The following is a 57671-nucleotide window of genomic DNA, read 5'->3' as shown; positions in this document are numbered from 1 at the left end:
TGTTCTGCAAAATTCCATTTAACTCTAACAGTTTCTCTTCAGGCAGACCGATTCCTGAATCCCTAACAGTTAGGATAAGGTGGTCGCTTTCTTTTTTTACATCAATAGAAATTTTTCCCTTCCCTCTTTTATTACGAATCCCATGATAAATGGCATTCTCCACTAATGGCTGGAGAAGAAGTTTGATTATTTTAAATTGTTTCGCTTGCTCATCCACGTTAATTTCGTATTCAAGCTTTGACTCATACCTGGTCATTTGAATAATTAAATAGCTTTCGACATGTTGTATTTCCTCATCGATGGTAATAAATTCATTTCCTTTATTTAACCCGATCCTGAATAATGTCGTAAGGGCATTGACCATTTCGACAATTCGAGTAGCTTTATATTCATACGCCATCCATTGGATGGTATCAAGCGTGTTATAAAGAAAATGCGGTTTAATTTGCGCCTGCAATATTTTTAATTCCGCTTCCCGTTTATTTTTCTGTTCCACATAAACGAGTTGAATCAGTCTGCTAATTTCTTGAATCATCCGGTTGTAGCTTCTCCCTAGCTGACCAATTTCATCATTGTACTTGGGGTGAAAAGGCAAATCAAAACGTCCTTCTTCCACATTTTTCATCAATGCTTTCAGTTTGTTGACAGGGTTGATAATCGAACTAGTAAAGAACCAGGAAGCAATAGAGGCCAACAACAATATGAACATCCCAATAATATACGTATAAAGCTGAACTCTTGAGACAACTTCAGTCGTTTCATCCAAGGAAAATACTCCGACAACCTTCCATTGAATCGATGGGTAGGTGTTGTAGATGATTTGATAGTTATTATGATTGATGACTTTCTCAAGCGTATGGGTATTATTTTTTGTAAGCCACTCAGGATTAATCCGATAGACAATGGAGTTAACAGGGGAATACACGACATTACCATCTTTGTTCAAGATAAAAATGAACCCACTTTTTCCTAATCTAATAGATTGGATTACCTTTTTAATAAAATCCAGTTTTAAATCTATTAAGATCACACCCGTAACTTTATTGGTTACCGGGTCCTTAATTGCCTTTACTACGGATAATAAATTATTCACCTGATAATTTGAAGTTTCTTTGATGTTTCTTCCAACTGGATTACTGATTAAATGAAGTCTTTCTGGAGAATGAACTGCCTGTTTGTACCAATACTCGTTTGTCAGTAAATCCCTTGTAATGGGTAAAGTCTCATTACTAGCAAACTCGCCATGCTGATTCACGATGAGGAGTCCTGCCATTTCACTATGACGTTCTTTATAGACACTTAATCTAGTATTTACCTTTTTTAGCAGTTCAGAAGAGGAAGTGGTTTCAGACATAAATTGCTGTATATCCGATTCCATCGATAAATAATGGATGATATTATCGTTTTCATTAAGGTCCTTTTCAATTTGATTCCAAACCTGTTCCATCATTTGAACGGTATAGGAGTTTGCTTCTTCTTGGAGAGATTTTTTATAAATTCCGCTCCCCAAAAGGGTCATGGTCATCACACAAAGGATGATAATAACAAAAAAGTAGAATAAAAGCTTAAAGCGGATGCTTTTATTATTAAAATAAGAAAAAAGCTTCATATTTATTTTTATCTCCCGCATAGTATAAATCTATTATTAATTTAAAAATTCAGAAAAACAAGAGACAATTAGTCCTATTTCCTAGATATACACATAGGAAAATCGGAACTGCCTATCAAGCAATTCCGACCATGATATGCTCATTACGGGAGAAGAAAAATCCTCATTTAATACTTTCTTGAAGGCAATGCCTTTTCAGCAGCGTCTTTTCCAACAAACACGGATTCATCTGTTTTAATCCATCTAGGAATTTCTTTCCCTGCTTTCAAATCCTTCACTGCTTGAGCAAGCTGAGGCCCAAGTAAAGGATTACATTCAACAATAATATTTGTTTTTCCTTGAACGGCTGCATCAAATGCATCTTTAATCCCATCAATGGAAACGACCTTAATGTCTTCCCCTGGTTTTAAGCCATACTCCTCAATAGCCTGAATGGCACCGATTGCCATATCATCATTATGAGCATAAACTGCATCAATGTTCTTTCCATCCGATTTTAAAAACGCTTCCATAACTTCTTTTCCTTTAGTCCGTGTAAAATCGCCAGATTGTGATTTGGTAATTTTGAAATTTGGATGATCCTTTAGGGTATTGGCAAAGCCTGTTTTACGGTCGTTTGCTGCACTTGCTCCAACCGTTCCTTGAAGTTCAACTATATTCGCTTTTTTATCTTCACCAATTAATTTAATCAATTCTTCCGCCGCATTTTCTCCTTCAAGAATAAAATCCGACCCAATAAAGCTTGTATACAGGGACTCATCTTTTACTTTAATCCCACGATCGAGAAGAATAACGGGAATCTTTGCATCCTTTGCTTTTTGCAGGATACTTTCCCAACCCGTTTCAACAACAGGAGCTAACGCTATCACATCTACTTTTTGAGCAATAAAGTTTCTGATTGCCTTAATTTGATTTTCTTGTTTTTGCTGTGCGTCAGAAAACTTTAATTCAAAGTCAGGATTGTTGCCAAGTGTTTCTTTAATCGACTTCGTTTCTGCCGTTCTCCAGCCACTCTCTGCACCAATCTGGGAAAACCCAACGACAATCTTACCACTCTTTGTCCCACCGCTCGTTTCTTCCGTTTTTCCATTCGTATTACTGTTACAACCAACAAGCATAAATATGGCCATGATAAAGACCAGCAGGCTTATGGAAGCTTTTTTTAACTTAAACATACCTTCATTCCCCCTTTTTGAACTATCTTAAAAGTACAAAAAAAAAGAACAAAAGTATTTACAAAAAAACAGCACTTATTTGCAATTTTTTTAACTTTCTAACTAATTTTAAAAAACTTATCCTTTCGAATATAACTGTTGAATCTTCATTTTTGGGGATGCTTCCGAAACCAAATTTTCCGATTCCGCTATCCATTGGTCGTAATGATTCTTCCGGTTACTGTCCTCTTCAAATAGTTCTATTCTTTCATTTCTATCCTCATCATTACCTACTGCTAGGAAGTCATGTGCGATGGGGGTTTGCTCCGGATTTTCAAGTTTAATTACCCAATCTTTTAATTCAGCCGGAATTGGCGGCACACTTGGAATCTCTTGTTTATGTATCTCATACCAAGCTTCTTCGATAGTCCTACTTCCGCCAATATAAAATCCATCTATTTGCGGAATATCCCTTTCCCACCAAACCTGTTCGTAATCATTGACATTACGAATGATCGTCTCTTTTAAATTTTTAACAGCAAGCAAATATTCAAAAATCCTCGCTATTTTCGTTGTATCCGTTGACATGTTCTCCCCACCTTACATAGGCATTTGCTCCTTTTATCATTAGCATAATTTGGGTATTGTTAGACCTTTAAGTTTGGTGCCTGACCCCCGGTGCATTAATTGAGATGCAAAAACGCATGACATGTTTTCGTGTCATGCGTTTTTTGATAAGGTTTGTTGTATTAGTTCCGCCAAAAATTCGTATATTCTGCTTTATCCTGAATATTAAATTCAATCATTTTCTCAAGCAATTCGTAATTTACCGGCTCATTCCACGGAATTCGAAACAAGCCTTTGGTAGCGCTGTAGCCAGCTTGGGCAATTTCATCCGCAAAGTGTACGATGCCTACTTCTTCGGGTGAAACACTCAAATGATACTTCGCTGTGGAAAAGCCGATGATAAATGTGCCGTGATCGGAAAACATTGGCGTATTCCACTTGATTTGCGGTTCCAAGTTTGGGGATTTATTAGCAATCCACGTCAAAATTTCCTCTGTTCGGTCGCGGTGGTCGGGGTTATCGATACCTGCTAAATACTTTGCAAAAACTTCCATGTCAACCTCCTTCTAAAATATGCTTTTTCCGCCAAAAATTCGTATTCTCGGCCTTATCCTTGATATTAAATTCAATTATCTTCTCTAGCATTTCGTAATTTACTGGTTCAGTCTATTGAATTCGGAACAAGCGTAAAGAAGCGCTGTAGCCAGCTTGGGCAATTTCATCGGCAAAATGCACCATTGTCTCTTCTTCGGGGAAATTTTCAATCACTTTATAATGTCAACACCATTTTATCGATGAGTAAGTTCCGGATTGTACTTTTTCCACTTCCATTATTACCTGCAAACACATAGAAGATAGGTCTGTGCTTATGCATCACGATTGATCCTCATTTGTTAGTGGTATTATATCGCCATTAGGAAATTCTTTGACCAGTTTTCCGATCTTTTCGTACACGAAATATGTATTATTTACTTTTGCATCAATTCTTGCACACCAGTCATCTTCACCCATTTATCGGCCCAGGCAAATTTTCCTTTTTGTACATTGCTTTGTAATTCTAACATAAGATAAACATCACCTTATTAGAAATTATAGCAGATAATGGCTGCATCTTACATCATTCGGATTTAGCACGATGGTTGGTTAATAATAGTCATTGATGGTGTGTAAAAATGCTTTTAGCAAGCAGAGAAACATATTGCTCCACCTTAGATTTCGACGCATGTCCTTGTGTAAAATCTGTTTAAAAAATAAAAAAGCGCCAGGCAACATCCAATATATGAATGGTGCCTGGCGCTCGATTCATTAATCGTCCCACTTGAGGGTATTGAAAGCACTTCCCTTTTCGCACCGGGGTCAGGCACCTGCATTCTGAAAATTCCTCCATTTTATCAGGTTATCTTGAATTCGAGATATCTATTTAAAAAAAATCAAATACTTTTCGCTCTAAGACCAATTCGTTTTAATAAAGCAATTGTTTCCTTAAGCTCACCGGGCCCTAAATCATCAAAAACTTCTTTAATTTTCAATACATGCTGCGGGAAAATTTCGTCCATTAACGCTTTCCCTTCACTTGTTAACGCGGCATATATGACGCGGCGATCCTCTGGACATCCTTTGCGTCTTACATAATTCTTTTGCACAAGTTTATCAACTACATAGGTGATACTGCCACTTGAAATAAGAACTTTCTTTCCAATCACTTGAATCGGTTGATCACCTTTATGGTACAACAACTCTAAAACGGAAAATTCAGTTGAGTTTAGCCCATGATTAGCTCCATCTTTACGGATGACTTCTTGAATGGCTTGGGAGGCACGAAGTATAACGGTAACAGCCTTTAATTCTTCATTCACTAATTCCATTCGTAATCACTCCAATAAATATCTAAACCAATTCGAACACTTCTGATACAATGCACGAATTGGTTTATAGGTATCATTATTATTAAAACAATAGCGACTAAAAAATTTATGCCGCTGGGTTTATTTCTAATTCAACTTTGATTTTGATGTCTTTACCTACAAGTACGCCACCTGTTTCAAGTGCAGCGTTCCAAGTAAGACCGAATTCTTCACGGTTAATTTTCGCGCTTGCTTCAAATCCGTAAACTTCTACGCCCCATGGGTTTGTACCCTTACCATTAAATTCAACAACAAACGTTACTAGTTTTGTTACGTCCTTAATCGTTAAGTCACCAGTTACTTTGTAATCTTCTCCATGTTTTGTAATGGATGATGATTTAAATTCAATTGTTGGGTTATTTTCAACATCAAAGAAATCTGCTGATTTCAAGTGGTTATCACGATCCTCGCTACGTGTGTTGATGCTTGCAACATCAATTTTGAAAGCAATTGAAGCTGTAGTTAGATCTGTTAAATCCGCTGCTTCTACTTCGGCTGTATAAGCTTCAAATTGTCCTTTTACTTTTGATACCATCATGTGTTTTACTTCAAAACCTACGCTTGAGTGTGATTGGTCTACTGTCCATTTTGCCATTTTAAATTTCCCCCATTTTGTTTTTTGTTTTTATCTCGAAATCGAGATATATCCCTCAAAAAATTGCTTACCTTGCCTTTTCTAAAAATGTAAGGCAAACCAGTTAAGATCCTCAAATCCAATATTGTAGTTCAATTAATTATCTCGAATTGATTTATCTTTAACTTGAGATAAATTTATCATATATTCATTTGAGTTGTCAATACTTTACGAAATAATTTTTATCACCTAAAAATGATCTTAGTTTGACTGAAAAGTTTGACCCCCGGTGCCTAACTTGGGATTAGCAGCATTCAACATCACTAATCCCCCAATTGTTTTTTTGTAAAAAAACAACAAGCCGCTTCCAAATGTTCTTAAGTATAGCTAACTACTGCCTAGGAGGGCTGAGATACGTTTGAAAACAAAGAAAAGGACTAGCTGCATTTAGTTAGTCCTTAACTTCGTAAGAAATTAGTTTTTTGTTTGATTGCTTAATATCATGCCTTGAAATGTTCTTGTGAATTCTATCAGAGTAATGCAGTCCTAGATGAGGACATTAACGCAAAACCCTCGTATCCTTTCGCAGCGACGTCATCACATTTTTGCCTGTATGCGCCGACTCCCCCTAAATAAATCTGAAAGCCTCTTGGCTTACCTGGGATATTCGCTCCGGTATACCATGAGTCAGTTTTCGTAAAGAGCGTCGATTCAGCCACTTCTCTGCAATGCTTACTCCATTCCTCTTCTGCCTCGACTTTTGCCTCTATCGTTTCTATTCCGCTTTTGCTGAGATATTCGATACAATCGCCAATCCATTCGACATGCTGTTCAATGGACACAGGCATATTACTTAAAACAGATGGACTTTCAGGACCCGTAATCATGAAGAAATTTGGGAAACCGGCGTTTGCGATTCCTAGGTATGACCTCGTATGTGCTCCACCTGCCCATTTCTCCTTAAGTGACACCCCATCTCTACCACGGATATCTATCTTTAACAATGGTCCTGTCATTCCATCGAAGCCAGTAGCAAAAACAATGGCATCCAGCTCATATTCCCCTTCTGTGGTTTTCAATCCCTTAGGGGTGATTTCCACAATAGGCGCTTTCTTCACATCAACTAGTGAGACGTTCCCTCGGTTAAAGGATTCGTAATAGTTGGTGTCTATGATTGGACGTTTGGTGCCGTAATAATAGGATGGCAACAGCTTTTCAGCTGTCTCGGGGTTCTTCACAATCTCACGTATCTTAGAGCGGATAAATTCAGCAGCCGTTTCATTAGCCGCTTCATTAATAGTGATATCATAATAGGCACTGAAAATGCCTAATCCCCCATTCGCCCACGCATTCTCATAGACCTGATTGCGTTCTTCCGGAGCAACTTCAAGTGCAGACTTAGTAGGCGGTACTAATGGCTGACCCCCTTGGGATTCACGCATTTGCTTCTTAATTTCATTAAAGTTTTCTTTCGATTGCCGGATGTATTCCGGGTCATAAGGATGGTTTCTTGCTGGAGCGCTATATTGTGGTGTCCTCTGAAAAACAGTAAGGTGCCCTGCCTCTGCAGCAAGGACCGGAATAGCTTGAACACCGCTTGACCCTGTTCCGATAATTCCGACCCGTTTCCCCTTAAAATCAACCTCTTCATGCGGCCAATGTCCGGTGTGGTACCACTCACCTTTAAAGCTTTCTAACCCATCAAAATTTGGAAGATTGGCTGCAGAAAGGCAACCTACACCTGTGATAAAATACTTGGCTGACACATTCGTACCATCATCCAATTGAATCCTCCATTTATTATTCTCCTCATCGTAATGAGATGCAGTAATCCTGGTTTTAAACTGAATATCAGTCCGTAATTTGAACTTATCCGCAACAAAGTTAAGATACTGCAAAATCTCTGGCTGTTCGGGGTATCTAGAAGACCAAGTCCATTCCTTATAGAGATCCTCAGAAAAAGTGTAGTTATAATAGATGCTTTCCGAATCGCAGCGGGCACCGGGATAACGATTCCAATACCATGTACCACCGACACCTTCCCCAGCCTCGAAAACACGTGTGGAAAAACCAGCCTCGCGTAAGCGATGAAGCATATACAAACCCGAAAATCCTGCACCCACGACAACAGCGTCGTAGTTGACAGCTTGATTCGATTGTTTAGTAGTCATTATTTCGCCTCCCACACCTAAATTTAGGAATTAACCCTACTCACCTTTTGATCAATTTCGCTTAAAAACTTAGCGAATCTATTAATTGACCCTTTAATTCTCTCTGGGAATACCGCCATATTTGTAAAATATCCATGCACTAAACCTGTTTCGATAATCGTTTCAACCTTAACTCCTGCTTGCTTAAGTCGTTCCGCATAGGCCAATCCTTCATCCCTAAGGACGTCATTTTCTGCGGTGAGAATGAAGGCTGGCGGAAGATTGCTTAAATCCTCTGCCAATAATGGGGCTACATATTTATTTTTTGTGTCCTCTTCATTATTAATATAGTAATTACCAAACCAAATCATTAAGTCTTTATCAAGGCCAAATCCCTGTTGAAACTCTTGATATGACTTAGTGTCGTAACCAAGTGCAGTAACTGGATAAATGAGCACCTGCCCTGAAATATCTGGCCCATTTTTTTCCTTGGAGATTAATGAAACAACTGCAGAAAGATTACCGCCTGCACTGTCACCGCCAACCACCAAATTGGAAGCGTTACCATTTATTGATGAAGCATTTTCACTAACCCATTGCAATGCTGCATAGGAGTCTTCTACAGGGATCGGGAACTTATATTCAGGTGAAAGCCTATAATCCACAGAAACTACTACTCTTCCTGTTCGATTTGCGATCATACGGCAACTTGCATCAGCTGTTTCAAGATCTCCTATTACCCAGCCGCCGCCATGGTAATAGACAAAGAGTGGAAATGGTCCTTGACCTTCTGGTGTGTAAATTCTGACTTTAATTTCAGCATCATCGGCGACAGGAATCATTCTTTCCTCCACCTTCGCAAGCGAAGCCAGTTCTACCTCTACAGGAGGAGCAAGGGCAAACATTTCTCTTACTGTCTGGGCGTCTAATGACTGGATTAATGGCATTTGGCTAAACATTTCTAAATATGCTTTTGCTTGCGGATCTAAATTGGCCAAAAAACATCTTCCTTTCTTAAATAGAAAATTTTTTATACTTTGAGAGAAATGATTTCTCAAAAAGTCTATCTAAAGTATATAATCTTCTGTATAATTTGAATATTCCCAATTTTATACGTGGTATATCCCTATAAAGGAGATGATAATATGACATCTCAGTATACCTTACAGCATCGAATTCAAAAGCTAGAGGAAGTAACGTCCCATGAAGAAAGATTGTTCAAAGTTCTTGAAGTATTTTTGGATTTCTATCCCGTCAAGAATTCTTATTTATTCCGTTTTTCTCCATTAGGTTATCTTGGCGAAGGGATCATTTTATTAACCACTAGTGGAATAGTACATATTGGAGATATCCGAGATGATATCCGCACTTTACCAATTATATTTTCATCCATTCGGGAAAAGAAAGCGAAGTATTGTTCAGGTTTAGAGTTTCTAAAACAAACAAGTAGTAAGTATATTACCTCTTCCAACGTTAACTCTATGGTTGTAGTCCCTATTTGTTTTCGATCTGTTGTGATTGGATATATTTGTTCTACGGAGTTTGAAGATACAGCAGTCATTAACGATAATGTTCTTTCAACACTTACTCTTTATGGCAAACTAATTGGAAAGTTCCTAGAGAAATCCGAGAGTGTGGAGGATTCACAAGTACTGAGCAAAAGGGAATTAGAGGTCATGAAAAGAATAGCATGGGGCGAAAGTACAAAGGAAATGGGAGTTTCAATGGAGATAAGTGAATTAACGGTTAAACAATATGTAAAAACTGCCATAAAAAAGCTTGGCGTCCAAAATCGCTCACATGCAATTGGCGAGCTTTTTCGAAGAGGAATAATTTCATGAATCTACGAAAGCGCTTTACTTTGTTAGGTTTAATTGAAAGTATTTAACATACTAAATTAATAACGGGAAAATATAGTGTTAAAAGCAAGTGGAAAAGAAGATGAATCAATTATGTATAATCGGTGCCTGACTCCCACTGTGCTAACTCTTTAGCATATTAGGCACTTAAATTCTGGGAAGTTACTAATTTGAGCGAATCAACAAAAAAAGTGCCAGGCACCATCCAATTTCCTGGGGAGTGCCTGGCACTTTTCTTGTTACAACTACAAACTATACTAACACCTTACATATTTGCGTTTGAAACCAAGCTTCTTCCCTCTATCTAATTCCTTTTGAATATTTTCGGAATCAAGCAAGAAGCTGCTTTTTTTCTTGTCCCTCCTGATTTCTACTGGGCCAACTACCTTTGTGGTTTCAACCGCCTTATCATGTAGCGAAAAATATGAAATTCCGACTGTATAAATAAAATTATTCATAGAGGATTTCGTTCGGTTAGGAGAATCGTGAATCGTATTTTCCACCTGTTCAAGCATACCGGCGATCTTACTTGTGCTAAATTCACCGTCCGGGCGATTACCCAAAATCCAGCAGTAACAGCTACATCCTGCCGACATTCTAAGTTCTTCACCGCATGCGATCCATTTATCGGCAACATTTGGCGCAATATCAGTTTCAGCCAACATTACAGTAACCACAAAATCGAAAAAAAGGGTCAGACCCCAGAGCGCTAAAGCGTTAGCACGACAGGAGTCTGACCCTAGAGCTTGAAGTTCTGTTTAAACAGAGAGGAAGACCAATACAAATGACAGCTAACCATGATCATTAACAGGGGAAAGAAGAGGAATCCTCCGAACTATGAAATTTACAGCGTGAAAATCGTATGTTAAGGATTGAAGATGAATATTTAAAAAAGCTAAGAGCCTTAATTCAGGAACCCATGGATACCGACAAAAGCAAGCGAAAGTAGTCACTGGATTAAGGGGGAAATATCGTTTATCTGAGATTTTGAAGGTCGTTGACCTTCCGAAAAGTGTGTATTTCTACTATTAAAATCATGAAGAAACCAATCATAGTGACCAAGAATTAATAAAGGAAATCAAAGCAATCAAAAAGGATAATCCAGCTTATGGATATAGACGCGTCCAACTTGAATTAAAAAATCGTGGATGGAAAATTGATTATAAAAGAGTTCAACGCATTATGCAGAAGCAGCACTTACAGTCACAAGCATATTCGAAACACAGTCGGAAATACAACTCATATAAAGGGACGATTGGTAAAATTGCCCCTAATCGGCTACATCGTCGGTTTAAAACAGATCGACCTTATCAAAAACTTAAAGTAGATGTCACAGAGTTACAATGGGGAGATAAATCCACAGTACACAGCTGTTATCTGGAACCTGTAATGGATCTCTATTCTGGTGAAATCCTGTCCTTTAACATTGATCTTCATCCTACTGTAAAATTTGCCTTAAAACCGTTATTTGAAGCCCTGGAGTCACTTCCTGAACTTAATTATCGGACAACTGTTCATTCGGACCAAGGGTTTCAATATCAACATCACAGCTGGGTAAAAGAGCTTAAGGAACATCATGTATTTCAAAGTATGTCACGTAAAGCAAAATCACTTCAGCACACCCTAAACAGGAATGACACACCTTATGAATTATAATTTTCCGGCTACTTTCTTTTATACAAATTGTGTTTCAAGAACTTTGAGATTTTGTTCGAATGGAGCAGATATGACTCCCTTTTCTGTAATGATACCTTTGATTAGATGGTTAGGTGTGATATCGAAAGAAGGATAAAGTGCCTTTGTTCCCTCTAGCGCAATCGGGGAATTGTTTATATGCGTGACTTCTGCAGCATCTCGGTATTCAATTTCGATTGAGTCCCCATTGTTGGTGTCGAAATCAATTGTATGGCTTGATGTAGCTGTATAGAAAGGAATATTATGTTCCTTTGCTGCTAAGGCATGCATATAAGTTCCCACCTTATTTGCTAAGTCCCCGTTACTAGCCACCCTGTCTGATCCGACGACAATCTTTTGGACCATTCCGTTTTTCATACAAAAGCCGGACATATTGTCGGTAATAAGAGTATGTGGTATTCCAAACTTTTTCAATTCGTACGTGGTGATTCGGGCTCCTTGCAAGTAGGGCCTTGTTTCACAGGCTATTACGTTTAAACTTTTTCCCTGATCAAAGGCCTTGCGTATGACAGACAAAGCACGTCCTCCATAACCTGATCCTCCAACTGCACCAGAATGGCAATGTGTCAAAATGGTATCGCCATCATCAATCAATGTTGCGCCATATTCTCCAAGCTTATGCTCAAATTCCAGCTGACGTTTTAAAATTTCTATAACCTTCGCTTCTACCTTTGAGGCCACTTCTTCTGGTTTTCCAGATACTGTGCTTAGGACCTCATCAACGGTTTTCATTAAATTTATCGCTGTTGGCCTTGTGCTCTTTAATAATTGTCCTGCCTGGTGAATCTCATGAATATGCCCCTTTGAATTTAATGCTGCTAAATAAATCCCATATGCTCCTGAAATGCCAAGTGCGCCTGAACCACGAATATTCATATCCTTTATTGCTTTAGCAAGATCCTCAACACTATGGATTGTATAATATTCCTCCTGAAACGGAAGTTTTAATTGATCCAAAATCTTCAAACTACCATTTTCAAACCAAATCGGGAGTAACAATTGATCATCCTTGAATTTTGATACGAGTTGATGGAGGTCATTCATTGTTATACTCCCTTTCTCATTGAGTTATTGGTACATTAACTGAATTTTTAATTTGAGAAGCTATAAATGCCTGTATTGCCGTCGCTTCTGTTAAATCCGCGATATTGTATGCAGATTCAAGTGTTGATCCTACTGCACAAATACCGTGGTTTTTCATTAATGTTACTTTTATATCAGGATATTCTTTGAACGCCTCTTTCACATAGTTTGCCAATTCCTTTGATCCAGAAGGTGCCTCTTCCACACATGGTACATATCCTAGTAATTTCCTTGCCGTTACTGTGGGTAAAGGTAAATCCATACCTAAGATCGAATAGCCGATTGAATAATTAGGGTGACAATGAACAACTGCATTCACATCGGGTCTTACTTTATAGATACCTAAATGAAAACCTATCTCTTTAGATGGTTTTCCCTGTCCTTCGATAACTTCGCCGTTCATATCGATGATTAGAGTATCTTCTCGAGAAACCTCCCCAAGGCTGATACCACTTCGCTTAATAAGTACATTGTCTGTACCTGGGATACGGACACTTATATTTCCTCCCGTTGCCTGGGTGTACCCTTTTTGGTAAACCTTATGAGATATATATTGGAGTTCTTTTTTTAAGAGATTGATATTCATTTTAATTTCTCCTCCAAACGATGAGATTGATACATATTTTTATAATATGGTAGTAATTCTTCTGCAAAAGTAAGGGACTCTTTACATGCTTGAAACATCTCTATACTCCGTTCCTTCACCTTAAGAATGACTTCATCCTCGTCAAATGATACGATTTTCCCTTGTCTCACCGTCCATTTTCCATCAATCATAACGGAATTAATAGATCGTCCGTTTTCATGAAAGACAAGCTGGGAAATCACATTATTTTCAGGTGACCAGATTGTGTTATTAGTGTTTAGAAGAACAAGATCGGCACAATATCCTTCACGAATCACACCTGTTTTTTGTTGATGACCCATGGCTTTTGCTCCGTTTTGCGTCACCATTCTAAACATGTCATCCACTTGAAGCCATTTCGTATAATCAGGTTCATACAGTCTATTCATCATAATTGCACTTCTCATGGTTTCCAAAAGATTATGCTGGGTTCCGCAATTGGAGGCGTCTGTTCCTAATGCAATATCTATTCCCTTGTTAACACACTCACCAATAGATGCTCTGCCACTGCCAAGGATCATGTTGCTATTGGGGTTATGAACAATCGTAGTATTTGCTTCATTTAATAATTCCATATCCTCTTCTGTAAGCCAAACTGCATGGGCAACGGACAGTTTTGGATTCACTAGCCCATGTTCTTTCAAGTAATTTAGAATTCCATCTAATTTCTTGTCTCCAACATCACGTTGAATTTTCGTTTCTAACAAATGCGTGTGAACAGATAAGTCATTTTCTTGACTTAACTTTTTACATACCTTTAACATTTCAGAACTGCACCGCTGTGGGGCATTGGGTCCGACTACAATTTTAATCTTACTGTTGTTTTTATGCTGCCATTCGCACAATAATTGTTGGTAAAATAGTTCCATTTCTCTGGGTGTGTGAATTTTTGCGGATTCTAATTTATTTACCATATTCTGAGGTAGTCTAATCGATAAGAATTGATGATCGGGTATATCGTGCATCATTGGAGCAAAAGAAACACGCATATTGGTTTTTTCATAGGCCCTTAAAGCAGCATGCGATCGTGAGATATGAGGAAAATGATCAATGCAGCCGGTAATGCCGTTTTTCATCATTTCACCCGCTCCTAATAAGACGGATAAATAAATATCCTCTTCTTGCAAAGAGTGACCATATGCTACCGTATATAAAGACCATAGCTCAAGAGGGAGATTACTTTCAGTGCCTTTAAGCAAATTTGAATAAGAATGATAATGAGCATTAATCATTCCAGGTATCACTAACATTCCGTCTGCCCTAACTACTTCATCTGCCTGGTTATAGGGATGTTCCTCCATCCATAATCCCGGAATGATCTTTTGTATGAGACCTCTGTCAACAAAGATACTTCCTATAAAAGCTTTGGCGGGTATTTCGGCCGACACAATTGTTGCGTTTTGAATAAAGGTAGACATTTATACCAGAACCCCCCATTCAAAGATTGGATATTACAAAAATAAGAATCACAGTTGGCTAATGTTTGTCATTCTCATATCCATTTTTGGAGATCTGAGATGTTATTTTCTTGCTAAGGCTGCTCTTTCATAGGCTTCATGACATCGGCACGAATCCTTGCTATATACCAGGTCGATTGCTTTTATCATTAGTGTCTTAACAATTTCCTTTTTACTTTCACTCACTTCTTTATGAGCCTTTAGTGAAAGTTTTTGATTTGATATACCGGGAGCCATATTTGTAGCTAAAGTTACTACCGCATAACACATACCTAATTCTCTCGATAACGAGGCTTCTGTAGCATTTGTCATTCCCACAACATCCATTCCCCAGTTGGAGAACACCTCTACCTCTGCTTTCGTTTCATAGCGTGGTCCATCAACGCAAATTAGCTTCGTATCTTTCTTCAAAGGTTCGCCGATTTGTTCCGCTGCCCGAATGTAAACATCTTTTAATTCTGAACAAAAAGGCTCAGTAATATCTACTGAAAATTCCCCATATGATCTTACTCTTGTGGTAAAGTCAAAAAACTGATCAAGTAAACATAGACTTCCAACGTTGATATCTGGATTTATAGCCCCAACTGCAGAAAATGCTAGGATTCGTTCGATCCCTAGTTCTTTTAGAGCCATCATGTTAGCTCGGTAATTGACATAAGGAGCAAGTGTATTGTGGTGCTTACCGTGACGCGGAAGAAAATAGACATCTTTTCCTTTGTATAGAGTATGGAAAATGGTAACTTCTCCATATTCTGTTTTGATGATTTGTTCATACATATTGTTGAATAAATCATAAAAGCCTGTTCCTCCAATGATTCCTATCTTCACTTAAAACACCTCTTCCAATGAATTTATATGACAAATTGGCTTTGTTAAACGATTGCCCACATTTACATTCTGTTTCACCCGTAAAGTTTTCCAGTGTTTTCAAAATCAATTGTTTTACTTTATGTTTGTTGGATTCAGCTACCCTTTTGTGTGTTGCAAGATCCGGTGGAACATCTGAAGTGCCGGTGGCAATATCAGTTGATAGTGTTACAACAGAAAAACACATTCCAAGTTCTCTAGTTAAAACAGCTTCTGTAGAATTTGTCATTCCAACAACATCCATTCCCCATGAAGCAAATACTTGTAACTCATTACGAGTTTCATAGATGGGGCCGTCTACACAGATTAAAGTGGTGTCTTCATAAATTTTTTGTTCGATTTGTCCTGCTGCTTGTTTGATGGTTTCTTGTAATTTAGGACAAAAAGGATCAGTTATATCTGCAGAAAATTGTCCATAACTTGTGCTACGCCTTCTTGTAAAATCAACGAATTGATTAAGTAATGATAAGCCTCCAACTGGTATTTCTCTGTTAATCGATCCTACAGCAGAGACTGCAATGATTTGATTGACGCCTGTCTTTTTTAAGGCCATTATATTTCCTTTGTAATTAACATCTGGAGCTAGTACTCCGTGCCCCGTCCCATGTCTTGGGAGAAAATATATTTCATTCCCGGCATAATGGCTTTTAAAAAGAGTGATTTTCCCGTAATCCGTTTCAATTTCTATCTCCTCTAGGCTGTCAAACAAGTCGTAAAAGCCTGTGCCACCGATTAGGCCAATCTTCATCATCCAACCTCCTCATCCCTGGATCTTTCCGATTATTAACTCTATTATTGTCGCCCCAAGCCGAACCCCTAAAATAGCCATCACTCCTGACAAGGCGCTGGGATAGGGAGTTTAACAAATTTGAAAATCATCCCTACAATAAGTCCACTTAAAAGTGCGAGTCCGATTTCTTTCATACCTTTTCACTTTCCAAAACAAGTTCTTTTGGCGCTGCTTGGTGCTGGGGTACCTTGCATAAGAAATCAAAATCACAACCTTTATCAGCTTGAAGAACATGCTGACGATAGAGGTAAGGGTAACCTCTCTGATAGTTAGTAAATACAGGAGGGTTCCAATTTTGTTTTCGTTCCATTAACTCCTCTTCAGAGATTAAAAGATCTAGTTTTCTATTATTCACATCGAGTTCAATCCAGTCACCTTCTTGGATTAACCCGATCGGCCCTCCGATGGCAGCTTCAGGCGCTACATGTAAAACAACTGTTCCAAACGCTGTTCCACTCATCCGACAATCTGAGATTCTAACCATATCCCGAATACCTTTCTTAAGAAGTTTTTCTGGAATTGGGATCATCCCCGCCTCAGGCATTCCAGGTGCTCCAACTGGTCCTGCATTTTGTAAAACGAGAACACTGTCTGGAGTGACATCTAGATCCTGATCGTTAATTCGTTTTTCCATATCCTCAATCGAGGTGAAAACGATGGCTCTGCCTTTATGAGAGAGCAAAGCTTTATTTATAGCAGCTTTTGGTTTTATAATCGCACCGTTTGGAGCTAAGTTGCCTTGAAGAACAGCAATTCCTCCGTCTTTGTATAACGGCTCATCCAGTGGTTTGACTATATGACGGTATTCCTTTTCAATTTCTACATTTTCTAGGTTCTCCTTGTGTGTCTTACCTGTAACTGTTTTTTCGTCCATATGGAGCAAAGGAGACAATTCTTTCATTACAGCTGGAATTCCCCCAGCATATGCAAGATCCTGCATTTGATAGGCTCCTGCTGGTCTCATATTTGCAATGAATGGGGTCGTTTTACTTAATTGATCAAATTCACTTAATGTAAGTTCTATTCCTAACCGACCTGCAATGGCAATCAAATGAACGACCGCATTGGTAGATCCGCCGACTGCCATTAATACTCTAATCGCATTTTCAAAGGCTTCTTTCGTCATAATTTGAGAAGGACGTATGTCATTCTTTACTAATTGTACAATTACTCTTCCTGTTTCCTCAGCTTGACGCATCCTTTCATTAGCTGTTGCAGGTACACACGCGCCGCCCGGTAGCATCATTCCAAGTGCCTCTGTACAAGCAGCAATTGTACTTGCTGATCCCATGACCATACAATGACCTGCCGTTGGCGCAAGTCTTTCATTGATTTTATCTAATTCTTCTTCATCAACCGTTCCCGCCTTGTATTCCTGCCAAAAATGTCTGCAATCGGAACAGGCGCCTAACGTTTGACCTTTGTATTCTCCATTATTCATCGGGCCTCCCGTATAGGCAATAGCAGGTTTATCAGCACTAGATGCACCCATTAATTGAGCTGGAAGCATTTTGTCACACCCTCCAATTAACACGGTACCATCGATAGGTTGAGCTGATATCATTTCCTCTGTATCCATAGCTACCAGGTTTCGATATAGCATAGTGGTTGGGCTTGTAAACATCTCACCAACTGAAATCGTCGGGAATTCAAGAGGAATACCACCTTCCATAATGACTCCGCGTTTGATTGCCTCAATCATTGGTTTGATATGGCTATGGCAACGGTTTATTTCACTGAAAGTATTACAAATTCCAATCGTTGGTTTCTCGAAATCTTCTACTCTATGACCAAGGTGGCGACTAAACGCTCTCTTAATAAATTGGCTAAATCCAGCATCACCATATGACGTGCTTGATTTCTTCATCCCTTCTCCTCCTAGCTATTTTAAAGTTAATTCGCCTTTTTCATCGAAAGATAGATACGTTGGCTCTGATTTAATGCTCACTTTGCCTCTTATGTCCAGCAATACGGATTCTGATAAATACATCTCTTCTAATTCAAGAGTGTTGTCAATAATAGCTATCCTTAATTTAAGAGGATCATCTACAGCTAAGCTACTGATGGCAGCTACAATCGATTTCTCGTCATTATCCATTACAATAGGAATCATGGCTCGCTGGACATAAGTACTTGTAATACAATTCAAATAAGTTTTTTCGCGATCTATTTTTTGAAACAATTTTTCAGTTGTAAAGTCGGCCAGGCCTACTCCTGTTGCGTTTCCATGTGAGGAATCGTCGAGGTCTAATACTGTAATTCTGGATATTTTGGGATTTTTTGGTTCCGGAGTGCCGAAGATTTTATTTCTGCCGATTACATTTGTATCCATTCCGGTTCCGCTGAAGTTTTTACCCATATTTTTAATGACTAAAAGATCGAGTTGCTCTACTGGGAGCCTCGGAAAGTACTTTTTTGATAAAAGAAGCAGTTCCTGCTCCTTTTCAATTATGTTATCGGGTACGATAACGTTTAAATGTGCGGTTTGATCATAACCATTTTCAACAATTCCTATTCCTGCGAGCACCTTACCGGTTTTTAAAAAGGTACCTCCTACCTCGCGAACAGCTTCGGACATCTTTGATGGACCTTGCTTATGTAATTGGTTAGCGCCTTTTGCCTTGCCGAGTCCAACCGTAATCATTTTTAACAAGCCGCTTTCATTAGGTCCTCTAAAAGCTGTGTGTAATTTGATTCGGTTTAGAACAATAATTCCATCGGATTCCCAGGCATAACGATCACAATAAACGGTAAAACCACTAGGGGTTTTACCGACTTCAACTACTTCGGAGGAGGTGAAGACGGGACACCCGACCGTCTCCTCCAAGAATCCAAGGCTTTTTAAGACGTCCAATTGGCCTTCAGGAGTTCCGCCTCCATGACTTCCCATGGCTCCAATAACAAATGGTTTTGCGCCTTTATTTTGTAAGTATTCAACTATTGTTTTTACAATGAGAACTCGATTCGTTATGCCTCTGCTCCCCACTGTAATAGCAATTGAAGATCCAGACTTCACCTGTGGGAAGTGTTGTTCTAATTCCTTTTGAAGATAATCCTGTACATCAGGAATTTGATTTTTCGGGAACTCTTGTCTCACTTTCACCATTTTAGGTGTGATCATATCTAATTCACCCTTTAGTAATTTGTGTCTTTTACAGCTAATGAAACATATTTCATTTCTAAAAACTCCTTGATTCCTTCAGGACCGCCTTCTCTCCCTAGTCCAGATTCTTTTACACCACCAAATGGGGCTTCTGCTGTCCCTGGGAATACGTCATTAATACCGACTATTCCGTACTCCAGCTTTTCCATGACGGTAATGGCTCTGTTCAAGTCATTCGTAAAGAGGAAGGCTGCAAGGCCGTAATTGGTATCGTTGGCTGCGTCAATGACCTCTTCCATATTCGTAAAGCTTTGTACCGGAACGACAGGGCCAAATGTTTCTTGAAACATAATTTTCATGTCGTTGGTAACGTTACTTAGAATAGTAGGTTCATAGAAATAGCCTCCAGGTCCATACCACTGGTTTCCTCCGAATTTAACTTCAGCTCCTTTGGAAATAGCATCTTTTACTTGGTCTTTTACTTTTCGTAATCCATTCTCATCAATTAGAGGTCCTATATCGGTACCTTCATCTAAACCATTTCCTAATTTTAGATTACTAACCTTTTCCTGTAGCTTTTGCATAAACCGATCTTTAACCGATTCGTGAACATAAATTCGATTTGTACAAATACATGTTTGTCCGCAGTTTCTGAATTTACTTAAGACGGCTTGTTCTGCAGCTAAGTCTAAATCGGCATCTTCGAATACCAATAATGGCGCATGTCCACCGAGTTCTAGTGCCAATTTTTTAACGTTTAGGGCGCTACCTCTCATTAGTGTTTTTCCAACTTCCGTTGATCCTGTAAACGTAATAAGACGCACATCCGAGCTCTTCATAAGCTCCTCACCGATCTCTACAGGATCACCTGTTACTAAGTTGATGACTCCATCTGGGAGACCTACTTCTTCGAATATTCTAACGATTTCAATCGCACTTAAAGGTGTTTGCTCCGCCGGCTTCAGTACAACTGTACATCCGCTTGCTATAGCAGGAGCCACTTTTCGAGTGATCATAGCAGATGGGAAGTTCCACGGTGTAATAGCCGCTACAACCCCAATTGGTTGGGGAACCACCCATAGTCGTTTATTTTTTTTAGAGGCAGGGATCATTTCCCCGTATACTCTAACAGCTTCCTCCGCATTCCATAACAGGAAGCTGGCGGCAAATTCAATTTCACCGCGGGCCTCATTTAATGACTTTCCTTGTTCCATCGTAAGTATTTTTGCTAGTTTTTCTTTTCTATCCATCATCAATTGGTATGCTTTATATAAAAACTGTGATCTCTCTCGTGCCGTCTTTTCAGCCCAACCTGGAAAGGCATTTTTAGCCGACTGAATGGCTTTTTTTGCATCTTCGCCATTTCCATTTGGGATTTCAGCAATTTTTTCAAAAGTTGCTGGATTAAATACTTCTATTACTTTATTGTTTTCCGGTCCGATCCATTGGCCATTAATATACATTCCGTTAATAGTTTCAACTAACATGGTTTGCTACCTCCTATTAATCTAATGCTTTTTATTTGGTAACCATAGATGGGAACCAATAATTCTTCTTACGCTTTTTCTTTACTTCATCCCATTCGGCAAGAATCTGAGTTGCTAGATTACCAACTCGAATACTCTTTTCGACACCACCATATGTGAATTCATCACGAATTCGGTTCGCTACTACTGTACATACCGATCCTGCTCTTAAATTGTATAGATTAGCTAGAGTAAAGATGGTTGCAGCTTCCATTTCAAAGTTCAAAACACCTGCACGATTCAAATCTTTAACTTTATTTTCAAAGAAGGTCTGCTTATAATCCTTGAAACCTGGTCTTCCTTGACCACAATACCAAGAGGCAGCTGAGCATGAAATTCCTACATGATAGGTATAACCAAGCTGTTCTGCTGCTTCTACCAAGGCCGATGTTACTTCATAATGAGCACTAGCTGGATAAAGATCATCCACATAATATGAACTTGTACCGTCATGTCTAACAGCAGCCGAAGAAATAATTAAGTCTCCAGGGGAAATATGTTCTTGAATCGCTGCTGTAGTTCCAACTCGGATAAATGTGTCTCCGCCTAATGTGGCTAGTTCTTCAAAGGCGCTAGCTGTTGAACCGCCACCTGCACCAGTCGAACAAGCAGAAATTTCAACTCCTCCAGTTTTTCCGGTGAAAGTACGATGTTCACGATAATTGGCAACTTTTCTTGATTCTTCCCATTCTTCAGCAATCGTATCGACTCTTTCTGGATCACCCGGAAGTAATACATACTTGGCGATATCGCCTTCTTTACAACGAATATGATATTGTAGTCCTTCATCCATTACAGGCTTAGTTGCTTGTGATTTCCAAGTGCTCATTTGTATACCACCTCATTAGTATTTTTTGTTACAATGAATCCATCCTCATCGTTGAAGTCTAGCATTGGTGCAATAGTCGAAATATTTTCCTCTGAACAAATCTTGATATCTTCTATAGTATTAATTCTCCTCATCGTTTCCCCACTGCCTGAATCTTCGAAGGAAGTAATGGCATTGGGATAAACGGAGAGTAGGTGTTGACTAATTTTAGCTGAATCCTTCAAAATAGGATTGCGATTAAGAGAATGGGCTATTTCTTTCCCGTACTCGATTAAAGTGCCTGCCGTAAATACGTCATCAATTGCGATGATTCTACCACTTTCTCTTCCGGCACATACGATAGTAATATTTTTCTTTGATTCAATCGCAAGCTTAACGGCCTTTTCCATGACAGCTTTAGCATTATGAAGAGCTCCGATTAGAATTTGCTTAATTCCGGCATTCCAGAGCGTTATTCCGGCTAGTGTCCCATTTGTTGTTTTCAATATGACTCTCTTATTATTCAAATTCATTGGACGGATTGAAATAAGGGATGGGCTGAACTGTGCATCTTTAGAGACTCTTCCGTCCAACTCCTCAGCACACACTAGGGTTTCATTTAACTTATGAACAGGGGTGCCCTTCATTGTTTTCTTCTCATCACTTGTTAAAATAATCTCCGTACAGCCTTTATCTAGCATCGTCACCATTGCACTTGTTGCTCTTAGAACATCAATCAGAACGCAAATTTGTGAACTATCCTTAACGGCTTTGGGAATAAACGCTACTTCGAACTCAAGTTCCTCCATTTAATCAATCTCCCCCTTTAAATAAAACGTAATACTACTAAACAAACAGTAAGGGTAATCCATGCCCCCGCAAATAAGATGCCTTGTTTACTAAAATTGATGGTCCGGATATAAGTCCGATCCGCATATGCACCGTAACCTTTTGACTCCATTGTGTTAGCAGTAACCTGTACTCTTCGAATCGCTCCCATTAATAAAGGCAAAGAAAACCGTTTTAAGTTCTCAATTTTGTTCTTTAATCCTTTCTGCTTCCCTACCCCTCTAATCTTCTGAGCAGCCTCAATAATTTTTGCTTCACTTTCAAGGGTTGGTACAAAACGCAAAGCGACAAACAGAGAATAAGCATAACGATAAGGTATTTTTAACTTTTGTGTTAACGAGATGACAATATCTCTAGGATCACTCGTTGCAACAAAGATTAAAGACGATGTAAAAATGGTTAAAATACGAAATGTAATCGCGGTAGCAAAGTCAAGCGACTCTTTATGAATTACAAGCGGCCCGATTGAGTAAACAACGGTTTCACCAGGCACCAACAGTGTTTGAATAATGAAGAAACCTATACTGAATAGTGCCATTATCCAAATGCCGCGTATTACAAAGGTAAAGCTTAAGTTAGCCAATAATATTGCTGTCAACAGCATAACTGCGAATAAAATCAATTGAGGGATAGCGCTTTCATAAATAAACACAAGAACCGAAATACACATCATCCAGACTACTTTCGTTATTGGGTCTATTCGATGCATAAATGATTTTTTCTCATGGTACTGGAAGGCAAGACTCATAAGGCCTCTTTCACCCTTTCTGCAGTCTGAATAAATTGATCGATTGTAATAATACCTTGTTTTAGCTGAACATTAGATAGAGCTTTAGCTAATTGTGAAATTGGCGGTTCAATTAATGAAGCTTTTTTTAATACATGATCTTGTACGAAGAGCTCCTTTACACCACCATTAAAAATCATTTGTCCATTATTCATAACGATCGCGCTATTAGCCCATTTACACACCAGTCGTATATCATGTGTGATCATTATTACAGTCTTACCTTGGCTCTGTAAATCGTGGCACAGTTCAAGTAGCTTTGTAGCACTTGCGTAATCCTGTCCGGTAGTAGGCTCGTCCAAAATGACAATGTCCTGACCTAGGATTAAGGAAGCAACTACACTTAGACGTCTCTTTTCTCCTCCACTTAATACAAATGGATGCTTATCCTTTTGATCCAATAGGTTAATCATATTTAATGCTTTATTACCCTCATCTATAATCTCCTGAGGCAGCTCATGGCCTCTACCCACTTTATTTTTAACTTTTAGACTATAGATAGTTTCTTCAAATACGTTATCTGCAACAAATTGATGTTCTGGATTTTGAAAAACATATCCGATATGATCAGTCATCTCAAGTAAGTCCCTTTTATGAATATCCTTGCCATTCACAAAAACAGATCCCTTAGGGGGTGAGATGATTCCCATTAAATGTTTAACAAGTGTTGTTTTCCCAGACCCATTTGTGCCGAGTATTGCAACAAATTCACCTTTTTTGATGGAGAAGTTCACATCATATAACGCTTTCGTTCCATTTGGGTAATGATAAGTTAAATGTTTTACTGTAATTGCATCGGAGATTGATTCATCGTTGTAGGAAGGTTTCTCAACAAGCTTATTAACCTCCCATCTCCCTTTTAATTCAGCTACAGCATCCTCAACCGAAATGGGAAATTGATTAAAATTAAATCCAATCTCTTTCAACCTTACGCATAATTCAGAAATCTCGGGCACCCATAAGCCCATTTCCGTTAATTTATCAATAGAGTTTTCAAGTACATGTTGTGGTGAACCAGCTGATATAACGGAGCCATCTTCCATGACAAGTAGGCGATCGACAAGATGAATCAGATCGTCAATTTTATTTTCTACAACCACAATCGTATGGCCATAATCTTGGTGGAGGACTTTTAATAGATCAAAAATATCCTTTGTAGCCTGGGGGTCGAGGTTGGCTGTGGCATTGTCTAATACAAGGATTTTAGGCTTCATAGCTAGCACGGAAGCAATGCCGACTTTTTGCTTTTGTCCTCCGGATAGTTCAAAAACCTTTCGATGTTCAAAACCTAGCATTCCTACTTTTTCTAGTGAATCAACTATTCTATTACGAATTTCATCTGGATGAACTTTTAAATTTTCTGGAGCAAAGGCAACTTCATCTTCAACATAAATGTTGCATAATTGAGCATCAGGATCCTGGAAAACTAAGCCCATACTTGTAGATAAATCCTTTAATTCAAGGTTTAGTACATCCTTGTCATCAACTTTAATTTCACCCTCAATGGTTCCTTCCAAAACATTCGGAATGATGCCATTAAAAGTTTGACATACCGTACTTTTTCCAGATCCACTTGGTCCAACAATAAGTACGAACTCTCCTTTATAAATTTCTAACGATAAATTCTTGAGGACTGGTTCAGTTTCATCTTCATAAGTGTATGAAACATTTTTAAGCTGGATAATCGGTTCCATCCTACTTCACCTCTTTTGCTTTTCGGTCCTTATCAATCTTGAAACCTTTTAATAAATTTGTTTTTACTAAAATGTCCCCAATCAATTTGCTTAGCCATCCGGAAGTCACGATTCCGCTTAAGCAACGTACTCCAAAAGCAAGTAAAAGAATTGACATTCCCCATTTGTAATATCCAAACCAGAAACTAGAAATCACAAACCATACTGGCACCGCCAAAATCCCTGATACAGAGACGCTGAGCCAATCCCAACGTTTATAACGAAATAGTGCAAAACCCAATTCAACGCCCAATCCATCCGTTACTGCTGCAGTAATCGAAATTAATCCATTTGGGTTCCCTGATAAGATTTGAACAACTCCAGCAAGTGTTAATGTGAAAAGTGCAGCCCCAGGTTTCCGAATAATGTACGCAGCTAAAACACCAGAAATACTATAAAGACCAAGAGTAATAGACGTTAATATAGGGCCTCCTAAAGCAGTTAGTAATTGATTTAACATTGCTAAATAAGTCATTGCTACCCCATTTACAATTGCCAAAATTGCCATTAATACAATATCCACTGTGGTAAATCTGTTTGCTTTAGCTTTCTTTTTCGGACTTTGAACCACTTTTACTGTTTCACCCATTTAAACATAGCCCCCTTAGAAATAATAATTTGCTGGTGCAAAAGTAGCAGGGTTGATTTCTTCCTTCATTACCCTCTTTTGCGTACAACATTAAATTCAAGTTTGTCGCTTAAATAATAGCTTTCAGAATACAGAACAGGTATACCGGTGTTGGAGTAATGAATTTGTTTCAATAAGAGAAGCGCTTGTTTTTCTTTTAGATCGAGTTTTGATTCGATTTTTTCGTTACTGATAACTGCTTTTATAGTGCAAATAGAAAATGAAACCTTCATGTCATATTTTTCTAGGAATTCAAGTAAGGACTCATAATATTTTTCTCGATATTCGTTTTCCATCCCCCCCTTGTAAAGTATATAGTCCTCAACGTAAACGACAGGCTCCCCATCGGCTGTTCGAACCCTTTCAATATAAAAGACATGATTATCATTTTCCTCTAATGTTAATTTTGATTTTACTTTTGCACTTGCCTGAATGACATCAGATTTAACATTTTTAGTACCAGGTTGATATCCATGGGATTTAATAATATTTGTTGAACTTTCGAGAGTTGTAATTGTCGTTTCAAGATTCTTTTTTGATGCAATTACAAAGGTTCCTACACCTTGCCTACTAAACAACACCCCTTCTTGTTCTAGCGTTTTGATTGCTTCACGAATTGTGTTGCGACTAACACCTAATTGGTTTGAAAGTTTTTGCTCCGGAGGTATTTTTTGCATAGGCTCGAATTGTTCTTTAATAAGTTTCAAAATTTCATCACGTGCCTGAAGGTATAAACTGCGATGCGAAATTTTCATATTAAAATTTCCTTCCTGAGTATTTTTACTGCCACCTTATGTGGTCATCCTATGTTGGTCATCCTACAACAAGGATAAACCCAATATTCTGAAAAGTCAATGTAGTTTGTTAATTATTGTGAAAGTTTTTTTATGGTGTTAAATTTTACGGACATGTTTGGATTTTTTTATAAGAAGTTCAAAAAGATGGACTTGAAATGGCAAGCTTTCCTTTGAGTTATTTGCAGCTTGAAGTCCTTTTGGAAAAAATATTGGAGAATTGAGGATCGTGTAAGAGAAAAAACGGGTTAATTTTTTTATAATTATGAATTAATATATGGATCAACAAATATTATGTAGAAATGAACAACGCAATGTTAGAAAGGTCTTATTAATATTTATAATTTCAATAGTAATAAATACTGCTGGTATTGGTGTAGGCTAGGTCTTTGCAAAGACATATCAAAAAAAAATAAATAAATCCAAAGAGATTGCTTTATTATCGGGACTTGGGAATACAGGATTTATTGGGATCCCTTTATGTACATTATTACTAGGTCCAGAAGGTGCTTTTTATGCTGCCATATTCGATGCAGGTGTAGATATAACACTTTGGACTATTGGTATATTTATACTTCAGGAGACCAGACTTTCAAGAACAAAGGCTTTAAAGACAATGATTAATATTCCAAATCTTGCAATTGTCCTTGGCCTTACCATTACTTACTTTCAATTAACACCACCACCCATTGTGGTTGACTTAACTGACCGGATTGCAGCATTAGCTTCACCTATGGCAATGTTTTATATCGGTATACTATTAATGTCTTTAAAATCAAAGAAAGGAAACTACGGAAAAATCACCTGGATTCCTATTTCAGTAAAATTAATTATCTTACTCTATTAACAATTATTTTATTAAGCTTTATAGCTATAAACAAACTAATTTTCCAAACTATTATTATTCAATCGATGATGTGCCATCCATAACCCTTGCATCCATATTATATGCCAAATACTCAGCGGATGAGCCCCAACAGTTCTTAATTCCGCTTATTTTGAAAAGCTGTTTTGGGATGGAAGAGCATCTAGCTTAGAGGAACAAGCACTGGGTCCGATAAAAAATCCAGTTGAAATGGACCAGAATATAAATGAACTCGTAAAAGAATTGGAAGCTGTTCCAGAGTATCAAAAGCTCTTTGCTCAAGCTTTTGATGACAAAATTACATCGGAACATATTGCTGATGCTTTAGCAAGTTATGAGCGTATACTGATTGTCAACGATAAACCATTTGACCACTATTTAGCTGGTGACAGCACTGCCCTAACCATTCAAGAAAAACTGGGTATGGAAATTTTCGCCGGTAAGGGAAACTGTTTAACCTGTTATGCAGGAGCATCTTTTTCAGATAACAATTTTGACAATTTAGGCGTGAACAATGGTGATTTAGGACGTTTCGAAGTAAGCAATGACGAAGATGATAAAGGGGCATTTCGCTCTATCAGCTTCGGGAACTAATTTATACAGCTCCTTACATACATGATGGAAGTATGAAGACATTAGAAGAAGTTGTAAAGCATTATAGCGATGGAAAGCATGTTGATAACTTTACTTCTCCTGATTTCCAACCTCTTAATCTTTCTGATAAGGAACAAAAAGCCTTGGTTGCCCTCCTTAAATCGATGAGCGGAGATCCAATAAAAGTTGAAGCTCCAGTAATTCCATAATTTGTGCTGAAGCGCAATGGGACGATTCGACACCACTGAAAAACGTCCCTCTCTTTTTGACCTTGCTTACTAGGAATTGGGAAATGGATATTGGGGTCCCCCCGGTGAAGTAAAGCTTTAACGCACCTGAGGACTGACCCCAAAATCTTCTATCTTCTTCTAATAGTTCGATTATTTCATTTCATTTCCATCATCATCATTTCCCACTGCTAGGAAAACATGTGGAATCAAAAAAAGTGCCAGACACCACCCAATTTTCTTGATGGTGCCTGGTACTCATTATCTATCAATAAACATATCCTGCTCTCCCCTTCATGTAAAATTCCATGAAGGGGTTTTTGTTGTATATAACCAATGATCAACGATACAAAAGCCACAAATTCCCTCAAATCGTTCACCTATACCAATAACCTCAGGTAATAATCTTCACAGTATCTTAATGAAATTAATAAATATTCAAAATTTTTTACTATTTCTTCATGAATGCTCAACTGCAACTTCATGTTTCGTACCTATAATGAACCTAACTGTTAGCCAATCTCTCTACTTAATAAAACTATTGGGGTGGTAAGTTTGTGAGTACTGAAAGAAGCTTTAATATCTACCAAGATTATTCAAGGGTCCAAACCTCCAAACTCTCATTATCAAAGCATGTGGAGCAATATCTATATCTAAAAAGAGCTTATGACATTTTACTTGCAACCACCGGGATTTTTTTCGCACTACCGATTGTTATTTTATTTGCGGTCCTTATCGTCCTTGAAACACCCGGATCCCCCTTTTATGTTCAGGAAAGGATGGGAAAGAATGGCAAACGTTTCAAAATGGTGAAGTTACGATCGATGAGAATGGATGCAGAAAAAGGAGGTGCCAAGTGGGCCGAGGTAAATGATCCTCGAATCACAAAAGTCGGATCCTTTATTCGAAAGACACGCATTGATGAACTTCCACAATTGGTTTCAGTTTTAAAAGGGGATATGTCCATCATCGGTCCTAGACCCGAGAGACCATTTTTCACGGTGAAATTTAATCGAGAAATAGAAGGGTTTGCCAATCGCTTGCTTGTTAAACCTGGTCTTACAGGTCTTGCTCAGGTTAGTGGCGGATACGATATTTCTCCGCGGGAAAAACTTCAATATGACTTGGAATATATTCAAAATCTAACCTTTTCTCTTGAAGTAAAAATTATCTTAAAAACGATTAAAGTGATTTTTACAGGAGAAGGAGCACGTTAAAAAAAGGCAGGGTAAGCATATGTCCGCAATCAGAAGCCAACTACATAAAGGAGTAAAGTGGACTGGGATTTCTACGCTGTTGATTACAGCTATACAAATCATTCAGTTTGCCTTACTTGGAAAACAAATGAGCCTTTCCGAATTTGGGCTCGTAGGAATGATCACCACCATCGTTGTGTTTGCTCAAATATTGCTAGACTTGGGTTTTGGCTCAGCCGTAATTCAAAAAGATTCGGTTTCTACACGAGCATTATCGACTCTGTTTTGGCTAAATGTGGTAGTTGGGATTGGGCTATTTGTGCTCCTATTGCTAACTAGCCCATTGCTTGCTCTGTACTTTCACCGACCCGAACTAATCGAACCTATTCGCATTTTGGCCCTGATGTTCTTAGTCGCTCCCGTCGGGCAGCAATGCCAATATTTGTTGCAAAAAGAGTTACGGTTTAATCTGCTCGGTGTGATTGAAGTGGGAGCCACTTTCCTCTCCTTCATGACATTGGTGATTCTTCTATTTACGATTAGTCCAATTTATGCCTATGTCATTTCACAAGTCGTTCTGAATTCCGTAAAAGGTATCCTTTATTTTGTCTGTTATCAAAAGAAATGGCGTCCTATGTTTGTATTTGATTGGTCGGAATGCAAGGAATACATTCCGTTTGGCGCTTTTCAATTAGCTTCTCGGTTAGTCAATAGAATCGGTTCCAATATGGATGTCATTTTAATCGGCCGGTTCATGGGTGCTGAAGCACTCGGTATTTATAATCTTGCCTATCAAATCGTGACGATTCCAGTCTTGAAGATCAATCCTATTGTTACAAGAGTGGCCTTTCCCGTTTTTTCGAAAAACAATCAAGATCATGCAGCATTAAATGATGGATTCTTACACATGACAAAACTATTAAGTCTCGTCTCCTTCCCAATCTTAATGGGGCTTACAGCCGTGTCCAATATTTTTATCCTGACTATTTTTGGTCAAAAGTGGCTAGAAGCAGTCCCCATTTTGCAAATCATGGCTGTCGTAGGCATTCTTAGGGTTTTAATGAATCCCAATGGATCGATTATTTTAGCAAAGGGCAAGGCGAATATTGCTTTTTATTGGGATGCAGGTGTACTCCTTCTTTATGGGGTCTCAATATCCCTTGCGGTTATGACGAACAGATTAGAAGTTGTAGCTTGGACGTATGTACTGGTAAGCATTGTGAACTTCTTAGTGGGCAGATGGCTATTAACCTGGCTAATTCAGCTCCGCTTCCGCCAATACCTGAGAACCATTGCGGTTCCATTCCAATTATCACTTCTCATCACAGTGATTGCTTATTTTATGAAAGAACTTTCAAGCTTTTATTTTCCACTCACCAGCATTTGGCCATTGGTTATTTCGGTGAGTATCAGTGCTGGCGTGTATATTTTACTTTTGTATAAAATGTATCCTCATTTTTTTGCAAAGATCATAAAAAAAACTAAACGAGGTCAATCATTATGAAAGTTTTATGGGTGACAAGTGTATATCCTAGTGATGAAAAACCTGGTCTTGGTGTATTTCATGAAACTCAGGTTCAAGCATTGCTCCGTTTAGGCGTTGAGGTGACCGTGATCTGTCCTGTCCCGCGCAATCCTGCATTGATTCGATACTTTCGAAAATCATATCGTGCGAATCCAGGAACCGCGTATATGTATGAGCGAAAGGGCATTACGGTCTATCGCCCGCCCTATTTAGCCTTTCCTGGCCAGCTAAGATGGGCGCAGCCAAATAAACGGATTGCTACTTCCGTATTAAAGACCATGGCCGATTACGAGTTAGCGCCCGATTTAATTCACGCCCATTTTGCGATGCCATCTGGAGGTGCCGCAAGAATTGTTGCCCAACAAAAACAACTGCCCTGGATTTTAACGTTACATGGGAGTGATGTAAACATCTATCCCAACTACAGTGCAAGTGCAAAAAAAGCATTCCAACAATCTGTAAAGGAGGCCAATCATGTATTGGCTGTTAGCGAAAGCCTAAAAAGAAAAGCCAACGAACTGACAGGTAGGGATAGTTTGGTTCTTCCACTCGGTATTGATTTATCACATTTTCACCCGCCGGAAGAAACAAAAATGCAAATACGACGACGTCTTCAACTCCCAGAGAACAAAAAACTCATCGTTTTTGTCGGGAGGTTAACCAAAGCCAAAGGTGTTTTTGAACTCGCTCAATCACTTGAAAGGCTTTCGGATGATATTGCCGTTGTGTTTGTTGGAGATGGGCCGGCTAAAGAAAAATTAAGCCAGCATTCGGATTTTAATAGAAGGCTTTTCTTAACAGGTCAAGTTGAAAATGAAAAGGTGAAGGAATACTTGTTGGCTAGCGATTTGTTTGCACTCCCCTCTTATACAGAAGGTATGCCAACGGTTGTCATTGAGGCCCTTGCCTTGAAATTGCCAGTGATTAGTACGGCCGTAGGCGGTGTCCCTGAGTTATTCGGCAATCATAATCATCTTTTAATTGAGAGGAGGTCGGTATCCAGCCTAGTCCAGCGAATTAACGATATTTTAAACCAACACCTCTATTCAACAGAGGTTCAGTATGAACTCTTTGAATCGATTCAAAAAAACTACAATGCCCATCAGAATGCTATTTTGCTAAAAAACGAATATAAAAGAACAATACTTTCCAGTTTGGTAACACAATAGTCTCATTTGATAAAGCAACTAAAAAGGAAATGAAAGGATCGATCATAATGAAAAAAATAGCGGTCATTGGAACAGGTTATGTCGGACTTGTATCAGGTACTTGTTTTGCTGATTCAGGAAACCAGGTTACTTGCTGTGATATTGATGAATTGAAAATAAATGATCTTTTACAAGGAATTATGCCTATTTATGAGCCTGGATTAAAAGAGCTTTTCGATAAAAATGTCCGGAGAGGTACCCTTCATTTTAGCAGTAATGTCATGGCAGCGATTCTCGATGCTGAAGTCATTTATATTGCCGTTGGTACCCCGATGACATCGACAGGTAAAGCGGACTTAACCTTTGTAAAACAGGTGGCTAAAACGATTGGTGAAAATTTAAATAGTTACAAAGTGATTGTAACGAAAAGTACCGTACCCGTTGGCACTGGCAAACAAATCGAAGCGATTATTCGAAAGTACTCATCTGGAAGACATCCTTTTGACATTGTTTCTAATCCTGAATTTTTACGAGAGGGATCAGCCATTAAGGATACCATGAACATGGAGCGTGCTGTCATTGGTGCCACAAGCGAAAAAGCATTTCAACTGATTTCAGATCTCCATCAGCCCTTTACAACGACCATTGTGAAAGCCACTTTAGAAACGGCGGAAATCATTAAATATGCGGCGAATGCTTTCTTGGCTACGAAGGTTTCCTTTATTAATGATATAGCCAATATTTGTGAACGTGTGGGTGCTGACGTGACAAAAGTGTCCGAAGGAATTGGCTTAGATAGCCGGATTGGCAGTAAATTTTTACAGGCTGGCGTTGGGTTTGGCGGCTCTTGCTTTCCGAAAGATACTGCGGCGCTGCTGCACATTGCCGAGGAATGTGGATACGACTTTAAATTAATCAAAGCAGTCATTGAAACGAATGAAGGCCAACGTGTTCAATTAGTAAAAAAATTGTTAACGTCACTGGGTTCTTTAAAAGGGAAAACGATTAGTGTTTTAGGATTAGCGTTTAAACCAGAAACCGACGATATCCGGTCTTCTCCCGCACTGGATATTATCCCTTACTTAACGGAGCAAGGCTCAATTGTCCGGGCGTTTGATCCGATTGCCATAGTAGAAGCGAAAAAACAGCTCGGTGGTTATCAGTGCTTCTATACCGAGGATATTTATGAAGCCATGAAAGATACGGATGCTTGCCTTATTTTAACAGATTGGCAAGAAGTGAAGAAATTAGATTTAGCCAAAGTAAAGCGAATAATGAACCAGCCACTTATTGTCGATGGCCGTAATCTCTTTGATTTAGAGATGATGCAAGGACTTGGATTTACCTATCTTTCGGTAGGTAGACCCGCAATTCAAAAGCATAAAATCATATCAAGGACCATTTAGGAGGTTTTTCTGATGAACAAAGTGATCGTAACAGGTGGTGCAGGTTTTATTGGCTCACATATCGTAGAGGAATTGCTTCGAAATGATTACCAAGTCGCGGTGATTGATAATTTTTCAACAGGTCGAGAAGAAAACATAGAGGGCTTGCCTATTGAAGTCTATGATCATGACATCACCCATCCTAGTGTAATCGATTTAATCGTTTCTCTTAGTCCAGATTATATTATTCATCAAGCGGCACAGGTAAGTGTGGCAGCATCCGTAAAGGACCTTCTCTTTGATGAAAAAGTAAATATTAGAGGCTCGCTTCATATTATTAAAGCAGCCATTAAAGCAAAGGTAAAACGAGTGGTGTTTGCTTCTTCAGCTGCTGTGTATGGGAATCCTGTCGCATTGCCGGTCACACTCGCTCACCCAACACAGCCGGAATCCCCTTATGGATTAACAAAGCTATCCGTCGAAAATTATTTAAAAATGTCTAGTAAACTCTATCACCTGCCCTATAATATTTTGCGCTATAGCAATGTTTATGGACCAAGACAAGACTCAAAAGGTGAAGGCGGAGTGGTCGCCATTTTTTCCGATTGTCTGACTACTAACATATCACCTGTGATATTTGGGGACGGCGAGCAAACAAGGGATTTTATTTTTGTAAAAGATGTGGCACGAGCGAATGTAAAAGCGCTGTCCGCAAGAAAGAATATCAGTGTTCATGTTTCATCAGGCTCCTGCATTTCCATAAATCATCTGTTTCACGCGATGAAGGAAGCTGCTGGTTCAAATATGAACGCTATCTATAAACATGCGCGTCCAGGTGATATTCGCCATAGTACCCTTGCAAATGAAGAAACAAAATCAATGCTAAATTGGGAGCCCTCTATCGAGCTTTTCGAAGGATTACAAGAGACGATCCAGTTTTCTAAGAAGGCTAGCCAATGGCAACTAATCAAAGGTTAGCGCGAAAAAGGGAGTAGGAGTTTGATGCAACGTAATCAGGTGGTTAAACAAGCAACAGGTGTGTCAGCTTTTCTCTTAGTAGGACTCTCCATCGTCTATTCACTTGTTAAAATGCCGATGGAAACGATTTTTTTACTAGGGATATGGTCTGTTATCGTCTTATCAGTTCTATTAAAAATGTATGTTCATAGTAGATCGCTGCTTCCAAGCGTTATGTACATATTAGTATCGACAACTTTTCTGAATCAATCGGTTTTAACCATTCATGTTGGCTTTTTTAGTTTGTTTTTGTACCGTTTGCTGCTGATTGCGGCTGTTATTCTCTTTATCTTACAAGTTAGGAAAGAAAAGAATCTCCCGCAATCTTGGAGCCAGGTTCATGTCAAGGGTATTCTACTTTTTCTATTGTTTTGGATGGCCTATGCAGTGGTTTCACTTCTTTGGGCAATATCCATTATCGATGGAATCAAATCCTTATTTCTTTTGGGAATGGGCATTTCGTTTATCGTTCTGGCCGTTTTTACCTTTAAAAGCATGACTAGATTGTTCCTATTTTATGGAATTTGGATGGTTATGACCGTCATTTTAATGATGATTGGCTTCATCAATCATTTTGCCCATATTCAGCTCCCTACTTCAACCCTTTACGGAGCACCTGAATATAAGCTGGCGTATCCAACTTCCGTATTCTTTAATCAAAATGATTTTGCCACCTTCCTAACCATATCATTCTTTTTTTATCTTTCAGTAGCCAAAAATAGTCAAAGCAAACTATTATCGACAACAAGTTTTCTTCTTTCCATTTTATCTGTGTATCTCATTTATTTAACAGAATCTCGGGCGAGCTTGCTCGGAGTCATAATCGGCTTAATCGCTTATTTCTTTATACTCCTTCCGACTTTTTTTAAAAAAATCGCAGCCCTAATCGGTTCTACTGTACTTCTATTGATTGCGCTTGTATTTTCCGGCAAGTTTGTCCATTTGGTCGATCAGTTTCTTAGCGCTTCGGCCTCTTATCCGAGTAATGAAATACTTCCTTCTAATGTAGCGAGATTAAATTTGCTTAGAAACACCCTTCATTTTTCATTAGAATCATTCGGATTTGGCGTTGGTGCCGGCAATATTCCCTTCTACTTAAAAAACAAGCCAATCTACGCAACCAACAATGTAGTAGAAGTGCATAACTGGCTGGCTGAAATTATGGGTAACTATGGGATCATCATTTTGCTTGGGTACGTTACCATGTATGCCTATCTTTTTTTTCGCCTCTATGCATTTTACAAAACACGTATAGGTCGGAAATATAAAGGCTTACTTGAAGCGTGCATGCTGGGGATGATTGGCTTCCTCGTTTCTAGTATCAGTCCAAGTTCCATTAGCAACCTATTTTTTCATTGGGTGTTTCTTGGATTAGTCATTTCTACGGTTTCTGTGTTTACAGGCAAGAATAATCAGCTTCACGAAGAAAATTCCTACTAAGGAGCAAGGTTGAAATGGGATTAATGATTCAAAGGTTGAAAGAAAGAAGTAAAAAATACTTCTTGATATTAATAGCGGTCCCCCTATTTCTAGGTGTGATCGGTTGGCTTCTTCCGGTAGGAAAGGAAGCTTCGAGCTATACGACCGAAGCAACCATTACCTTAGGGAGCTACAATAATCCAAGTTTAAATGATCCAAAACGTGTCATCACTTTGTTAACGAATGCCCCTTTTTATGAAGAAAATTTAGCCATGCTATGGGAAGAAAAGCATGAGGAAATTACCACGAAATTACAAGTAACAGCGGGTGCGGATTATATGATCAATCTATCGTATACAGACCATCCAGGACAAAGCGCGGTTGAGGTAATTAACAAGATATCAGACGCCTTTATAGCCATGGATCGAGAGAGGTTTCAAAAAAAGCAAACCATCATCCAGGAATCTATTGAAGCATTAAAAGACGAAAAAGTAGCTCCAGAGGCAATGGTAGATCAGCAACGCTTCTTATATGAACTGAAGACCGCTCAAAATGACATCAAACCGGCGGCAGTATTAAAATCAGCAAATAAAGAAGCGATCGAAACAGCAAATAGAGCCTTCAACTCAAAAGAAAGAGCGGTTTTAGGGATATTATTGGGCATTACCATCAGCTTTTTATGGATCGTCTTTCCTGAAATTGTTCGAAAACAATCATTTTAATAGGAGGTTTTTTAATGAGTCCACTGCAGCCTTTGATATCCATAATCACACCTTCATATAACGCTAGTTTGTCTATTGAACAAACGATCGAATCTGTTAGAAAACAAACCTTTCAGAACTGGGAAATGATCATTGTCGATGATTGTTCGACGGATGATACACCAGAAATATTAAAACGTTATGAAAAAGTAGATGAAAGAATACATGTGATCTACTTGGATCAAAATGGTGGTGCTGCAGTTGCCCGAAATCTAGCATTAAGGCATGCATTGGCCAGATACGTCGCTTTCCTTGATAGCGATGATTGCTGGAAGCCTGAAAAATTAGCAAAACAACTTTCCTTCATGCAGACTAATGATTATGCTTTTACGTTTACTGGTTACGAATTCATTACAAATGAAGGTGTCCGATTGAATAAACAAGTCTCTGCACCTGCAAAAGTTTCGTATAATGCTATGTTAAAGAATACGATTATCGGATGTTTGACCGTAATGGTTGATCGAGACAAAGTCGGCCAAATTCAAATGCCAAACATACGAACACGGCAAGATATGGCCACATGGCTAGCCATTTTAAAAAAGGGCATCCATGCTTACGGGTTGAATGAAAATTTGGCCGAGTACCGCATTGGAAATCCCTCCATTTCAAAAAACAAATGGAAAGCAGCAAAAATGAATTGGTTTGTCTATCGCAAGGTGGAAAAGCTCCATCTACTAAAGGCATTTTGGTGCTTTTCACATTATGCCTTTCATGCTGTGGCGAAAAGAATATAAAGAAATGCGAAGTCGTCTCGCCTCTCGCCGCTGAGCGCATCATTATCAAAGTTCAATGGAAATTCTTATTATTTCATTTAAAAGAAGGATGGGACCAATGAAAAACATACATATCATTGTTGCAACCGGGGAATGGGAACAAGATCAGCTGCGCTATCGAAGACATCGACTTGCGGAATTTCTGCAAAAACAGCCTGAAACAAAAGAAGTGATCTGGTTATGTCCAACCCCAAATCAACCAGAAAAGTCCTATACAACATTGACAAATGGAATAAAACAATGGACCATTCACGATCTGTTTCCACAAAAAGTGTTTCGATTTGCGCGCTATCTCGATCGATTTCACAAAAATAAATTACAGCCATTACTCTCATATTTAAAACAAGCTCAGGAACAGGATACTATTCATTTGTGGTATACCTTCCCTGGCTTTGCTTCGCTTTCTGACCTCTTTCCCTGGAATAAAGTGATCTATGATTGCAGTGATTTATGGGCTTCTCCTATTAGTGGGAAAAATTCAATCCTTTCCGCTTTCAGACAGACCATTATCTCAAGCGCAGAAAATCGAATTATTCATAGGGCCAATGTCATTTTTTGTACATCCGATTATTTACGGATGAGAATTGTAGATATGTTAGGTAGCAAAGAAAAGGTGTTTACATTTGAAAATGGCGTGGAATATGATTTATTTGCAAACCATCAAACAAAAATAAAGAATATTCTTCCTGTAAATTTTGATGGAACTGTTTTGGGGTTTATTGGGGGAATTAAACCAAAACTTGATTTTGATCTCATCCAAGAAGTAGCACAAAAGAAACGGGAGTGGCTGTTTCTATTTGTCGGACCAGATGGGACAAATGATCACCCTAAATTTAAAAGTTTATTAAATGAAAGGAATATCCTGTGGACTGGAAGTGTTGCTCCTTCCGAGGTCCCGAAATATATGAACTTAATTGATATTGGCATGATGCCATACAAATCATCTCAATATAATCAAGCTGTATTTCCGTTAAAGCTATTTGAATTTTTGGCAGCAGGTAAATCTGTCGTTGGGTTGCATTTGCCATCTACTAAAAAATATGCTGCGGAATCAGTATATACCCATTTAGATACTAATGATTCTAGCCAATTTATCCGAGCATGTGAAAAATTGGAGAGTCAAAAGAATCACGAAAACGATGTACTCATGCGTAAGGAGCTAGCTAAAACAAAAAACTGGAACGAAGTCTTTAATAATATGCTCCATTTAGTGTAGATTCTGACGGACTGAAGAAAAAAACGGAAAAAATTGAAGAAGAAATAGATGAATAATTTGTACTTAGTGATAATTATGTCTTTTCTCTTTTGATCTAAAGAATGAGCAATAAAAAATTCTGATAAAGGAAGCCGTGATTAATGCTAAAAACATAAAATTCAAAAAATTGTTCATAGTATTACCCCCAAATTAGAATAGTGATTCTTCTACTTTGAAAAAGACTCACTCCAAATCGACAACTTGTATATGAAAAGGAATTGCTACAGTTTTATTTTATGCTTAAAATACTAATGATTAATTAATTGGATGTTAATCTTATGTTAAGTATTAAACCATCCAAGATGCGTGATGAATTTCATAATCCCCCCCCCCCCTTTTCTAAGATTTTCGAGACAAAAAAAACGCCCTTGCCTACAATAGTAGATAAGGGCGTTCTATTAATACGGAAAAATAGTGCCAGGCACCTTCCAGATTTCTGGTTAGTGCCTGGCACCTTGTATTCCGTATATTTTCCAGCTCAATAGACGGTAAATGATTGATTATAGGACTTTGCTTAAGAACGCCTTGGTTCGGTCATGCTGAGGGTTACTGAACAACTCATTTGGTTCATTTTCTTCCACAATATAGCCGCCGTCCATGAATATGACCCGGTCCCCCACTTCACGTGCAAAGCCCATTTCATGGGTAACCACCACCATTGTCATCCCTTCTTTAGCAAGCTGTTTCATTACTTCTAATACATCTCCGACCATTTCGGGGTCAAGTGCAGATGTCGGCTCGTCAAAAAGCATGATTTTAGGATTCATTGCCAGCGCCCTTGCGATGGCAACACGTTGTTTTTGCCCTCCGGATAGTTCGCCCGGAAAACTATAAGCTTTTTCTCTTAACCCTACTTTATCAAGCAGCTCAAATGCTAATTTATCCGCAGCTGATTTGTCGGTAGTGCGAATTTTAATGGGTCCCATCGTGATGTTTTCTAAGACGGTTTTATGAGGGAATAGATTGAATTGCTGAAAAACCATCCCCACTTCTTGTCTAACTTTGTTTATATTGATCTTGTTGTCTGTGATATCTTGTCCGTTAATAACTACTTCGCCACCTGAAATTTCCTCTAGGCGATTTAAGCAGCGAAGGAACGTACTCTTTCCTGAACCAGATGGACCAATTACACAAACTACCTCTTGTTCTTGTACCTCTGCATTGATATCCTTTAAAACCTCTATCTTACCAAACGATTTTCTTAGATTTTTAACTTTGATCATGCTCATCGAAGCTGAATCCTCCTTTCGATGAAATTAGCTAAGATGGTTAATAAATAAATAATGATAAAGTAAATAACACCAACAGCCAGCCAAATCTTGAAAGCCTCGAAGGTTGCTGAAGCTTGGATTTGCCCTTGCTGTGTTAAGTCGGCTATCCCAATAACGGATAATAGAGAAGTATCTTTTAAACTAATAATGGACTGGTTGGTAATGGTAGGAAGCATTCTTCTAAATGCCTGTGGGAGCACCACATATCGCATCGTTTGTACACCCGTAAAACCAATCGATCTTGCCGCTTCTGTTTGTCCCTTATCAATCGATTGAATTCCCGCTCTGATAATCTCAGCAAAATATGCCCCCGCATTAATAGCAACAGTGACGATCCCAGCTGTTGTGCTGTTTAAGGACACCAATTGTAAAGAATTCACGCCGAAATAGATAAAAAACAATTGTACAATAAATGGCGTACCTCGAATCGCGTCCACATAAACCTTTGCAATCCAGTTTAAAATCTTACTCGGAGCCAATCTTAATAATGCGATGACTAAACCAATTAAAAAACCAAGAATAATAGCTATTACAAAAATATATAGAGTAACTTGAAGTCCTTTTAATAACATTGGAATAGCTGCAGAAATAATATCCATCTTTATCATCCCCTTTCAAAAAGAAAGCGCGCTATAAGCGCGCCTATTGCTCAAAAATCTATTATTCACCAAGATAAGTTTTTATAATTTGATCATAGGTTCCGTCTTTTTTAATCTCTTCAAGTCCTTTGTTAATTTTTTTCAAAAGATTCTGGTTTTGTCCTTTTAATACTGCAATTCCATATTGATCTCCATTCAATCGATCACCCACGATTGTTAAGCCAAGGTCCTTTTGAGCAATTGCATAGGAGATAACTGGATAATCTTCAATAAGTGCTTCTGCATTTCCGTTCGATACTTCCTGGAACATGGCAGGACTGTCATTAAATTGAACAACAGTAATTCCTAGTTTGGCAGCATTGTCTTGTGCATATTTCGCACCTGTCGTTCCTTTTTTAACTGCTACCTTTTTTCCTTTAAGATCATTTACAGATTTAATGCTTGAATTATCTTTTTTAACAACTACAGTTAATCCTGCATCAAAATATGGTGTTGAGAAATCCACTATTTTTTTTCTATCTTCTGTAATACTCATTCCTGCAATAGCCACATCTAGCTGATTAGCTTGCATTGCTGGGATGATTCCACCAAAATCCATTGAAGAAAGTTCAATTTTGAATCCTTGATTCTTTGCTACTGCATTGATTAAATCAATATCGATACCCTTATAGTCGTTTCCTTCTTTAAATTCAAATGGAGGATAAGTAGTATCCACACCTACTTTATACACCTTACTCTTTTCCTCTTTCCCGCTTGTTGCGTCACTACTACCACAAGCTGCGATAAAAATTGTAAGGATTAAAAACAAACTAAATAAACCAAACTTCTTCATTTCAATCTCCCCTTAGTTGTCAGATTATTCCCATTTGCAGAATAGAATGAATTTACTTTTTATAATATAGCATAAATGATAAGCAGAAAAAAGGCAAAAGTTAATGGAATATGAATTATTTTTATAAAATTAATATAATAAGATAATTTTCACGGTGGAGTATAACGAGATAATTAGCAATAAAATGCAAATAAAAAGAGCACATTTTGCTCTTTTTAGCATTTCAATTAGAAACCAATAGTAGTTCCTGAAGAAGGTAAAGAAAAAAACGCAATGTACCCCAGTACCGCAAATAGTTGCAAAATGATCCCGACAATACTACAAATTAAACCTGCGGTTGCTAAGCCCTTACCATTTTCATTTGTTTTATTAATTTCTTTTACGGCTTTTCTTGAAAATACTATTCCGATAATGCCTAATATTAAACCAATAAAAGGTATTAACAATGACAGAATTCCAACGGTTAAAGAAATTACTGAACTATTGTTTGTTTGACTATTTTCAGACATTCGATATCCACTCCCTTTTGATAATTTTACCATTATTTATTTACCTTAGATATAAAATATCCTCTATTTTAAACCTTTTGTCTGTAATCGCCATTCGTTATCTTCAAAGGGCTTTATTTAAATAAAAAATCAACCTCTCCGATTATACGGATAGGTCTGCGATTTTATGTGTTATTTTACTACCTTGGCCCCTAAAGAGAACCCGTTAATAGAATAGAAATAAGCTTTCAATTATACTGATAATTAGGATGCAAATGATCCAGTAAGAAAGTAGGTCTATATATGCTATTTTATGTGTTTGCAATTCTTGTTATTGTGATGGACCAGCTTTCTAAATATCTAATTCGGACCTATATTGACATCAATGAAACATTTACATTGTGGGGAATTCAACTCACACATATCGAAAATAGCGGGATGGCAGGAGGCTTATTTCAAGGCTATGCTCGGCTCTTTGGAGTTGTGGCTGTGCTGTTCGTAATAGGTGTTTATTATTTTCGTAGAACCGGTGAAATGAAGGGTGCTCTCATTGATAGTAGTTTTGGATTCCTAGTCGGAGGAGCCATTGGAAATGGCATTGATCGACTTTTGTTTGGGCAGGTGACAGATTTTATTATTCGCTCTGGCGGAATACTTAACTTGGCCGACCATGCTATTGAGTTGGGGGTGTTACTGCTTCTTATTTACGGAGTCATTAGCTGGTTGAAAAGTAAGCACTAGATTCTCAAGAAATGCATTGCCAGGCACCTTCCAGATTGCCGTCTTCCCCCATGTATGAAACCTCTGGATTTTAGCATCCTATTAGGTGATATCGATTTAGCTTTGGAGGCTGAAAAATGGAGAAGATGTTTGTTGAGGCAATACGGGATTTTGCGGTGCCGTTTGGGGACTTTGATGATTTAGACGTGTGTATACGGGAAATTGGACAGCAGAAGTTTGTTTTACTTGGGGAATCGTCACATGGCACATCGGAATTTTATAAAATCCGGGCGGAACTTTCTAAACGGCTCATCAAGGAGAAAGGTTTTACTTTCATCGCAGTTGAAGGAGATTGGCCGGCATGTCAACAAATAAATCAATATATTAAAGGGTGGGATTTTAAAAACACCCATGCCCGCGATGTCGTTCAAGCCTTTAACCGCTGGCCGACGTGGATGTGGGCAAACGAGGAAATCGTTGACTTTATTGAATGGCTGAAGCAATATAATCAATCGCAGCCACGTGAAAAGCAGGTTGGTTTTTATGGAATTGACGTCTATAGTCTTTGGGAATCGATGGACGAAATTCTTATGTTTTTGAAAAAAACAAAGGCACCTGAACTTGAGGCAGCTCGGGATGCGTTTGCCTGTTTCGAACCATTTAACCGGCAGCCAGAAAAATATGGAGTCTCTGCTGCTTTTTACAATGAAGATTGTCGAAATGAAGTGGTAAAGCTTCTAACTGATATCTGCTTAAAAAGAAATAACTACTCCGAAAATGAAGAAAGCGGGTTAAATCTTGAGGTGAATGCGATTGTTACGGCTAACGCCGAGAACTATTATCGGACGATGGTGGTTGACAGTACCGAGTCATGGAACATTCGGGACCGCCATATGGTTGAAGTCCTCAATCGAATCATGTCCTTTTTTTCTAACAAGGCAAAAGGAATTGTCTGGGAGCACAATACCCATGTAGGGGATGCCCGGGCAACGGACATGGCTGACGAAGGAATGGTCAATGTTGGCCAAATTTTACGAGAGCAAGAAGGAGCCGAACAAGTATATATCGTAGGATTCGGGACACACCGGGGCTCTGTCATAGCCGCCAACCAATGGGGCGATAATTTTAAAATCATGATCACGCCGCCAGCAGAAGCAGGCAGCTGGGAAGACCTGATGTATAAGGCGGGAGCGTTTAATAAGGTCTTAATTTTTAATGACAAAAACAAAGAACTCTTTAACCATCCGATTGGTCACCGGGCGATTGGAGTCGTATACAGCCCGAAATACGAACATCTAGGTAACTATGTTCCATCCAGGATGTCAAAAAGATACGATGCCTTTATCTATATTACTAACACAAAGGCACTCAGACCGCTGGAAGTAGAAAGCGCCTTTCTTTAGGCAGGGAACGCCGGGACAGAGGGAAAAAACCTTGTCCCTGCACTTGCTTCCAGCGAGAAAAACTTGTTTTTTCCTCTTTTCCAATTAGATCAAAAAGGAACAATAACCTCGATTGAATACCTTCATCCAACCGTTCCATCGGATGAAATGCAAGTACCGTTGCTGCTGCCATTAAACTAACTCCCGCTAAACCTTTTCGCATCACCTCTCCCTCACAAAATACCCCGCTACAGCCGGAAAACTCTTGAATTCCTTCCTCATGTCCCGAAATGAAATCACACCATTTCCTCTAGTAAGCTCAAAATCTAGCGAATATTCATGACAATTCAATGGGGGTTGATGAAACGTTTCGGTATAGAATTGTACTGCCTTTAGCTTGCTCGCTGCAAAGATAAAGACAAAATTCTTTTGGTTCATTTTCAATGAGTAGGTGGAGATCTTATGAAAACCTAAAACATTTCTTTGAACCATTTCCGCTACTTTCTTATGATCTGCTTGATTTAAGTCTAGTTTGGACATGTCGTCATCCAATGAAATTTTCTTCTCCGCCAGTAAATGGTGGATGTAATGGGCCAATGGAGATTCTTCAAAATGGAAACAATCTAGATAAACATCTTTCACCAACATTTGATAACACCCCTATATTAGATTCATATATCGTCCGTAGGCTTTGTTCACAATGTGTTAATAGAAGTTATACAACGGGAATACTATGTTCCTTTTGATCCTCAATCTTTCCTATATGCTCGTTGTAATTGACAATGCTTGTTCAAAACCTTCCATTCGAACGTTTTTTCAAAGATAAACTACGTTTCCTGCACTTTTACAATATAGGGTTTGGTTAAGTAAATCGAATAGCCAAAATTCACTTTTGGAGGCGTTTTTGGGTACCAAACGCTCAATTTCGGCTTCAAAAGTGAATTTTGGAGCCGATTTTTGCATTTTGGTCCGATTTGCTATCAATATGTATATTAAAAAACTAAAAAAGTGTCAGGCACCATCCGGTATATGGATGGTGCCTGACACTCCGATTCTCTAAAAAATCACATTATGTTTAAAGCCCAAAATGTTGTTTTGCCAGCTCTTTGAATTTCATGTGTTCAATGGTCTCTTTAGTTAGAATTCCGTCAGCCCATTGGATAAATGTGGTATCTGTTAAGGTGATATTTCCGTTATTGGTAAGTCGGGTTATTAATGGATGTTTGTTAAATGAAGATTTCGGGTGTTCGGTAATAATGGTTTGGATCTCATTCAAATCTGCTGTATCTTCAATAGATTTCTTGGAATTAAAAGAATAGCCAATTTTCCAATCTGAATCTTTATGCCTTAATTTCATTTCTAAACAATAGTCCCCAATTTCATGATTTACTTTTTTTATTCTAAACTCCCCATTATAGGAAGATACGGTTTCACCTGATAAGGGAACAGGTTTTAATGGTAAATTTCCTCCAAAGCCCGTGTCAATTAAATACGTTTGTCCCTCGTGTTTCATAAGAACCGTTACATGCGTTCTTCCTAGTTGATGATACTCCTCCGCAGCATGATTATAAACAACACCATCTGTTAAGAATGCGTTAAAGCCATTTTCTATTAGGTAGAAATAGAAAAGCGGATTTAATTCGTAACAAAGACCGCCTTCATTTCTTTCGACAATTTTGTTGAATAAGTTTTCCTTTGTAATCTTACGTGTTTTGTTTTGAATTATAGTTAAATTTTCAAACGGGATGTTTTGTGCTGTTTTTTCAAGAACCTCAGCTAATTTTTCAAAGGTAATTGTTTCGTTTTTTGGCATGCCTATTCTATTATGAAATAAGGGCGTCAACTTTTGCATTTCTACTCCTTCATCCCCCTTTATCAAGTTTTGTGCCTGACCCCCGGTGCATTAAAGCATTACCACACTGGTGGTCAGGCACTAGCATTTGATGTTGATTTTTGTTGGATTGCTTCGTCCAAACGTATTATATTAACCCAAGTACCGATGGTATACCGCCTTTGCTTCAGAAATATCCTTCGTTCCGTGTACTAAAACCCTTCCATCTTTAAAAACGACTAATCGGTGAGGGGGGGCACTATAGGATAAAAGATAAGGATTTCTCTGGACTGTCCCCCCTTGCTTCGCCAATAGTTGTTCTAACGCTTCCAAATCACGCACAGTTTGACTCGATGGACGTATCTGAACAGAATCCCTGCCACATAGGACAGCTGTTTTTGTTTGATTTTCAAATGATAAAAAGGGGTAAGATCTTTCTTTGCCACAAGAAGGACAATCCACTTTTTTCAATTTATCTACCTGGATGGCACTATATTGGTTTTTCCATAAATCAAAAGAAACGAGTTTGTTTCGCAAGGAATCCAAGTCACCGACCAAAATTTTTAATGCTTCACTCATTTGATAAGAAACGACCATGTTAACAGCTGGACTAATGATTCCAGCTGTGTCACAAGTTAATCCTCCTAGAGGTACGGTTTCCACTAAACAAGAAAGACAAGGCGTTTTTTCAGGAATGATCGTGTAGGATATTCCGTAACTTCCGACGCAAGCACCGTAAATCCATGGGATACCAACCTTTTGTGATACATCGTTAAGGATCATTCTAGTTTCGAAATTATCCGTAGCATCGATCATAAGATTTACTTTTTTAGCCCAGTCTTCAAGCTCTAGGACTGAGGCATCCGCAATAATTGCCTCAATGGCCACAGAAGAGTTAATAGCTAATAAGCGATTTTTGGCCGCTATGACTTTGGGGAGTCTGTTTTTGGCATCTTCCTCTGAATACAACTGCTGCCGCTGTAAATTGCTCCATTCCACATAATCACGATCGACGATGGTTAGTTTACCAATTCCAGCGCGGACAAGTGCTTCGGCACATCCTGATCCGAGTGCTCCTGCTCCGATTATGAGGACATGTTTATTGAAAATTCGCTCTTGCCCCCCTTTTCCAATAGGTGAAAATAGTTCTTGTCGTGAATACCGATTATTCACCCGATACTCATTCCTTCCATTGGACTGCTTGCTGTAGCATTTCTCTTTTTCTCTATTCTTCCGGCTTCATAGCCTAATCGTCCAGCTTCAATCGCTAATTTCATTGCTTTTGCCATTTTTACCGGATCCTTTGCCGCTGACACAGCGGTATTTAATAACACACCATCGGCACCCAATTCCATCGCCAAAGCAGCATCGGCTGGTGAGCCAATACCTGCATCAACTATAACAGGAACGACTGCTTGTTCAATAATAAAGCGAAGGTTTACTGGATTGATGATCCCTTGACCAGAGCCGATTGGCGAAGCCCCTGGCATGACAGCATGACATCCTGCTTCTTGTAGTTTCCTAGCTAAAACAACATCATCGGACGTATAGGGGAGGACAATAAATCCTTCCTTTACTAATTCTTCTGTGGCCTTCAGGGTTTCAATCGGATCAGGAAGTAATGTTTGATCACAGCCAATCACTTCCACTTTTATCATATCGCAAAGGCCTGAAGCTTTTGCTAATTTTGCGATCCGGACAGCCTCTGCTGCAGTTTTCGCTCCTGCTGTATTGGGAAGAAGCGTATATTTTTTGGTGTCTAGCTGTTCTAAAAAATTCGGCTGGCTTGGTTCAAAAATATTCATTCGTCTAACGGCAAACGTGAGGATTTCTGTTTCGGAAACTTCCACTGCTTTTTTCTGGGTTTCAAAGCTTGGATATTTGCCCGTTCCAAGTAACAAACGAGATTGAAAGGATAATGAACCTATTTTTAACATATTAACCGCCTCCTACAAAATGGACTATTTCGATTTTATCTTTATCTGATAATCTAGTACTTTGGTGTTCTACACTCGTTAATATCTCACCGTTTACTTCCACGACAACGACCTTATCATGGATTTCATAATGTTTGAGGACATCTGAAACCAACACTACATGTTCAGGTAATTGGATAGACTCACCATTTAACAACACATTCATTTTTTCCCTCCTAACTAACTGTCACTTTGTGTCTTTCTAGATGAAAAGCTGAGAGAAGTCCCTCATCTAGCTGTCTACCTGCTAATAAGTCAGCTACTAGTTTCCCAGTAATCGGGCTTAGTAATATCCCATTTCGAAAATGCCCTGCTGCAACGAATAATCCCTTCAATCTTGGATGCTCGCCAATGTATGGGAGTCCATCACCTGTCTGAGGTCTTATTCCAGACCAGACTCGTTCCCATGCTGCTTCCTTAATTTGAGGAACTAGTTGAGTGGCTCTTTCTATTATTGTAGCAATTCCTCCTGGTGTTACCTTTTTATCAAAGGTATTTTCGATCATGGTTGCACCAATATAAATTTCCCCATTTCGTTTTGGTACGAGATAACAACGTTTATCGGAAAAAATAGTCGTGTTGATCAGGGGCTTTTCCGTTCGAATCGAAAAGCATTCTCCTTTAACAGGATACACACGAAGGTCCAGCCCCGATTCACGCATTAATTTCGCGGCCCAAGCTCCGGTGGCAACTACAACTTGTTCACAATGGATGACACCATTGGTAGTTTTAATCCCTGTAATCTGACCTTTTTCATAAATAAAAGAAAGAACCTCCGTATTTTCACGTATTTCCGCTCCAAAATTGACTGCCGCTTTTGCAAACGCTTGTGTTAACTTTTCTGGCTGCACATGGCCATCGTTGGGGAGATACATCCCTCCAAATACACTCGGTGATAGCGACGTTTCCATTTCCCGTATTTCCTTTGCATCTAGCCAACTGATTGTTGGATCCCACTTCCGTTGAAAGGTGACCTGCTGTTTAACTTTTAAGGCCATTTCTTCCGTTTCGGCAATTTTTAACATTCCTTTATGAACATGCTCGATATCGATTCCCGTATATTCAAATAACTCACTTGAGAGAGATGAAAACATCGCCTGACTTTTTAACGCCAACTGGAATAAGGGACCGTCTTGTTCAATCTCCGCTTGTGCTGCCAGCATTCCGGCAGCGGCACTGGACGCTTGGCAGGCCAACTGGTCCTTCTCAATAATGATTACTTTTCTTCCCATTTTCGATAACTGATAGGCAATAGCGGATCCGTTAATTCCTCCACCTATAATGGCAACATCAAATGAATTCCCCACCTTTTCCATCTCCTTTTTTTAAGACATTAACGTAAGCCTTTACTGCTGCTAATGGATTGCTTGCTTCTAAAACTCCTGACATGACAGCGATACCATTTGCACCTGCATCAAGTACCAGCCCGGTATTCTCAGCTGTTATGCCGCCAATGGCAATAACAGGGATGTCTAGTTGTCTCAACTTTGTTAATTCCTCAAGCCCTTTGGGAGTCTTACCTGGCTTTGATTTAGAAGGGAAGACATGGCCGAATAGCACGTAATCAGCACCATTCTCTTTTGCTTTTCGCCCTTCCTCGTAGGAGTGGATGGAACTCCCTAGCATAAGCTGAGGGAAATTTTCTTTTACAATGGCTGCCTCTAAACTGTGAAAGGCTAATTGAACTCCTCGGGCCCTTGAAACTATGGCAACATCCACCCTGTCATTAATAATAATCTTTGATAGTGGTATGTTTGCCTCGGTTAAAAGTTGGACTGCGTGAAACAGTTCCCTGGCTGTTTTTTGTTTTTCTCGTAAGTGAATGGCGGTTATATATGGGTGAATTCCCCTTACAATCTCACCTAACTGCTCAATCGGCATTTTTCCATTTGAGATAATATGTAACTCTTTAACACTAGTTAAAATTCGTGTCACCCCTTTAAGAAGATTCCAACTATCTATGAAATAAAGTGAAAAACAAAAAACCACTTCCTTTAGTTAAGAAAGTGGTTGAAAATTTGAAATAGAAATTCGTTTGCATCTTCAAATATCCAGGTTTCCACTTCCCTACGCTGGTATAACCCAGATCAGGTTCATAGAGTCCCGAAGTTGCACTTCAATCTCAGCCCTTTTAAAAGGCACCTCTAGCGGATTTGCTTCACATATTAATTTGTAATGATTACCCTACAAGGATAATTTTAACACCTCTGTTTGAAAAGTCAAATAATATCTTTATACAAAAAAGGAAAGAGGTTTACACTGTGAATAGACACATCATTTCCAACTGAAATTTTAACAGAAGCTGTTTATTATATTCTTTTGTCCCTCTATAAGCCAATGCATAAATTAACATTCACACTACTATTTGAAAATTATATAAGAAAAAAGGCATCTACCAATTATCTGGATGGTACCTGACACTCCGGTTCTATCACTTCAAATAAAAAGTAGAACCATCAATGATTTCAACATCTTCCCTCAATCGAATCTGTTCCATCAATTTAAAAAGTGCTTCATCTTTTCTTTTGGCCTCAATCATACAGTCAATTTGCGGAACACTGCCTTTAATCACTTGTAGAAATTTGAAAAACATATCACTGTCCACATAGTCTGAATGATGGCGAAAAGCCTTTTCACTTTTAGGTCTTGAAATATGCATTTTTATTGGGAGTTGGGAATGCCTCCACGTTTCTAGCACTCGAGTCCAGTTTCTTTCCCAATCTATATTTTGATGATGGGCAAGATGATGATGGTAATCAAATACCAGCGGAATATCTAATTTTTCACATAAATAGAGTGTTTCCTCCATGGTAAACGAGGTATCATCATTTTCAAGCATGATCATGTTTTGGAGCGACCTTGGGACGACCATCCAATTATCAACAAAACGCTCCAGTGATTTCTCCGTCTCCTTGTAATTGCCGCCTACATGCATTACGCATCGATGAGAGGGGTCAATCCCCATCCCCTTCAGTATTAAATAATGAAGTTTTAACGTTTGGATGGAGTTTTTTAATATATCTTTCTTGGGAGAATTAATCAGGACAAAATGATCTGGGTGAAAATCAACTCTCATCTTATTTTTATGGACAAAATCGCCAATCTCACTCAGTTGGGAGTGGAGCGGCACGATATACTTCCAATCAAGAAGTTCTTCATGATTCGCTAACGGGATAAGACGGGAGGTTAATCGATAAAAATGGATGTCGGATGCAGCATTATGCTTTAAAATCCTAAGAGTATTATGGAGATTTGATTGCGCTATCCGTTCAAGCTTGCGAATGGCGGCTTCCCGGTCATCAATTTTTTGAAATTGAGCAAAAGTCATGGTTTGTGAGGGGGAAGCATTCTTTAATTCCATGCTCATCGCCACATAACCGAGACGTACAATCGTCATCTTTTCCACCCCATCCATTGAATTCTTTCTATTTAGTTTTCCAATTCGCTGGCAAAATAAACGAAAAAGAGTGCCTGGCACCATCCGGTATATGGATGGTGCCTGGCACTCCGGTTCTTCTGGCTTTCTTATTGTGCCGTATATCCACCGTCAACTGTTAAAGTATTGCCTGTCATAAAGGATGAATCGTCCGAAGCCATGAATAATACAGCTTTTGCCATTTCTTCTGCTTTACCAAGACGTTGCATTGGTGTAATAGAAGCAAGCTCCTTTTTACTTTCTTCAGGGATAATTGGTGTATCAATAAAGCCTGGTGCTAATGAGTTCACACGAATATTCTTTGCTGCGTATTCTAACGCAAGTGAGCGTGTTAAGTTGAGAACCCCACCTTTTGCTGCATTGTATGCTGCCGACCCAGGTGAACCTACCCAACCATACATAGAAGCTGTATTGACGATAGTGCCACCACCTGATTTCAGCATTTCACGAATGGCTTCACGAGAAACTAAAAATACACCATCTAAATCCACGTTGACTGTGTTACGCCATTCATCATAGGAAAGCTCCTCTGTGGGTTTAACACGCCCAATCCCTGCATTATTAAATACGATATCTACTTTACCAAAAGCATCCACTGCCTCTTTAAAAATATTAAGTACCTCTTCTTCAATAGTAATGTTTGCTTTTACAAAAAGCACTTCTGCATTTTCTGCTTTTAACTCTGCCTCAAATGCTTTCCCTTTTTCTTCGTTTAAGTCCACTAGTACTACTTTTGCGCCCTCTTCAACAAATAATTTGGCAGTGGCAGCACCAATCCCTGATGCCCCTCCTGTAATGACGGCTACTTTATTTTGTAATTTACTCATCTCAATACATCCTCTCTCATTTAATGTTTTATAAAAAATTCTCATTTGTTATATAGTTTCTTGTTCTAATATTTATTAGATTGTCCGCCATCAATTGGAATAACGGCTGCATTGATAAAGTTTGCTTGATCAGAGAGGCTCAACAAATTGTTTTCCAACTTCTTCCCAATTGACTGGATCGATTTGTTTTAATGAACCTTCGACCATTGGTGTCATGATGGCACCAGGTGCAATGTCACTACTTTACCATCAAAACGATTGCTCATTATGATTCTCCTCCCTTGTCGTTCTTTCTAAATTTGAATTAAAACCATATTATCGGAAGATATCTGGAATGTTGAATACCATATGATAATGTACCCCATAATTTTTATCCTATTCAATTATTCTTAATTAAAATATCTCGAATTAATAATATAAATTTTGTAAAAAGGCGTATTAATCCGTTTCTGGATTAATGCACCTTTTTGATCAACTATTTGGACTAACCCTTTCCAATAAACATTGGATATCCCTTTTATCAACGTTCAAACCAAACGGAATTCATTGTGTAGTTTTAACGGGCTCCATTAACAAGCTGCTTCATCGCGTTTAACTCCGAAGAAAGCGCAAAAAACCATTCCTTATCCCCTGTTGATAATGCCAGGTCTAGGAGAAATTCAATTTGTGCCTTGTTGGTTACATTAGAAACAGGCAGCTTTTTCACCTGTTTACTTAAAATAGGTATGGTTTTGCCAATCGTTTGATTATTGTCACTTGTAACAACGGTTACCTTCACTACTCCTTCTAAACTAGACAGTGATTCAATATAACCGATTATTAATTCGCCATCCCGTGATTCTGCCTTAATCCAATCACCTGTTTTTAAAATCGTATGATTGTTAGAGAACATAGTTTTTTCACCTTCTTAATTTTTTAGTTTCATCTAAGAAAATTACAGCCTGCATAAAACTGTAATTTTTTTTATTACATTTTATTCGGAAGAAGTCTGCAGTCCGATATCCGGTTACTGCCGCTTATTAACAAGTTCAACAACTTCTTTGATTGTATAGTCTTTTAAGTATTCTCCCATATGCTCTTCCGCACCAAAGAAAATGCTGCAAAGGACTCTTTGCATATTCGCACCGACAATACACTTTTCATTGGATTCAGGACACTTGGGCTGCAGTGCACCTTCTGAGGTTATCTTATATATATCCCAAAGATTCACTTCATTTAGATCCATCGCAAAAATAAATCCGCCGCCAGTTCCCTCTTTTGATTTAATAAATCCATGTTTTTTTAACAAACTTAGCACTTTTCGAATACGTACCGGATGGACGCCAGCACTTTCTGAAATCGCATCGCTAGTTGACATGCGGTCCGGCTGTAGCGCTAGAAAAGTTAAACTATGAATGGCAAGGGTAAAATCACTATTCATGTGATTGCCTCCTAAGCAATAAACTTCTCACTTTTTTCCTATTACATCTATTGTCTGCATCTCTTTTTAAAATTAATAACGTACTGTAATATTAAGCATTACAGATTGGCTAGTCAAGCACATAGCTTTTCTAAGTACATGGATAAGCCGATTTATTCAAATATCCCATTGTTTTTTGACTTGCTTTTCTGCTATCTGCTTAATTTTTTCCCATGTCATCTCTTTTTTCACAATCACATTGGTATGGTAATTTCGATCTTTATAATTTACTGTCATGAATACTTCAATCACCAGTTTTCCCTCCCTTTAAACAACATAAATATATTAAGGTTTTGGTTTTAATTGTAAAGACTAATTAATTTGCCCTTACTTTTCCATTTTAATTGGCCGCTTTTTGCAATTCGGTGTACAAATAGTTTCGTATCCTACGGGGCAGAAAACTACGAATTTCGTCATCGTTATATCCAACTTGTAACCTTTTTTCGTCTAGGATAATTGGCCGGCGCACCATTTTGGGATGCTCCATTATTAATTTATACAATTCATTAAGCGGAAGAGATTCAATATTTACGTTTAATTCTTGGAATGCTTTCGAATTAGTGGAAATAATCTCGCTAGTTCCCTCTTCCGTCAAGCGAAGAATCGATTTAATCTCATCGACTGTAAGGGGTTGAGATAATATGTTTCTTTCAATAAAGTCAATTTGATGCTCTTCAAGCCAAGCTTTTGCTTTTCGACATGAAGCACAACTCGGTGTCGTAAACAAAGTCACCATACTTTTACACACTCCTTAGTGTATTTTTGCCAAGTATATATAAATGTAATAAAAAATATTACAGTTTTCATACTGTAATTTTAATCGTTACAGTTAATTTTGTCAAATGCAAAGTTTTGGTTTGATTATCATATGAATATAGGAGAAAACCTGCCAGACAAGAATTGGTTCCGTTACCCGGCAAACAAGTCGGATAATATAGCCGCAATGGAAAATGAACGTAAATCTTTATGCTTTCTTGCACGCAAGAAGATTCCAAAGGCAATCCCCATCTGTGCAAAAGTAAAAGCCGCTGTTATTGGTCCAATGATATCTCCGCCGCGGGAGAAGTTGTCAATCATGATTGGAATAACGCCCCAATGCACGCCGAAAATGACAAGAACCGGCCAAATACATGCAATGATGATGGCTGATCTTGCTAAAAGGAAGGTAACAACAGTTTTAATTCCTAAACTAATATACTGTACAATTTTCTGTTCACTGTGCGACTACAAAAAATACGATTCGAGTTGATCTGCCCCGAATCGTATTTTTTATTACTTCAAGTTAAGCAACTACTTTATTTTCCCTATTATTGGTCTAAGCCGTTTTTCGGATGAAAGGAACCACCCCGTGATCTAAACCGAATCTGCCTGCGTTATATCCAGCAGTAATTGGGAGGAGGTGCCCTGCGTCCCTCTTTCAATAGCAGGTTCCCTTCAAGGGAATCAGCATGAAGAAGAAATGCCTGGCACTTTATTTTCTATTTCCCGCAGCATTTTTTATATTTTTTGCCGCTTCCGCACGGGCAAGGGTCATTTCGACCCACTTTATTCTCGTTCCGAACCGGGAGGCTTTGGATGAGGCTTCCTTGCTCACTTGCCTTGCGATAGTGCATCTCCCGCTGGATTGCTTCTTGTTTCCAACTCTCCAAGTCCGGGTGGTGCTCACCTAGAATGGAATAGCATCCATAAGCAGTCTGTTCGAGGTCAACAATTTGTGACACATGCCCCTTTTTCATATGGTCGGAGATTTCCGGCAATGCTTCGCTTGAAAGCTGATAACAGAGTGCTTCGACAATTATGTCCTGATCATCTATATCTTCTGTAACATGGTAGGCCTCTCGTAAATACTTAACAGCTAGGTCAGATTTAATGTTTTCGGCAACAGAAGTAGCAAAAATCACAGAATCTCGTTTCATTAAGTAAGGTGCTACAGCCTCAACAACATAATCATTTTGAAAAGCAATTAACGCCGTGGCTACCTCTTCCAATAAGATATCCTCATCTCGTACCAATAAGCTGGCCAAAGTAGGGATATAGTTATCCATTTTTAATAATCCAATCATATAAACCGCCAGAATCCCCCGATAGGAAAACCATTGTTCGTTTAATTCTGCTTGTATGATTTTGTCAATTTCGTATGTTGAAATCCAATCGTTTTTCACGATACACTCTGCCAGCTTCTTTGCTTTTCTGTATGGAGCTTGTTCGTGATATTGAAGGCTTTCAAGTTCATTTAGGTATTTTTCATATTCCCCTTTTACGATTTCTTCCGTTCCGTTTACAATCAGCTCATATAACTCCCAGGTTTCCTCGCGAATAAATCCTTCAAGAGATTCTTTAAATTGCCACGCAAGTTCAGGATCTGCACTGTTAACTAGCCTAAACAGTAGATGTACCCTTGTTCGATCCAGCTTTGAAGTATTTTCGATTAGCATTTCTAGTGCTTCTTGATTCATGGTTTGGTTGTCTATGTAAATGAATATGGATGACTGCTCTTCTATGTCGTCAAACGCTTTCTTCAACAATTGAATAGTCCATTCTTCCGGAAGGTTTGGATAATCGTGGATTGCACGAAGAACAGTTTCTTGGATTAAAAAATCATCGCTAAGTAAGTGTGGCTTAATTTTTTCTAAAAATGACATGCGTTTTGTCCTTTCTTGTTTGGTTTCTATTAATTTTACAAGAACTAATAGGAAAACCTCGCTTCAAAATGGCAACGAGCAATATTTGCAGTTTATTTCGAATTTTGTCATGCTCTAATATTGGGTGTACTTGAAAAAAAATAAAAACAAATTAAAGCCCTTCTGGTTTCATTCTTTGCTCTGTTCCTTCTGATAAGCCTTCAATTGTTCAATCATGACGAGAATTTCTGGATCTGTAAGAGAGGGATAATCATCAATCTTATCCCTTACGTATTTTAATTGATCAGGCAGGTCCCCTTTTTTATTAGAAAATATCGAAGCTACCGTTCCGGTTACAACCCCGATTAACCCAATCCCAACGAACATAAGCACACTCGCAATTATTCGCCCAACAGCTGTTTCAGGAAATAAATCTCCATAGCCAACGGTAGTTGTCGTTACCACTGTCCACCACAAAGCATCTCCATAGCTATGAAAATTGGGTTCAATCCATGTCATAGGAATCGCAGTTAAAAATAATAAAGCAATAACTGTTAGAAATAATTTATCTAATCGATATTTTTCAATTAATAGATCTAAAATTGAATTATTTCTTTTTACCACGAGGATTAGCCTAACTAAGCGAACTAATCGGATTAAACGGATTGTTCTAAATAGATGATCAAAAGGGATAAGTGCAAGGAGCTCGATTGGATGACTTTTGACAAATTCCCATTTTTTCTTGCTTAAGAAAAACCGAATCACATAATCAGCGGCAAAAAGCCCCCACACAAACCAGCCTAAAACAAAATCTTCATGTTTGGGCAAATCAACCATCAAAGAAAAAATAATTATTCCTGCTAAAATTAATTCATAAATAAAACCAATCTTTCTTTGCAAATCTCTCACCTTCTTGTTTCCCTGACTTCCTCATCTATTTTAAGGGAAAAAGTTTGCAGATAACAAGGATTTAACCTCACATCCATCACGATGCCAAAATGGAAATGGGGCCCCAAGGTTTTTTATTGTAATGAAGGTCACTCCCATGAAAATTAATCTAAAGTATATAATTGTACCCATGAAAACAGAATTCATTGTACAATAACATTAATGAAGTGGAGGTAATTAAATGAAAAAAGTGATTATTTATTCTCAAGAGACGTGCCCGCCTTGTCATGCGGAAAAACTTTGGTTTAAAGAAAATGGGATTGAGTTTGAAGAAAGAGACATACGTAAAGACGATCAATATTTGCAAGAACTTATTGAACTAGGTGCTGCTGCTACGCCGGCAACCATTATCAAAGACGAAGATAGTGAAGAAATTATCCTAGGATTTGATCAAGCGAAATTGGCCCAGATCTTAGGTGTATAAAAAGGGAGAGAAAATATGGACCTAGGTGCTTTTTCTGTACAGTAATTCTTAAAAGGATAGGATGATTGAAATGAGCACGGAACAGGAATTTACAATGAACCTCTCACTCAAAGAGAAAGCTGTGTCTTTT

Annotated in this window: 61 protein-coding genes, 3 pseudogenes and 1 riboswitch (2 of these 65 cut by a window edge); of the genes and pseudogenes, 18 read left to right on the top strand and 46 right to left on the bottom strand. The window is 38.5% G+C overall.

Annotated features, from left to right (window positions below):
- The 8 genes from BSO02S_RS11660 to lipP1 all read right to left on the bottom strand — a co-directional run.
- Positions 1–1609 carry the 5' portion of a cache domain-containing sensor histidine kinase gene (locus BSO02S_RS11660; protein ID WP_096190865.1) on the bottom strand. The gene continues 143 nt to the left of window position 1, outside the view, so only the first 1609 of its 1752 coding nucleotides appear in the window; its start codon is at positions 1607–1609; the stop codon falls past the left edge of the window.
- 167 nt (positions 1610–1776) lie between these two features.
- The gene (locus BSO02S_RS11655) at positions 1777–2784 is read right to left on the bottom strand and encodes an ABC transporter substrate-binding protein (RefSeq protein WP_066066956.1); all 1008 of its coding nucleotides are present in this window, start codon (positions 2782–2784) and stop codon (positions 1777–1779) included.
- A 117-nt stretch (positions 2785–2901) separates the two neighbouring features.
- Positions 2902–3351, bottom strand: coding sequence for a hypothetical protein (locus tag BSO02S_RS11650; protein WP_066066954.1), 450 nt, complete (start codon positions 3349–3351; stop codon positions 2902–2904).
- A 161-nt stretch (positions 3352–3512) separates the two neighbouring features.
- The gene (locus tag BSO02S_RS11645) at positions 3513–3884 is read right to left on the bottom strand and encodes an iron chaperone (protein ID WP_066066952.1); all 372 of its coding nucleotides are present in this window, start codon (positions 3882–3884) and stop codon (positions 3513–3515) included.
- 876 nt (positions 3885–4760) lie between these two features.
- Positions 4761–5195: a MarR family winged helix-turn-helix transcriptional regulator gene (locus tag BSO02S_RS11635; RefSeq protein WP_066066949.1), complete on the bottom strand. Its 435-nt coding sequence runs from the start codon at positions 5193–5195 to the stop codon at positions 4761–4763.
- A 106-nt stretch (positions 5196–5301) separates the two neighbouring features.
- Positions 5302–5829 carry a YceI family protein gene (locus BSO02S_RS11630; protein ID WP_066066947.1) on the bottom strand — a complete coding sequence of 176 codons (528 nt, stop codon included), beginning with the start codon at positions 5827–5829 and terminating at the stop codon, positions 5302–5304.
- A gap of 509 nt (positions 5830–6338) precedes the next feature.
- Positions 6339–7979 (bottom strand): flavin-containing monooxygenase, encoded by a 1641-nt coding sequence (locus BSO02S_RS11625; protein ID WP_066066945.1) that lies wholly within the window; start codon positions 7977–7979, stop codon positions 6339–6341.
- Positions 7980–8002: 23 nt separating this feature from the next.
- Positions 8003–8956 carry a LipP1 family hormone-sensitive lipase gene (gene lipP1 / locus BSO02S_RS11620; protein ID WP_066066944.1) on the bottom strand — a complete coding sequence of 318 codons (954 nt, stop codon included), beginning with the start codon at positions 8954–8956 and terminating at the stop codon, positions 8003–8005.
- Between the two features lie 147 nt (positions 8957–9103).
- On the opposite strand from lipP1, the gene BSO02S_RS11615 reads away from it, so the two are divergent.
- Positions 9104–9799 carry a response regulator transcription factor gene (locus tag BSO02S_RS11615; RefSeq protein ID WP_066066942.1) on the top strand — a complete coding sequence of 232 codons (696 nt, stop codon included), beginning with the start codon at positions 9104–9106 and terminating at the stop codon, positions 9797–9799.
- 275 nt (positions 9800–10074) lie between these two features.
- Here BSO02S_RS11615 and BSO02S_RS11610 read toward each other — a convergent pair.
- Positions 10075–10500, bottom strand: a pseudogene (locus tag BSO02S_RS11610) (DNA alkylation repair protein); the annotation flags it as partial.
- Positions 10501–10885: 385 nt separating this feature from the next.
- On the opposite strand from BSO02S_RS11610, the gene BSO02S_RS11605 reads away from it, so the two are divergent.
- Positions 10886–11473, top strand: coding sequence for a DDE-type integrase/transposase/recombinase (locus tag BSO02S_RS11605; RefSeq protein ID WP_268875995.1), 588 nt, complete (start codon positions 10886–10888; stop codon positions 11471–11473).
- A gap of 18 nt (positions 11474–11491) precedes the next feature.
- Here BSO02S_RS11605 and mtnA read toward each other — a convergent pair whose 3' ends face one another.
- The 15 genes from mtnA to BSO02S_RS11530 all read right to left on the bottom strand — a co-directional run bounded on the left by mtnA (position 11492) and on the right by BSO02S_RS11530 (position 26523).
- Positions 11492–12556 (bottom strand): S-methyl-5-thioribose-1-phosphate isomerase, encoded by a 1065-nt coding sequence (gene mtnA / locus BSO02S_RS11600; protein WP_066066937.1) that lies wholly within the window; start codon positions 12554–12556, stop codon positions 11492–11494.
- A gap of 16 nt (positions 12557–12572) precedes the next feature.
- A complete protein-coding gene (locus BSO02S_RS11595; protein WP_066066934.1) occupies positions 12573–13181 on the bottom strand; it encodes a class II aldolase/adducin family protein in 609 nt (202 codons plus the stop codon).
- Positions 13178–14638 (bottom strand): amidohydrolase family protein, encoded by a 1461-nt coding sequence (locus BSO02S_RS11590; RefSeq protein ID WP_066066932.1) that lies wholly within the window; start codon positions 14636–14638, stop codon positions 13178–13180. Before BSO02S_RS11590 ends, BSO02S_RS11595 begins: the two co-directional genes overlap by 4 nt.
- Before the next feature lie 102 nt (positions 14639–14740).
- Positions 14741–15505 (bottom strand): MTAP family purine nucleoside phosphorylase, encoded by a 765-nt coding sequence (locus BSO02S_RS11585; protein ID WP_066066931.1) that lies wholly within the window; start codon positions 15503–15505, stop codon positions 14741–14743.
- Positions 15468–16292 carry an MTAP family purine nucleoside phosphorylase gene (locus BSO02S_RS11580; protein WP_066066929.1) on the bottom strand — a complete coding sequence of 275 codons (825 nt, stop codon included), beginning with the start codon at positions 16290–16292 and terminating at the stop codon, positions 15468–15470. The genes BSO02S_RS11585 and BSO02S_RS11580 overlap by 38 nt, the downstream gene beginning before the upstream one ends.
- An 80-nt stretch (positions 16293–16372) precedes the next feature.
- Positions 16373–16423, bottom strand: a complete 51-nt coding sequence (locus BSO02S_RS28475) for a hypothetical protein (protein WP_342352022.1) — start codon at positions 16421–16423, stop codon at positions 16373–16375.
- 41 nt (positions 16424–16464) lie between these two features.
- Complete coding sequence (locus BSO02S_RS11570; RefSeq protein WP_066066927.1) at positions 16465–18201, bottom strand: IlvD/Edd family dehydratase; 1737 nt, start codon at positions 18199–18201, stop codon at positions 16465–16467.
- A gap of 15 nt (positions 18202–18216) precedes the next feature.
- Positions 18217–19455, bottom strand: a complete 1239-nt coding sequence (locus tag BSO02S_RS11565) for a nickel pincer cofactor-dependent isomerase, group 22 (protein ID WP_066066923.1) — start codon at positions 19453–19455, stop codon at positions 18217–18219.
- A 14-nt stretch (positions 19456–19469) separates the two neighbouring features.
- Positions 19470–20924, bottom strand: a complete 1455-nt coding sequence (locus tag BSO02S_RS11560) for an NAD-dependent succinate-semialdehyde dehydrogenase (RefSeq protein WP_066066922.1) — start codon at positions 20922–20924, stop codon at positions 19470–19472.
- A 31-nt stretch (positions 20925–20955) separates the two neighbouring features.
- Positions 20956–21792, bottom strand: a complete 837-nt coding sequence (locus tag BSO02S_RS11555) for a nucleoside phosphorylase (protein ID WP_066066920.1) — start codon at positions 21790–21792, stop codon at positions 20956–20958.
- A complete protein-coding gene (locus BSO02S_RS11550) occupies positions 21789–22580 on the bottom strand; it encodes a 2-phosphosulfolactate phosphatase (RefSeq protein WP_066066919.1) in 792 nt (263 codons plus the stop codon). Before BSO02S_RS11550 ends, BSO02S_RS11555 begins: the two co-directional genes overlap by 4 nt.
- Before the next feature lie 17 nt (positions 22581–22597).
- Entirely contained in the window at positions 22598–23368 is a 771-nt protein-coding gene (locus BSO02S_RS11545) for an energy-coupling factor transporter transmembrane component T family protein (RefSeq protein WP_066066917.1), read from the bottom strand.
- Positions 23365–25101, bottom strand: a complete 1737-nt coding sequence (locus tag BSO02S_RS11540) for an ABC transporter ATP-binding protein (protein WP_066066915.1) — start codon at positions 25099–25101, stop codon at positions 23365–23367. The genes BSO02S_RS11545 and BSO02S_RS11540 overlap by 4 nt, the downstream gene beginning before the upstream one ends.
- 1 nt (position 25102) lies before the next feature.
- Complete coding sequence (locus BSO02S_RS11535) at positions 25103–25729, bottom strand: ECF transporter S component (RefSeq protein ID WP_066066913.1); 627 nt, start codon at positions 25727–25729, stop codon at positions 25103–25105.
- Between the two features lie 68 nt (positions 25730–25797).
- Positions 25798–26523 carry a GntR family transcriptional regulator gene (locus tag BSO02S_RS11530; protein ID WP_066066909.1) on the bottom strand — a complete coding sequence of 242 codons (726 nt, stop codon included), beginning with the start codon at positions 26521–26523 and terminating at the stop codon, positions 25798–25800.
- Between the two features lie 451 nt (positions 26524–26974).
- Between BSO02S_RS11530 and BSO02S_RS28470 the strand changes: the two genes are divergently transcribed.
- From BSO02S_RS28470 to tuaH, 12 genes and pseudogenes are all read left to right on the top strand, one after another.
- The gene (locus BSO02S_RS28470) at positions 26975–27409 is read left to right on the top strand and encodes an AEC family transporter (RefSeq protein ID WP_342352021.1); all 435 of its coding nucleotides are present in this window, start codon (positions 26975–26977) and stop codon (positions 27407–27409) included.
- Positions 27410–27544: 135 nt separating this feature from the next.
- A pseudogene (locus BSO02S_RS11520) lies at positions 27545–28021 on the top strand (cytochrome-c peroxidase); the annotation flags it as partial.
- Between the two features lie 32 nt (positions 28022–28053).
- A complete protein-coding gene (locus tag BSO02S_RS27050) occupies positions 28054–28230 on the top strand; it encodes a hypothetical protein (protein ID WP_157081442.1) in 177 nt (58 codons plus the stop codon).
- 575 nt (positions 28231–28805) lie between these two features.
- The gene (locus BSO02S_RS11515) at positions 28806–29465 is read left to right on the top strand and encodes a sugar transferase (RefSeq protein ID WP_066066902.1); all 660 of its coding nucleotides are present in this window, start codon (positions 28806–28808) and stop codon (positions 29463–29465) included.
- Between the two features lie 19 nt (positions 29466–29484).
- Entirely contained in the window at positions 29485–30948 is a 1464-nt protein-coding gene (gene tuaB / locus BSO02S_RS11510) for a teichuronic acid biosynthesis protein TuaB (protein WP_066066900.1), read from the top strand.
- Positions 30945–32138: a teichuronic acid biosynthesis protein TuaC gene (gene tuaC / locus BSO02S_RS11505; RefSeq protein WP_066066899.1), complete on the top strand. Its 1194-nt coding sequence runs from the start codon at positions 30945–30947 to the stop codon at positions 32136–32138. Before tuaB ends, tuaC begins: the two co-directional genes overlap by 4 nt.
- 47 nt (positions 32139–32185) lie before the next feature.
- Positions 32186–33523 (top strand): UDP-glucose 6-dehydrogenase TuaD, encoded by a 1338-nt coding sequence (gene tuaD / locus BSO02S_RS11500; RefSeq protein WP_084374985.1) that lies wholly within the window; start codon positions 32186–32188, stop codon positions 33521–33523.
- A 12-nt stretch (positions 33524–33535) separates the two neighbouring features.
- Complete coding sequence (locus BSO02S_RS11495; protein ID WP_066066897.1) at positions 33536–34480, top strand: NAD-dependent epimerase/dehydratase family protein; 945 nt, start codon at positions 33536–33538, stop codon at positions 34478–34480.
- A 24-nt stretch (positions 34481–34504) separates the two neighbouring features.
- Positions 34505–35959, top strand: coding sequence for a teichuronic acid biosynthesis protein TuaE (tuaE, locus tag BSO02S_RS11490; RefSeq protein WP_066066895.1), 1455 nt, complete (start codon positions 34505–34507; stop codon positions 35957–35959).
- A 14-nt stretch (positions 35960–35973) separates the two neighbouring features.
- Entirely contained in the window at positions 35974–36660 is a 687-nt protein-coding gene (locus BSO02S_RS11485) for a hypothetical protein (RefSeq protein WP_066066893.1), read from the top strand.
- Between the two features lie 14 nt (positions 36661–36674).
- Complete coding sequence (gene tuaG, locus BSO02S_RS11480; RefSeq protein ID WP_066066891.1) at positions 36675–37433, top strand: teichuronic acid biosynthesis protein TuaG; 759 nt, start codon at positions 36675–36677, stop codon at positions 37431–37433.
- An 88-nt stretch (positions 37434–37521) separates the two neighbouring features.
- A complete protein-coding gene (gene tuaH / locus BSO02S_RS11475) occupies positions 37522–38688 on the top strand; it encodes a teichuronic acid biosynthesis protein TuaH (protein ID WP_066066889.1) in 1167 nt (388 codons plus the stop codon).
- 539 nt (positions 38689–39227) lie between these two features.
- On the opposite strand, the gene BSO02S_RS11470 is transcribed toward tuaH, so the two are convergent.
- From BSO02S_RS11470 to BSO02S_RS11455, 4 genes are all read right to left on the bottom strand, one after another.
- Positions 39228–39956 carry an amino acid ABC transporter ATP-binding protein gene (locus tag BSO02S_RS11470; protein WP_066066887.1) on the bottom strand — a complete coding sequence of 243 codons (729 nt, stop codon included), beginning with the start codon at positions 39954–39956 and terminating at the stop codon, positions 39228–39230.
- On the bottom strand, positions 39953–40597 hold the full coding sequence (locus tag BSO02S_RS11465) for an amino acid ABC transporter permease (RefSeq protein WP_066066885.1): 645 nt from the start codon (positions 40595–40597) through the stop codon (positions 39953–39955). Before BSO02S_RS11465 ends, BSO02S_RS11470 begins: the two co-directional genes overlap by 4 nt.
- Positions 40598–40658: 61 nt before the next feature.
- Positions 40659–41429: a transporter substrate-binding domain-containing protein gene (locus BSO02S_RS11460; RefSeq protein ID WP_066066882.1), complete on the bottom strand. Its 771-nt coding sequence runs from the start codon at positions 41427–41429 to the stop codon at positions 40659–40661.
- 227 nt (positions 41430–41656) lie between these two features.
- Entirely contained in the window at positions 41657–41938 is a 282-nt protein-coding gene (locus tag BSO02S_RS11455; protein WP_066066881.1) for a DUF4190 domain-containing protein, read from the bottom strand.
- 282 nt (positions 41939–42220) lie between these two features.
- Here BSO02S_RS11455 and lspA point away from each other — a divergent pair, with 282 nt between their 5' ends.
- A complete protein-coding gene (gene lspA, locus BSO02S_RS11450; protein WP_066066879.1) occupies positions 42221–42658 on the top strand; it encodes a signal peptidase II in 438 nt (145 codons plus the stop codon).
- Between the two features lie 116 nt (positions 42659–42774).
- Entirely contained in the window at positions 42775–44040 is a 1266-nt protein-coding gene (locus BSO02S_RS11445) for an erythromycin esterase family protein (protein WP_066066878.1), read from the top strand.
- Here BSO02S_RS11445 and BSO02S_RS11440 read toward each other — a convergent pair.
- The 18 genes and pseudogenes from BSO02S_RS11440 to BSO02S_RS11365 form a co-directional block, all read right to left on the bottom strand.
- Positions 44006–44242 carry a hypothetical protein gene (locus BSO02S_RS11440; RefSeq protein WP_066066876.1) on the bottom strand — a complete coding sequence of 79 codons (237 nt, stop codon included), beginning with the start codon at positions 44240–44242 and terminating at the stop codon, positions 44006–44008. The genes BSO02S_RS11445 and BSO02S_RS11440 overlap by 35 nt on opposite strands.
- Positions 44242–44667 (bottom strand): hypothetical protein, encoded by a 426-nt coding sequence (locus BSO02S_RS11435; protein ID WP_066066874.1) that lies wholly within the window; start codon positions 44665–44667, stop codon positions 44242–44244. Before BSO02S_RS11435 ends, BSO02S_RS11440 begins: the two co-directional genes overlap by 1 nt.
- Positions 44668–45094: 427 nt before the next feature.
- Positions 45095–45871, bottom strand: a complete 777-nt coding sequence (locus BSO02S_RS11430; RefSeq protein ID WP_066066988.1) for an arylamine N-acetyltransferase family protein — start codon at positions 45869–45871, stop codon at positions 45095–45097.
- A gap of 132 nt (positions 45872–46003) precedes the next feature.
- A complete protein-coding gene (locus BSO02S_RS11425) occupies positions 46004–47023 on the bottom strand; it encodes a thiazole biosynthesis adenylyltransferase ThiF (protein WP_066066872.1) in 1020 nt (339 codons plus the stop codon).
- Complete coding sequence (locus tag BSO02S_RS11420; RefSeq protein WP_066066870.1) at positions 47020–47787, bottom strand: thiazole synthase; 768 nt, start codon at positions 47785–47787, stop codon at positions 47020–47022. The genes BSO02S_RS11425 and BSO02S_RS11420 overlap by 4 nt, the downstream gene beginning before the upstream one ends.
- Before the next feature lies 1 nt (position 47788).
- Positions 47789–47992, bottom strand: coding sequence for a sulfur carrier protein ThiS (thiS, locus tag BSO02S_RS11415; protein WP_066066869.1), 204 nt, complete (start codon positions 47990–47992; stop codon positions 47789–47791).
- Positions 47993–48002: 10 nt separating this feature from the next.
- Positions 48003–49142 (bottom strand): glycine oxidase ThiO, encoded by a 1140-nt coding sequence (thiO, locus tag BSO02S_RS11410; RefSeq protein ID WP_066066867.1) that lies wholly within the window; start codon positions 49140–49142, stop codon positions 48003–48005.
- Positions 49117–49761, bottom strand: coding sequence for a thiamine phosphate synthase (locus BSO02S_RS11405; RefSeq protein ID WP_342351989.1), 645 nt, complete (start codon positions 49759–49761; stop codon positions 49117–49119). The genes thiO and BSO02S_RS11405 overlap by 26 nt, the downstream gene beginning before the upstream one ends.
- A gap of 112 nt (positions 49762–49873) precedes the next feature.
- A riboswitch (TPP riboswitch) is annotated at positions 49874–49982 on the bottom strand.
- 275 nt (positions 49983–50257) lie between these two features.
- On the bottom strand, positions 50258–51223 hold the full coding sequence (gene uvsE / locus BSO02S_RS11400) for a UV DNA damage repair endonuclease UvsE (protein ID WP_066066865.1): 966 nt from the start codon (positions 51221–51223) through the stop codon (positions 50258–50260).
- A 128-nt stretch (positions 51224–51351) separates the two neighbouring features.
- Positions 51352–52089, bottom strand: coding sequence for an SDR family NAD(P)-dependent oxidoreductase (locus BSO02S_RS11395; RefSeq protein WP_066066864.1), 738 nt, complete (start codon positions 52087–52089; stop codon positions 51352–51354).
- A gap of 65 nt (positions 52090–52154) precedes the next feature.
- A pseudogene (locus BSO02S_RS28465) lies at positions 52155–52323 on the bottom strand (oxidoreductase); the annotation flags it as partial.
- A gap of 322 nt (positions 52324–52645) precedes the next feature.
- Complete coding sequence (locus BSO02S_RS11390; protein WP_066066862.1) at positions 52646–52981, bottom strand: IDEAL domain-containing protein; 336 nt, start codon at positions 52979–52981, stop codon at positions 52646–52648.
- Between the two features lie 114 nt (positions 52982–53095).
- Positions 53096–53509, bottom strand: a complete 414-nt coding sequence (locus BSO02S_RS11385) for an RrF2 family transcriptional regulator (protein WP_066066860.1) — start codon at positions 53507–53509, stop codon at positions 53096–53098.
- A 156-nt stretch (positions 53510–53665) separates the two neighbouring features.
- A complete protein-coding gene (locus BSO02S_RS11380) occupies positions 53666–53800 on the bottom strand; it encodes a BA3454 family stress response protein (protein WP_066066858.1) in 135 nt (44 codons plus the stop codon).
- Between the two features lie 88 nt (positions 53801–53888).
- Positions 53889–54284: a transcriptional regulator SpxA gene (gene spxA / locus BSO02S_RS11375; RefSeq protein ID WP_066066856.1), complete on the bottom strand. Its 396-nt coding sequence runs from the start codon at positions 54282–54284 to the stop codon at positions 53889–53891.
- Between the two features lie 173 nt (positions 54285–54457).
- The gene (locus BSO02S_RS27540) at positions 54458–54625 is read right to left on the bottom strand and encodes a hypothetical protein (protein WP_169802745.1); all 168 of its coding nucleotides are present in this window, start codon (positions 54623–54625) and stop codon (positions 54458–54460) included.
- A 401-nt stretch (positions 54626–55026) separates the two neighbouring features.
- A complete protein-coding gene (locus tag BSO02S_RS28380; RefSeq protein WP_066066853.1) occupies positions 55027–56190 on the bottom strand; it encodes a YecA family protein in 1164 nt (387 codons plus the stop codon).
- A 168-nt stretch (positions 56191–56358) separates the two neighbouring features.
- Positions 56359–57069 (bottom strand): potassium channel family protein, encoded by a 711-nt coding sequence (locus BSO02S_RS11365; RefSeq protein ID WP_084374984.1) that lies wholly within the window; start codon positions 57067–57069, stop codon positions 56359–56361.
- Positions 57070–57298: 229 nt separating this feature from the next.
- Here BSO02S_RS11365 and BSO02S_RS11360 point away from each other — a divergent pair, with 229 nt between their 5' ends.
- Both BSO02S_RS11360 and BSO02S_RS11355 read left to right on the top strand, forming a co-directional pair.
- Positions 57299–57541 (top strand): glutaredoxin family protein, encoded by a 243-nt coding sequence (locus tag BSO02S_RS11360; RefSeq protein WP_066066851.1) that lies wholly within the window; start codon positions 57299–57301, stop codon positions 57539–57541.
- A 94-nt stretch (positions 57542–57635) separates the two neighbouring features.
- Positions 57636–57671, top strand: the beginning of a protein-coding gene (locus BSO02S_RS11355; RefSeq protein ID WP_066066982.1) for a nuclear transport factor 2 family protein. Its footprint extends 339 nt past the window's final position; the window shows 36 of its 375 coding nt (coding positions 1–36); it begins with the start codon at positions 57636–57638; the stop codon falls past the right edge of the window.

The organism is Neobacillus soli NBRC 102451 (assembly GCF_001591665.1).
In the GTDB taxonomy this organism is placed as follows: Bacteria; Bacillota; Bacilli; order Bacillales; family Cytobacillaceae; genus Neobacillus; species Neobacillus soli.
This window is presented reverse-complemented; position numbering and strand designations above follow the sequence as displayed.

Coding starts and splice junctions, on each gene's coding strand:
- BSO02S_RS11655 (WP_066066956.1), bottom strand. CDS start 2,784: ATGTTTAAGTTAAAAAAAGCTTCCATAAGCCTGCTGGTCTTTATCATG.
- BSO02S_RS11650 (WP_066066954.1), bottom strand. CDS start 3,351: ATGTCAACGGATACAACGAAAATAGCGAGGATTTTTGAATATTTGCTT.
- BSO02S_RS11645 (WP_066066952.1), bottom strand. CDS start 3,884: ATGGAAGTTTTTGCAAAGTATTTAGCAGGTATCGATAACCCCGACCAC.
- BSO02S_RS11635 (WP_066066949.1), bottom strand. CDS start 5,195: ATGGAATTAGTGAATGAAGAATTAAAGGCTGTTACCGTTATACTTCGT.
- BSO02S_RS11630 (WP_066066947.1), bottom strand. CDS start 5,829: ATGGCAAAATGGACAGTAGACCAATCACACTCAAGCGTAGGTTTTGAA.
- BSO02S_RS11625 (WP_066066945.1), bottom strand. CDS start 7,979: ATGACTACTAAACAATCGAATCAAGCTGTCAACTACGACGCTGTTGTC.
- BSO02S_RS11615 (WP_066066942.1), top strand. CDS start 9,104: ATGACATCTCAGTATACCTTACAGCATCGAATTCAAAAGCTAGAGGAA.
- mtnA (WP_066066937.1), bottom strand. CDS start 12,556: ATGAATGACCTCCATCAACTCGTATCAAAATTCAAGGATGATCAATTG.
- BSO02S_RS11595 (WP_066066934.1), bottom strand. CDS start 13,181: ATGAATATCAATCTCTTAAAAAAAGAACTCCAATATATATCTCATAAG.
- BSO02S_RS11590 (WP_066066932.1), bottom strand. CDS start 14,638: ATGTCTACCTTTATTCAAAACGCAACAATTGTGTCGGCCGAAATACCC.
- BSO02S_RS11580 (WP_066066929.1), bottom strand. CDS start 16,292: ATGAAGATTGGCCTAATCGGTGGCACAGGCTTTTACGACTTGTTTGAC.
- BSO02S_RS11570 (WP_066066927.1), bottom strand. CDS start 18,201: ATGAAGAAATCAAGCACGTCATATGGTGATGCTGGATTTAGCCAATTT.
- BSO02S_RS11565 (WP_066066923.1), bottom strand. CDS start 19,455: ATGATCACACCTAAAATGGTGAAAGTGAGACAAGAGTTCCCGAAAAAT.
- BSO02S_RS11560 (WP_066066922.1), bottom strand. CDS start 20,924: ATGTTAGTTGAAACTATTAACGGAATGTATATTAATGGCCAATGGATC.
- BSO02S_RS11555 (WP_066066920.1), bottom strand. CDS start 21,792: ATGAGCACTTGGAAATCACAAGCAACTAAGCCTGTAATGGATGAAGGA.
- BSO02S_RS11550 (WP_066066919.1), bottom strand. CDS start 22,580: ATGGAGGAACTTGAGTTCGAAGTAGCGTTTATTCCCAAAGCCGTTAAG.
- BSO02S_RS11545 (WP_066066917.1), bottom strand. CDS start 23,368: ATGAGTCTTGCCTTCCAGTACCATGAGAAAAAATCATTTATGCATCGA.
- BSO02S_RS11540 (WP_066066915.1), bottom strand. CDS start 25,101: ATGGAACCGATTATCCAGCTTAAAAATGTTTCATACACTTATGAAGAT.
- BSO02S_RS11535 (WP_066066913.1), bottom strand. CDS start 25,729: ATGGGTGAAACAGTAAAAGTGGTTCAAAGTCCGAAAAAGAAAGCTAAA.
- BSO02S_RS11530 (WP_066066909.1), bottom strand. CDS start 26,523: ATGAAAATTTCGCATCGCAGTTTATACCTTCAGGCACGTGATGAAATT.
- BSO02S_RS27050 (WP_157081442.1), top strand. CDS start 28,054: ATGAAGACATTAGAAGAAGTTGTAAAGCATTATAGCGATGGAAAGCAT.
- tuaB (WP_066066900.1), top strand. CDS start 29,485: ATGTCCGCAATCAGAAGCCAACTACATAAAGGAGTAAAGTGGACTGGG.
- tuaC (WP_066066899.1), top strand. CDS start 30,945: ATGAAAGTTTTATGGGTGACAAGTGTATATCCTAGTGATGAAAAACCT.
- tuaD (WP_084374985.1), top strand. CDS start 32,186: ATGAAAAAAATAGCGGTCATTGGAACAGGTTATGTCGGACTTGTATCA.
- BSO02S_RS11495 (WP_066066897.1), top strand. CDS start 33,536: ATGAACAAAGTGATCGTAACAGGTGGTGCAGGTTTTATTGGCTCACAT.
- tuaE (WP_066066895.1), top strand. CDS start 34,505: ATGCAACGTAATCAGGTGGTTAAACAAGCAACAGGTGTGTCAGCTTTT.
- BSO02S_RS11485 (WP_066066893.1), top strand. CDS start 35,974: ATGGGATTAATGATTCAAAGGTTGAAAGAAAGAAGTAAAAAATACTTC.
- tuaG (WP_066066891.1), top strand. CDS start 36,675: ATGAGTCCACTGCAGCCTTTGATATCCATAATCACACCTTCATATAAC.
- tuaH (WP_066066889.1), top strand. CDS start 37,522: ATGGGACCAATGAAAAACATACATATCATTGTTGCAACCGGGGAATGG.
- BSO02S_RS11470 (WP_066066887.1), bottom strand. CDS start 39,956: ATGAGCATGATCAAAGTTAAAAATCTAAGAAAATCGTTTGGTAAGATA.
- BSO02S_RS11465 (WP_066066885.1), bottom strand. CDS start 40,597: ATGGATATTATTTCTGCAGCTATTCCAATGTTATTAAAAGGACTTCAA.
- BSO02S_RS11460 (WP_066066882.1), bottom strand. CDS start 41,429: ATGAAGAAGTTTGGTTTATTTAGTTTGTTTTTAATCCTTACAATTTTT.
- BSO02S_RS11455 (WP_066066881.1), bottom strand. CDS start 41,938: ATGTCTGAAAATAGTCAAACAAACAATAGTTCAGTAATTTCTTTAACC.
- lspA (WP_066066879.1), top strand. CDS start 42,221: ATGCTATTTTATGTGTTTGCAATTCTTGTTATTGTGATGGACCAGCTT.
- BSO02S_RS11445 (WP_066066878.1), top strand. CDS start 42,775: ATGGAGAAGATGTTTGTTGAGGCAATACGGGATTTTGCGGTGCCGTTT.
- BSO02S_RS11440 (WP_066066876.1), bottom strand. CDS start 44,242: ATGCGAAAAGGTTTAGCGGGAGTTAGTTTAATGGCAGCAGCAACGGTA.
- BSO02S_RS11435 (WP_066066874.1), bottom strand. CDS start 44,667: ATGTTGGTGAAAGATGTTTATCTAGATTGTTTCCATTTTGAAGAATCT.
- BSO02S_RS11430 (WP_066066988.1), bottom strand. CDS start 45,871: ATGCAAAAGTTGACGCCCTTATTTCATAATAGAATAGGCATGCCAAAA.
- BSO02S_RS11420 (WP_066066870.1), bottom strand. CDS start 47,787: ATGTTAAAAATAGGTTCATTATCCTTTCAATCTCGTTTGTTACTTGGA.
- thiS (WP_066066869.1), bottom strand. CDS start 47,992: ATGAATGTGTTGTTAAATGGTGAGTCTATCCAATTACCTGAACATGTA.
- thiO (WP_066066867.1), bottom strand. CDS start 49,142: ATGGAAAAGGTGGGGAATTCATTTGATGTTGCCATTATAGGTGGAGGA.
- uvsE (WP_066066865.1), bottom strand. CDS start 51,223: ATGACGATTGTACGTCTCGGTTATGTGGCGATGAGCATGGAATTAAAG.
- BSO02S_RS11395 (WP_066066864.1), bottom strand. CDS start 52,089: ATGAGTAAATTACAAAATAAAGTAGCCGTCATTACAGGAGGGGCATCA.
- BSO02S_RS11390 (WP_066066862.1), bottom strand. CDS start 52,981: ATGTTCTCTAACAATCATACGATTTTAAAAACAGGTGATTGGATTAAG.
- BSO02S_RS11385 (WP_066066860.1), bottom strand. CDS start 53,509: ATGAATAGTGATTTTACCCTTGCCATTCATAGTTTAACTTTTCTAGCG.
- spxA (WP_066066856.1), bottom strand. CDS start 54,284: ATGGTGACTTTGTTTACGACACCGAGTTGTGCTTCATGTCGAAAAGCA.
- BSO02S_RS27540 (WP_169802745.1), bottom strand. CDS start 54,625: ATGATTGACAACTTCTCCCGCGGCGGAGATATCATTGGACCAATAACA.
- BSO02S_RS28380 (WP_066066853.1), bottom strand. CDS start 56,190: ATGTCATTTTTAGAAAAAATTAAGCCACACTTACTTAGCGATGATTTT.
- BSO02S_RS11360 (WP_066066851.1), top strand. CDS start 57,299: ATGAAAAAAGTGATTATTTATTCTCAAGAGACGTGCCCGCCTTGTCAT.